51 protein-coding genes (2 of these 51 cut by a window edge) are annotated in these 57,671 nt (G+C 40.3%); 23 read left to right on the top strand and 28 right to left on the bottom strand.

All coding sequences use genetic code 11. The features are described from left to right. Positions 1-236, bottom strand: partial view of an XRE family transcriptional regulator gene (locus tag AC1D0K_RS11975; RefSeq protein ID WP_477393993.1) — the start only. Its footprint begins 541 nt before the window's first position; 236 of the gene's 777 nt are visible here — the first part of the coding sequence; it begins with the start codon at positions 234-236; its stop codon lies off the left edge, out of view. An 86-nt stretch (positions 237-322) separates the two neighbouring features. Between AC1D0K_RS11975 and AC1D0K_RS11970 the strand changes: the two genes are divergently transcribed. Next, positions 323-679, top strand: coding sequence for a GIY-YIG nuclease family protein (locus AC1D0K_RS11970; RefSeq protein ID WP_295719766.1), 357 nt, complete (start codon positions 323-325; stop codon positions 677-679). Here AC1D0K_RS11970 and msrB read toward each other — a convergent pair. The 4 genes from msrB to AC1D0K_RS11950 all read right to left on the bottom strand — a co-directional run bounded on the left by msrB (position 669) and on the right by AC1D0K_RS11950 (position 7,641). Then, positions 669-1,142: a peptide-methionine (R)-S-oxide reductase MsrB gene (gene msrB, locus AC1D0K_RS11965; protein ID WP_477393991.1), complete on the bottom strand. Its 474-nt coding sequence runs from the start codon at positions 1,140-1,142 to the stop codon at positions 669-671. The two genes, AC1D0K_RS11970 and msrB, sit on opposite strands and share 11 nt — an antisense overlap. Positions 1,143-1,275: 133 nt before the next feature. Continuing rightward, positions 1,276-1,869, bottom strand: a complete 594-nt coding sequence (locus AC1D0K_RS11960) for a fasciclin domain-containing protein (protein ID WP_477393989.1) — start codon at positions 1,867-1,869, stop codon at positions 1,276-1,278. A 114-nt stretch (positions 1,870-1,983) separates the two neighbouring features. Beyond that, on the bottom strand, positions 1,984-5,199 hold the full coding sequence (locus AC1D0K_RS11955) for a TolB family protein (protein ID WP_477393987.1): 3,216 nt from the start codon (positions 5,197-5,199) through the stop codon (positions 1,984-1,986). Between the two features lie 111 nt (positions 5,200-5,310). After that, positions 5,311-7,641 carry a penicillin-binding protein 1A gene (locus tag AC1D0K_RS11950; RefSeq protein WP_477393985.1) on the bottom strand — a complete coding sequence of 777 codons (2,331 nt, stop codon included), beginning with the start codon at positions 7,639-7,641 and terminating at the stop codon, positions 5,311-5,313. Between the two features lie 279 nt (positions 7,642-7,920). Here AC1D0K_RS11950 and AC1D0K_RS11945 point away from each other — a divergent pair, with 279 nt between their 5' ends. After that, positions 7,921-8,799, top strand: a complete 879-nt coding sequence (locus AC1D0K_RS11945; RefSeq protein ID WP_477393983.1) for a polyphosphate kinase 2 family protein — start codon at positions 7,921-7,923, stop codon at positions 8,797-8,799. A 47-nt stretch (positions 8,800-8,846) separates the two neighbouring features. On the opposite strand, the gene AC1D0K_RS11940 is transcribed toward AC1D0K_RS11945, so the two are convergent. The 7 genes from AC1D0K_RS11940 to AC1D0K_RS11910 form a co-directional block, all read right to left on the bottom strand. Continuing rightward, the gene (locus AC1D0K_RS11940; protein ID WP_477393981.1) at positions 8,847-9,200 is read right to left on the bottom strand and encodes a hypothetical protein; all 354 of its coding nucleotides are present in this window, start codon (positions 9,198-9,200) and stop codon (positions 8,847-8,849) included. Between the two features lie 155 nt (positions 9,201-9,355). Then, complete coding sequence (locus AC1D0K_RS11935; RefSeq protein ID WP_477393979.1) at positions 9,356-11,938, bottom strand: GH92 family glycosyl hydrolase; 2,583 nt, start codon at positions 11,936-11,938, stop codon at positions 9,356-9,358. A 130-nt stretch (positions 11,939-12,068) separates the two neighbouring features. Further along, positions 12,069-12,485, bottom strand: a complete 417-nt coding sequence (locus AC1D0K_RS11930; protein WP_477393977.1) for a hypothetical protein — start codon at positions 12,483-12,485, stop codon at positions 12,069-12,071. 118 nt (positions 12,486-12,603) lie between these two features. Next, a complete protein-coding gene (locus AC1D0K_RS11925; protein ID WP_477393975.1) occupies positions 12,604-15,744 on the bottom strand; it encodes an efflux RND transporter permease subunit in 3,141 nt (1,046 codons plus the stop codon). 159 nt (positions 15,745-15,903) lie between these two features. Next, positions 15,904-17,004: an efflux RND transporter periplasmic adaptor subunit gene (locus AC1D0K_RS11920; RefSeq protein WP_477393973.1), complete on the bottom strand. Its 1,101-nt coding sequence runs from the start codon at positions 17,002-17,004 to the stop codon at positions 15,904-15,906. 17 nt (positions 17,005-17,021) lie between these two features. Next, positions 17,022-18,296 (bottom strand): TolC family protein, encoded by a 1,275-nt coding sequence (locus AC1D0K_RS11915; protein ID WP_477393971.1) that lies wholly within the window; start codon positions 18,294-18,296, stop codon positions 17,022-17,024. 249 nt (positions 18,297-18,545) lie between these two features. Further along, positions 18,546-19,490, bottom strand: coding sequence for a hypothetical protein (locus tag AC1D0K_RS11910; protein WP_477393969.1), 945 nt, complete (start codon positions 19,488-19,490; stop codon positions 18,546-18,548). A 160-nt stretch (positions 19,491-19,650) separates the two neighbouring features. Here AC1D0K_RS11910 and AC1D0K_RS11905 point away from each other — a divergent pair, with 160 nt between their 5' ends. Continuing rightward, positions 19,651-20,118, top strand: a complete 468-nt coding sequence (locus AC1D0K_RS11905) for a CYTH domain-containing protein (protein WP_477393967.1) — start codon at positions 19,651-19,653, stop codon at positions 20,116-20,118. A 14-nt stretch (positions 20,119-20,132) separates the two neighbouring features. On the opposite strand, the gene AC1D0K_RS11900 is transcribed toward AC1D0K_RS11905, so the two are convergent. The 4 genes from AC1D0K_RS11900 to AC1D0K_RS11885 all read right to left on the bottom strand — a co-directional run bounded on the left by AC1D0K_RS11900 (position 20,133) and on the right by AC1D0K_RS11885 (position 22,741). After that, entirely contained in the window at positions 20,133-20,426 is a 294-nt protein-coding gene (locus AC1D0K_RS11900; RefSeq protein ID WP_295719738.1) for a hypothetical protein, read from the bottom strand. Between the two features lie 238 nt (positions 20,427-20,664). Continuing rightward, entirely contained in the window at positions 20,665-20,883 is a 219-nt protein-coding gene (locus AC1D0K_RS11895) for a hypothetical protein (protein WP_295719736.1), read from the bottom strand. 141 nt (positions 20,884-21,024) lie between these two features. Beyond that, a complete protein-coding gene (locus AC1D0K_RS11890) occupies positions 21,025-21,576 on the bottom strand; it encodes a GNAT family N-acetyltransferase (protein ID WP_477393965.1) in 552 nt (183 codons plus the stop codon). A 7-nt stretch (positions 21,577-21,583) separates the two neighbouring features. Continuing rightward, positions 21,584-22,741, bottom strand: coding sequence for a M28 family metallopeptidase (locus AC1D0K_RS11885; protein ID WP_477393963.1), 1,158 nt, complete (start codon positions 22,739-22,741; stop codon positions 21,584-21,586). Positions 22,742-22,828: 87 nt separating this feature from the next. Here AC1D0K_RS11885 and AC1D0K_RS11880 point away from each other — a divergent pair, with 87 nt between their 5' ends. Then, on the top strand, positions 22,829-23,749 hold the full coding sequence (locus AC1D0K_RS11880) for a hypothetical protein (protein WP_477393961.1): 921 nt from the start codon (positions 22,829-22,831) through the stop codon (positions 23,747-23,749). Here AC1D0K_RS11880 and AC1D0K_RS11875 read toward each other — a convergent pair. Then, positions 23,742-24,683, bottom strand: a complete 942-nt coding sequence (locus AC1D0K_RS11875) for a hydroxypyruvate isomerase family protein (protein ID WP_477393959.1) — start codon at positions 24,681-24,683, stop codon at positions 23,742-23,744. The two genes, AC1D0K_RS11880 and AC1D0K_RS11875, sit on opposite strands and share 8 nt — an antisense overlap. Positions 24,684-24,881: 198 nt before the next feature. Here AC1D0K_RS11875 and AC1D0K_RS11870 point away from each other — a divergent pair, with 198 nt between their 5' ends. The 3 genes from AC1D0K_RS11870 to AC1D0K_RS11860 all read left to right on the top strand — a co-directional run bounded on the left by AC1D0K_RS11870 (position 24,882) and on the right by AC1D0K_RS11860 (position 27,178). Next, positions 24,882-25,472 (top strand): TetR/AcrR family transcriptional regulator, encoded by a 591-nt coding sequence (locus AC1D0K_RS11870; protein WP_477393957.1) that lies wholly within the window; start codon positions 24,882-24,884, stop codon positions 25,470-25,472. 92 nt (positions 25,473-25,564) lie between these two features. Continuing rightward, the gene (locus AC1D0K_RS11865; RefSeq protein ID WP_477393955.1) at positions 25,565-26,404 is read left to right on the top strand and encodes an oxidoreductase; all 840 of its coding nucleotides are present in this window, start codon (positions 25,565-25,567) and stop codon (positions 26,402-26,404) included. 33 nt (positions 26,405-26,437) lie between these two features. After that, complete coding sequence (locus AC1D0K_RS11860) at positions 26,438-27,178, top strand: SDR family oxidoreductase (RefSeq protein ID WP_477393953.1); 741 nt, start codon at positions 26,438-26,440, stop codon at positions 27,176-27,178. Between the two features lie 94 nt (positions 27,179-27,272). Here the strand turns inward: AC1D0K_RS11860 and AC1D0K_RS11855 are convergent, their stop codons facing one another. After that, a complete protein-coding gene (locus tag AC1D0K_RS11855) occupies positions 27,273-27,785 on the bottom strand; it encodes a hypothetical protein (RefSeq protein ID WP_477393951.1) in 513 nt (170 codons plus the stop codon). Positions 27,786-28,201: 416 nt separating this feature from the next. Between AC1D0K_RS11855 and AC1D0K_RS11850 the strand changes: the two genes are divergently transcribed. From AC1D0K_RS11850 to AC1D0K_RS11800, 11 genes are all read left to right on the top strand, one after another. Then, the gene (locus AC1D0K_RS11850; RefSeq protein WP_477393949.1) at positions 28,202-28,669 is read left to right on the top strand and encodes a hypothetical protein; all 468 of its coding nucleotides are present in this window, start codon (positions 28,202-28,204) and stop codon (positions 28,667-28,669) included. A gap of 305 nt (positions 28,670-28,974) precedes the next feature. Then, a complete protein-coding gene (locus tag AC1D0K_RS11845; RefSeq protein WP_295719715.1) occupies positions 28,975-29,580 on the top strand; it encodes a GIN domain-containing protein in 606 nt (201 codons plus the stop codon). 124 nt (positions 29,581-29,704) lie between these two features. After that, on the top strand, positions 29,705-30,427 hold the full coding sequence (locus AC1D0K_RS11840) for a head GIN domain-containing protein (RefSeq protein WP_477393947.1): 723 nt from the start codon (positions 29,705-29,707) through the stop codon (positions 30,425-30,427). Between the two features lie 40 nt (positions 30,428-30,467). Then, on the top strand, positions 30,468-31,445 hold the full coding sequence (locus tag AC1D0K_RS11835; protein ID WP_477393945.1) for a c-type cytochrome: 978 nt from the start codon (positions 30,468-30,470) through the stop codon (positions 31,443-31,445). Between the two features lie 114 nt (positions 31,446-31,559). Next, entirely contained in the window at positions 31,560-32,915 is a 1,356-nt protein-coding gene (gene tig, locus AC1D0K_RS11830; protein WP_295719707.1) for a trigger factor, read from the top strand. A 287-nt stretch (positions 32,916-33,202) separates the two neighbouring features. Further along, on the top strand, positions 33,203-33,934 hold the full coding sequence (locus tag AC1D0K_RS11825; protein ID WP_477399764.1) for an ATP-dependent Clp protease proteolytic subunit: 732 nt from the start codon (positions 33,203-33,205) through the stop codon (positions 33,932-33,934). 164 nt (positions 33,935-34,098) lie between these two features. Further along, positions 34,099-35,337, top strand: a complete 1,239-nt coding sequence (gene clpX, locus AC1D0K_RS11820) for an ATP-dependent Clp protease ATP-binding subunit ClpX (RefSeq protein ID WP_477399766.1) — start codon at positions 34,099-34,101, stop codon at positions 35,335-35,337. 143 nt (positions 35,338-35,480) lie between these two features. Next, positions 35,481-36,335 (top strand): AMP nucleosidase, encoded by an 855-nt coding sequence (locus AC1D0K_RS11815; protein ID WP_295719700.1) that lies wholly within the window; start codon positions 35,481-35,483, stop codon positions 36,333-36,335. A gap of 117 nt (positions 36,336-36,452) precedes the next feature. Continuing rightward, entirely contained in the window at positions 36,453-37,070 is a 618-nt protein-coding gene (gene recR / locus AC1D0K_RS11810; protein WP_295719698.1) for a recombination mediator RecR, read from the top strand. Positions 37,071-37,073: 3 nt separating this feature from the next. After that, positions 37,074-37,907: a glycosyltransferase family 2 protein gene (locus tag AC1D0K_RS11805; RefSeq protein ID WP_477442424.1), complete on the top strand. Its 834-nt coding sequence runs from the start codon at positions 37,074-37,076 to the stop codon at positions 37,905-37,907. After that, on the top strand, positions 37,894-38,709 hold the full coding sequence (locus AC1D0K_RS11800; protein WP_477396246.1) for an SDR family oxidoreductase: 816 nt from the start codon (positions 37,894-37,896) through the stop codon (positions 38,707-38,709). The genes AC1D0K_RS11805 and AC1D0K_RS11800 overlap by 14 nt, the downstream gene beginning before the upstream one ends. A 115-nt stretch (positions 38,710-38,824) precedes the next feature. Here AC1D0K_RS11800 and AC1D0K_RS11795 read toward each other — a convergent pair whose 3' ends face one another. Further along, a complete protein-coding gene (locus tag AC1D0K_RS11795; RefSeq protein WP_477396244.1) occupies positions 38,825-39,766 on the bottom strand; it encodes an ion channel in 942 nt (313 codons plus the stop codon). Between the two features lie 391 nt (positions 39,767-40,157). Between AC1D0K_RS11795 and trpD the strand changes: the two genes are divergently transcribed. The 3 genes from trpD to trpA are packed head-to-tail and all read left to right on the top strand — an operon-like array spanning position 40,158 to position 43,738. Next, a complete protein-coding gene (gene trpD / locus AC1D0K_RS11790) occupies positions 40,158-41,147 on the top strand; it encodes an anthranilate phosphoribosyltransferase (RefSeq protein WP_477396242.1) in 990 nt (329 codons plus the stop codon). 2 nt (positions 41,148-41,149) lie between these two features. Further along, the gene (locus AC1D0K_RS11785; protein WP_477396240.1) at positions 41,150-42,958 is read left to right on the top strand and encodes a bifunctional phosphoribosylanthranilate isomerase/tryptophan synthase subunit beta; all 1,809 of its coding nucleotides are present in this window, start codon (positions 41,150-41,152) and stop codon (positions 42,956-42,958) included. Positions 42,959-42,967: 9 nt separating this feature from the next. After that, positions 42,968-43,738 (top strand): tryptophan synthase subunit alpha, encoded by a 771-nt coding sequence (gene trpA, locus AC1D0K_RS11780; protein WP_477442422.1) that lies wholly within the window; start codon positions 42,968-42,970, stop codon positions 43,736-43,738. Between the two features lie 356 nt (positions 43,739-44,094). Here trpA and AC1D0K_RS11775 read toward each other — a convergent pair whose 3' ends face one another. The 4 genes from AC1D0K_RS11775 to AC1D0K_RS11760 all read right to left on the bottom strand — a co-directional run bounded on the left by AC1D0K_RS11775 (position 44,095) and on the right by AC1D0K_RS11760 (position 46,662). After that, on the bottom strand, positions 44,095-44,715 hold the full coding sequence (locus AC1D0K_RS11775; RefSeq protein ID WP_295719681.1) for an L-threonylcarbamoyladenylate synthase: 621 nt from the start codon (positions 44,713-44,715) through the stop codon (positions 44,095-44,097). 242 nt (positions 44,716-44,957) lie between these two features. Next, positions 44,958-45,431 carry a hypothetical protein gene (locus AC1D0K_RS11770; protein ID WP_295719678.1) on the bottom strand — a complete coding sequence of 158 codons (474 nt, stop codon included), beginning with the start codon at positions 45,429-45,431 and terminating at the stop codon, positions 44,958-44,960. A 199-nt stretch (positions 45,432-45,630) separates the two neighbouring features. Beyond that, positions 45,631-45,984: a hypothetical protein gene (locus AC1D0K_RS11765; protein ID WP_295719676.1), complete on the bottom strand. Its 354-nt coding sequence runs from the start codon at positions 45,982-45,984 to the stop codon at positions 45,631-45,633. A gap of 240 nt (positions 45,985-46,224) precedes the next feature. Then, a complete protein-coding gene (locus AC1D0K_RS11760; RefSeq protein ID WP_477396235.1) occupies positions 46,225-46,662 on the bottom strand; it encodes a hypothetical protein in 438 nt (145 codons plus the stop codon). 218 nt (positions 46,663-46,880) lie between these two features. Between AC1D0K_RS11760 and AC1D0K_RS11755 the strand changes: the two genes are divergently transcribed. Further along, the gene (locus tag AC1D0K_RS11755) at positions 46,881-48,893 is read left to right on the top strand and encodes a glycoside hydrolase family 127 protein (RefSeq protein ID WP_477396233.1); all 2,013 of its coding nucleotides are present in this window, start codon (positions 46,881-46,883) and stop codon (positions 48,891-48,893) included. Between the two features lie 598 nt (positions 48,894-49,491). After that, positions 49,492-51,720 carry a putative Ig domain-containing protein gene (locus AC1D0K_RS11750; RefSeq protein ID WP_477394059.1) on the top strand — a complete coding sequence of 743 codons (2,229 nt, stop codon included), beginning with the start codon at positions 49,492-49,494 and terminating at the stop codon, positions 51,718-51,720. 99 nt (positions 51,721-51,819) lie between these two features. Here AC1D0K_RS11750 and AC1D0K_RS11745 read toward each other — a convergent pair whose 3' ends face one another. The 5 genes from AC1D0K_RS11745 to AC1D0K_RS11725 all read right to left on the bottom strand — a co-directional run. Continuing rightward, positions 51,820-52,725: a hypothetical protein gene (locus tag AC1D0K_RS11745; RefSeq protein ID WP_477394057.1), complete on the bottom strand. Its 906-nt coding sequence runs from the start codon at positions 52,723-52,725 to the stop codon at positions 51,820-51,822. A gap of 165 nt (positions 52,726-52,890) precedes the next feature. Continuing rightward, the gene (locus AC1D0K_RS11740; RefSeq protein WP_477394055.1) at positions 52,891-53,718 is read right to left on the bottom strand and encodes a sterol desaturase family protein; all 828 of its coding nucleotides are present in this window, start codon (positions 53,716-53,718) and stop codon (positions 52,891-52,893) included. Positions 53,719-53,918: 200 nt separating this feature from the next. Beyond that, a complete protein-coding gene (locus AC1D0K_RS11735) occupies positions 53,919-54,923 on the bottom strand; it encodes a fatty acid desaturase (RefSeq protein ID WP_295719664.1) in 1,005 nt (334 codons plus the stop codon). A 120-nt stretch (positions 54,924-55,043) separates the two neighbouring features. Beyond that, a complete protein-coding gene (locus AC1D0K_RS11730) occupies positions 55,044-56,045 on the bottom strand; it encodes a YncE family protein (protein ID WP_477394051.1) in 1,002 nt (333 codons plus the stop codon). A 58-nt stretch (positions 56,046-56,103) separates the two neighbouring features. Further along, positions 56,104-57,671, bottom strand: partial view of an efflux RND transporter permease subunit gene (locus tag AC1D0K_RS11725; RefSeq protein ID WP_477463060.1) — the 3' portion only. Its footprint extends 1,534 nt past the window's final position; 1,568 of the gene's 3,102 nt are visible here — the last part of the coding sequence; the start codon falls outside the window, past its right edge; its stop codon occupies positions 56,104-56,106.

Below are 57,671 nucleotides of genomic sequence, written 5' to 3'. Positions count from 1 at the left end.
GGATTCCCTTTTGGCTTGGGCACCCACTTTTCGTTGATGGTTTCGTTAATAAAATCATCAATGCTAATGTCAAAGTATATTGCTAATGTTTTTAGTAGTTCGTATTTGGGCTCGGCTCGTTCCTCTTCATAAGCGCCTACTAATGAGCGTTTTATACCTACTTCATCAGCGAATTGCTGTTGGGTAATTCCCTTCTTTTTGCGAAGGAATTTAATATTTTGTGAAATTATTGACATAAAATTTGCATTTGCTAAATTTATTAGTAATTTTATGCTCATAAAGTTAGTAATATTTATTCGTTCACCAAATTTTTTATCAAAAAATGAAACGTTTTGTATATATCATCACCGACAGAAACAGGAAAAATCTTCATGTAGGTTTATGCTCAGACCTGGTAAAAACATTGCAGTTTTACAGCGACATGCCAACTTTGTTTTTTGACAGCGCACAGCAGCTCAATCGTTTAGTTTATTTTGAAGAAATAAATACCGAAGAGCAGGCAATGGAACGCTTTAAAGTGGTGAGCACTTTTACAAGGCCTCAGAAAGAAAAAATGATCAGACCTGTTAACCCTGATTGGGTAGATCTGACCATTGGTTTAAAGTTTGAGAGCGGTATTCGTGTAAGGCCACAATTACGCCCATCTGTAAATGCTAACAGGAGGACTATTACTTTTTAATAAATTTTAAAGCGCCTGAGTTCATGCAAAATCTTTTGCCGCCGCGGTCTGCAGGGCCGTCGTCAAATACATGACCAAGGTGTAAGCCAGTGCTTTTTTCGATAACCTCATCCCGGCTCATGCCGTAGCTGTTATCGGTAACAACAGCAACTTTTTTAGGGTCAACCGCTTTTACAAAGCTTGGCCAGCCTGTACCGCTATCAAATTTATCCTCAGAGCTAAATAATACTTCGCCTGTGGCCGCGCTTACATAAACACCCTTTTCATGGTTGTTCCAGTAATCGTTTTTATAAGGTGGCTCGGTGCCACTTTCAACCATAATATAATATTGGTTTGGTGTGAGTGTTTTTTTCCACTCCGCCGCGGGTTTGCTTAGTTTACGTTTAGCCTGCCCATTACTGTTTTGGCAGCCAAAAGCTGTTATAATGCTTAGTATAGCTATAGCAAAAATCGATTTTCTCATTACCTTGTTCATTTTAAGTTTTTTTTAATTCCGATCGTACCTGGGTTAGTCGCAAAACTTAACCTATCCTTACAATCTATTATACTTAAAATACGAAATTATATTTCAGGTGGATTGTCATCCATTGGTACAATTATATGGTTTTTACCTTGGGCTGTAATACCTTGTTTACCACATGCAGCATGCCGTTGTTTTGTTCAATATCAAAACGACTAATAATGCTTTCGCCACCATTCTCATCAATTAAAACAATATTACGGTTGGCATCAATTTTTGCTGTTAGTTTGTTACCGGTAAGGGTGGTGAATGTAGCCGTTCCCTTGTTTTTGTTGATCTCCTTTTCAATATCTTTGGCTTTGAACCGGCCGGGAATAGAATGATAGCTAATGAGGCGGGTAAGTTCCCAAACGTACGCGGGCTTCATCAGGGAATCGAGTTTGCCATCAGGTAAATTCAAAAAAGCATCATTGGCGGGCACAAACATGGTAATAGGACCTCTGCTTTGAAAAGTTGCAGCCAGGTTGGTTTTATTTATAAAATTATAAAATGTAGATAGCTCTTTTGATAAGGCAATATTTTTGATGATATCATTGGCGGGCAACATGCCATCGCCGGCCAACACCCTAAGCGGCCCTATAGCTTTTGGATTTACGGACACTAACGGACCCTGCGCAAACAACACTGAACAATATAGAGAGGTGATAACAAGCAACAATAATTTTTTCATAAAAACGGATGTCTATAAAGTATAACAATCAAATACTCAAGTGTTTTTATTAATTTAATTTTAATAAAAAAAAAGCGGCCTTAGGCCGCGCAAATATATCGATTTCAAATGTGTTTACCATCCAGGTGTAAAACCTAAGCCAAATACGGGTTTGCTAACGTCAGTACGGTTAAATGGAATAGCCAGGTATGGCTCTAACACAAACGCTCCAAAAACGTTTATCCGCAAGGATATACCGGCACTTAAGGCCGGTACACGACCATAGGTGTTGCTTAAAACGGGATTGCCTTTACTATCAAGTTGTGGGTTTCCATTGGCATCAATTGAGGGTGTTTGGCCCAAAACCGGCGGATTTTTCTGGAAATAGATATGATCTCCCGCGTTCCAGGCTAAACCGGCATCAAAAAAAAAGTTCAGATCAGTAAACAGGAATTTTGATTTGATCTGGGCCAGCTTCTCTGGTCCGGTAAATGGCAATCGTGTCTCGAAGTTAAATACAGCCATTCTGCTTCCCGACAGCTGATCAATATTAAAGCCATTTGATGACTTTTTGTTGTTATTGTAAAAGGTTTGCCCTTCGTATCCCCTGATATAAAATGGATACCCTATGAATAATGGATAGATCCCGTTAGAATCGCCAAAGCGACCGTAGCCAAAGAAACGGGCTGCAAAAGTTACCGGCTCAACACGTACATATTTCCTGAGATCGATAGTTGGTGAGAAAAAGTGGTAAGTGCCGAAGTTATACCCTGCCTCTAACCTATACCTGAAACCATTTAACGGCGCTGTAACCCCAAAAAAGGAATTATCACCTACCAAAGCGGTTGATAACTGCAAAAGCGAGTATGATTTTAAATTATAATTGAGCAGCGCGCTTTCTTCGCCATTTGGTATTTTATTTTTCCCGCTGCCTATAGGGGTTGTGTTAATAGTTTGGCTTTTATCAGCATTAACTACTGTATCTAATTTGTACACGGTACTGTAGCGGTCAACACGGTAGGAGTTGTAAGATGCGCCTCCGCTTACTTCAAAACGTGTTGTTTTGTTGATAGGATAGGAGGTGAAAACCCTGGCAGCATCTTCAAAGTTGCGGATGATATCGGTATTTTGTGATAATACGGTAACATTTTTACCACCTACATTTTGCTTAGGAAAAGTTTGGGTTTGCAAGCCAAACAGGTAGGGGATATGTGAAATACCTGTACCAAGGTTCCATCGGCCGGTTTGATTTACATAAGTTATAGCCGCGCCTGAATCATAGATCTGCCCGTTTACTGATGCGGCCGCAAAAATTTGGTTACGACCCAATATATCGCTGAATACCCCCTGGATGCCGCTGGAAAGACTGGTGCCATAAAAACTACTTACACCAACTCCAACGCCACTTCCTGCGAGGTAGTCGAGCTTGAATTTGGGATGATAGGCAATTTCTTTTACAGAATCGGTAGGGATCTTTTTGTATGCCAGGAAGTTGTTCAGGTTTGAATTGATCAGATCAACCCCTACAGCGCGGGAGGGAGGTAGCATGGCTGCGCTAAAATCAACTGCCTGGGCCTGTAAAGTAACCGGTTTAAATGCTGATGCTTTGGCATTATACAAGGCATATTTTTGGGCACGGTAATATGAGTAAACTACGTCGTCATTAGCGGATATGCTTAATGCCGGCGAAAATTCGGTGATACCACAAATTCCGGTAAACAAATCTGTCATCTGTTCCAGCTGGCCGGTACTCATGGTATAGCGATACATATTGCGGAAACCATCCCTGTTTGAAAGGAAATAGATCTGGGTACCATCTGCGGAATACTGCGGATTTAAATTATTGGCTCCATTAAATATCTTAATATCAGTTACTTTTCCACTGGCAAGGTCAAGCTCGGCCAGGTTAAATGTGATAGCTTGCTCTAACGATTGCTCGTATGTTGATCTATCGCTTGAAAAAATGATCTTTTTGCCATCTCTTGAATAAGCAGGCTGATAATCGGTGTATTTATCATTGGTGAGCTGAGTAATCTTTTTTGTATCGAAGTTGTAGGAGTATAAGTCGCTCTGCCCTTCAGAAAGTCCTGTAAAAACGATATCCTTACCGTTAGGCGACCATGAAAGGTTACTAAATTGCTCTGCCTTTTCCATTGATACATCATCAAGCATGCTTCCGCTATTTACATCAACTACTTCCATCCGGTTTCGGCCTTTACTAAATACGCTAAAAGCAAACCGCTTACCATCCGGCGACCATGCGCCCGCCGATTCGATAAAGTTAAACTCATCTATATGTGTATTAGATACCTTGCTGGTGAGTTTTCGTAAAATCTTACCCGTTTTGGCATCGGCCAGGTAAAGATCAATGCTGAAAAGGCTTTTGGCCGATAAGAATGCCACATACTTACCATCGGGACTTACTGCGGGAGCAACTACCAGGTCGCCGCCGTTTTCCTTGTCAAGCAATTTAATGCCTACTGGTTTTTGCGTTGTATCTTTTAAAAATGGCTTATAGGTTGTTTCAATAGAGTTTTTCCAGAGACGGGATAGTGTTTTATCATCATACCCAAAAGTGCGCCTTATGCCGTAGGCCAAACCGTAACGCGCTGTGTTTTTAAAGAAAGGTACAATTACCGTATCGCCATAAGTTGATCCTAAAAACGACCAAAAGGCTTCACCGTAACGATATGGGAAATATTTGTTACTCTCGGTAAGGTCTTTAACAGTAGGGATATCATGGTTCAGGTAAGCATCACGCATCCACATGGCCGTGTATGAATCTTTTTTACCTAATGAAAGGTACTCCGCCATACCCTCAATCATCCAGAGGGGTATATTGTTAATATTTTCAAAAGTTTCGTTTTCTTTTCCTAACAAGGCATGGTATTGAAAAGCGTGCACCAATTCGTGCCCGATAACATGGCGGGTCATTTGGTTGGTTTCCATTACCGGCATTACAACCCGGTTTTTTAACCCTTCGGTAATACCGCCTGTACCCACGCCAATCTCGCCGTCGATAGCCGTAGTTTGCTGAAAATCGGGGTGATTAGCATATAAAATAATAGGGTTGGCAGTTTTAAATGTATCCTTAAAAACTTGCTGATGCAGGGTGTACCATAATTCGCTTTCCTGGGCAAAGCGTTTGATCATGCTATCATTTTTGATGTAATAGTAGATCTCGAAATGCGGGGTTTTATATACCTTAAATTTGAGGTTTTTGTAACGTACTTTATTTTGACCAAAATATTGTGCTTTTGCGTTGTTGCTGATCAGCAACAAACTAAATAGGCAAATAAATATGAGGAGGAACTTTTTAGCTGTATTTAAAAATGAGTAGTTTTTATTCATAATTTAAACTAAATAGATGATGGGCCAATTTAACGAATAATTGGCAGGCTACAGGAGCCTGCCAATCAATATTTTAAAACTTATACATACACCGTAATGCCCATAGCTCCACTATTTTTGATTAGCCGGAGGGTTTTCAGGATTTTCTGGCGTTGTAGTAGCCGGTGTCGGTATAACGTTAGTGGTATCAATAGGGTTGCTTGTGCTATCTGTTTCTGTAGTATCGGCAACAATATGTGGTGATGGGCATTGGTAACTCTTGGTGATCTTGCTCCATGGTTTAGGGAAAGGGCCGTAAGTATAGCCGGATTTAGGATCGGCATAAACTTTTTCCATAAAGCGTCCAAAAATAGGGAGTGCGGTATGTGAGCCTTCACCGGTTTCTGATGTGGTAAAGTGAACACTGCGGTCATCGGCGCCAACCCAAACGCCTGTAACCAGGTCTTTGGTGATACCCATATACCATCCGTCAACATAATCAGATGAGGTGCCGGTTTTGCCGCCAATCTGGTTGTCTTTTTTCCATAGTCCGGGGTATTCCCACAAAGCCTGTGAGGTACCGCCCGGTTCTTCCATACCACCGCGAAACATGTAAAGCATCAGCCAGGCAGTTTCTTCGCTCAATACTTTTTCTGTTTTTAATTCAAATTCATCCAGCACATTTCCATCCTGATCTGTGATTTTGGTAACCAGTAAAGGATCGATCTTTTGGCCCTTGTTCAGGAAGGTACTATAAGCCCGTACCATTTCATAAACCGAAACATCATTTGAACCCAATGATACCGATGGAACCGATTTTAACGGGCTTTCGATACCGCATTTATGGGCGTACTGCACAATTTTATCCCAGCCCACTTTTTCTGTAAGCTGTGCGGTAATGGAGTTTACAGATTTGCCCATGGCCCAGCGTAATGACATTTCCTGGTACGAGAAATGGAAATCGGCATTGTTTGGCTGCCAAACTTCATCTTTTCCGTTATCCTTGTATTTGATGGTTACCGGTTGGTCGGTAAATTTATCGCATGGCGTAAAGCCGTTATCCAAAGCAGTTAAATAGGCAAATGGTTTAAACGTTGAGCCCGCCTGCCTGCGCGACTGGTTTACATGGTCGTAATTAAAAAAGCGATGATCTATACCGCCAATCCATACCTTTATTTTACCTGTTGATGGCTCCAGGGTCATCATGCCGGTATTTAATATTTTGGCGTAGTATTTAATGGAGTCGATAGTTGAAAAGGTAGTGTCCTGCTCGCCGTTCCATGTAAAAACGGTCATCCTTTTTTTTGTTTTAAAGTACTCGTTAATCTTTACAGTATCGCCGGCATATTTTTTATGCAGCAGGTTATAAATAGGAAGTCTTTGTTCGTTTTTCAAAATGAAATCCTTGATCTCGACACCTTTAGAATCACGCCATGGGTTTTTATTGCCCCAAAGATTATTGAACCGTTTTTGCAGCATCTTCATCTTTTCAGCAACTGCTTCTTCGGCATATTGCTGCAGGTGGGAATCAATAGTAGTGTAAATTTTTAAGCCATCCTCGTAAAGGTCATAGCCATTTTCTTTACACCATTTATCAAGCCATTTTTCAACCGCGCGGCGTATGTAAGAGTCACCATGTGAATCCTGCTCCACATAGCTCAAATCAAGTTTAATGGGTGATGCTGTGCTTGTGGTATATTGCTCTTTCGTGATGTAGCCATATTTTTCCATTTGCCCTAACACCGTATTACGGCGCTCTGTGGCACGCTCGGGGTTACGGATAGGGTTGTAATTTGATGTCGCTTTCAGCATTCCAATCAGTAAAGCGGCTTCGGCTGGGGTAACCTGGTCGGGCTGTTTGTTGAAGTACTTTAACGAAGCGGTTTTAATGCCGTAAGAGTTATTACCAAAAGGAACAGTATTGAGATATAAGGTAAGAATTTGCTGTTTGGTATAAACGTGTTCTATTTTAAAAGCGGTAAGCCATTCTTTACATTTATATACAATAGTGCGTATAAACGGCACGCGTTTAATAAAGCCCTGCGATTTACGTTTACGGGTTTCAAAGAGGTTTTTTGCCAATTGCTGCGTAATGGTACTTGCCCCGCGGCGATCGCCCTTGGCAGTGGATAGCAGACTGGTAAAAAACGAATAAAAATCAACCCCGTGGTGACTGTAAAATCTTACATCTTCTGTAGATATAAGGGCGTTTACCAGGTTGGGGGAGATGTGTTTTAAATCAACAGGAGAGCGGTTCTCCTTGTAATATTGCCCTATTAATTTACCATCTGCTGTGTAAACCTCAGAGCCTACTGACATTACAGGGTTTTTAATATCCTGCATATCAGGAGAGTATCCTGACAGCCATAGGAAGTTGAGCTCGATAGAGCAAAAGAAGATAATAATGAAGTATATAAATATGGCTATGAACCTCAGAAATCGGTTTCTTATTCGTCTGAACATTGGGTAAAGATGTAAAATTATAGGGCTAAATCATAGCTCCCAAACAAATATTAATATATGCTGTTCCTTAAAAATTAATAATATAATCATTATCCGCCTTTTTACCTGATAAGGGCGTAAAAGCATTCTTCATCGTAAATTAATTGTTACCCCATTTTTGGTAAATAATATTTACTATTGAATAAAATGCAGGTATCGGCTAAAATAAACAGCATTATAATCAACGCAATTTTAACACCTAAATTTTACGTTAACAAAGCGTAAAGCAAATTTTTTATCATGAGTAATATAGTCGACAAGTTTAAGGTCCACCATGGCAAGAGTTTTTCACTTAAAGATTTTGATCCTGGTTACTCAGATGGTTTTGAAAAAGATAATGCAAAAGCTATTTTGAAGAACCTGATAGCAGAAACATTTGACGTGCAAACAGAGCTTTACGCTGCTAATAAATATGCGCTGCTCATCATTTTCCAGGCGATGGATGCGGCCGGAAAGGACAGCGCTATAGCTCATACATTATCGGGACTAAATCCCCAGGCCTGCCAGGTTTTTAGCTTTAAGCAGCCCAGTACCGAAGATTATGAACATGATTTTTTATGGCGACACTACCGTGCATTGCCAGAGCGGGGCCGCATAGGGATCCATAACAGATCGCATTACGAAAATGTGTTGGTAACCAAAGTTCACCCCGAGCTTTTGCTAAATGAACATCTACCCGGAATAACAGAAGTTAAAGACATTCATCCAAAGTTTTGGGCTAAACGCTATGAAAGCATCCGCTCATTTGAAAACCATTTAGTTAATAATGGAACTGTGATCATTAAGTTTTTTCTCCATGTTTCTAAACATGAGCAAAAGGAGCGGTTTTTAGAACGGATAGATGATCCGAAAAAGAATTGGAAGTTTGCGGCGGCGGATATTGAGGAACGGGGAAGGTGGAGCGATTATATGGAAGCTTATGAAACAGCTATCCAGGAAACAGCTACCAAAGATTGCCCCTGGTACGTAGTCCCTGCTGATAAAAAATGGTTTACCAGGATAGCTATTTCATCCATTATTCTGGACACTTTAAAGGGTTTGAAATTAAATTATCCGGTATTGGATAAAGAGGAAAAGAAAAAACTGGATGAATCAAAAAAATTGCTGTTAAAAGAGTAATAGAGGCCTTACATAGGTTAAAAAACTATGTAAGGCCTTTATCTCCATTATATACCCGAAAAAACTGATTGGGCTGGTTCACCAATTAGCAGCATTGGTTTTCTTTGACCTCCGATGGCGCCAATAAGCCCAATTACCCAAATTATAAAAAGGGCTACTCTTACCAGCCAAAGTATTGTTAAACTGAAAGATGCACCCGGAGAAAATAAAAGGGCGCCGGCAGCATAAGAAACAATCATTGAAACCAGGTGGAAAAGCAGGGTTTGCCTGATCTGGTAACTTGCAAGCGCGGTTTTATTGTTTTGATAAAGCGCAAAATATGCTATAAGCCACCCTACAATTGTAAAATAACTAATGATGCCCGCTAATTTGCCGTCATCTTTTGATGAGAAATCGTTCATGAGGTGAAGGTTAATTTAAGTGATAACTAATTATTAAAGCTAACCATATTTATTATCAAATGTTTAGCTTGTGAACTAATTTATTCCACCTTGGTTCCCATTGCAAAATGTACCGTTTATCAGTTTAATAACTTCCGGATTTTAATGTCCCCTTCTTAGTTTTTTAGTTTTATAAAGGTTGCCTCGTCAATAAAACTGCTGTTGCCATTGCTGATGGCTATTGCCTTAACTGTTGTATTGGCCGAAATTATAATAGGCTGGGTATAAAGCAATGAATTTGCTGTTGGCGTTAATCCATCCACCGTATAATAAATTTTACTACCGGGTCCGGCGCTTTTTATTTGGATGCTGATAGGAGTTTTGAATGATTTGGATGGAGCTATGATGTAAGGAGTAGTCACGATGAGGCTGTCAGTGATCTTTGATGTTGGTTTTTCAATGTCATGTATGAACATCTTATTGGCCAGTTTGCCTGCAAATACCTCAAATTCGCCACCATTGGCAATATCAGCAAAGTTTAGGTATAGTTTATTATATGCCTTTTTTGCAAGGCTGATGCCCTGCAGATAGATGTTTCCTTTGCCTATGCTTGCGCCGGAGTTAATGATGGTGAACTGTTTTCCGTTCTCTAAATTAATAACTGCTTTATCAAATTGTGGTATGCCTACCTGGAATTGCTGTTGCCCAGGCGCAATGTTATAAATCCCCAATGAACTCATTACATACCAGGCCGACATTTGGCCGCAATCTTCATTACCGGCCAATCCATCGGGTTTGTTGCTGTATTCTTCGCGCAATATGCGGTCAATATAAAACTGGGTTTTATCCGGCGAATCTGTAAAATTATACAAATAGGCCATGTGGTGGCTTGGTTCATTACCATGTGCGTATTGGCCTATCAATCCGCTTACATCGGGTATATCACTGCCTTTTAGTTTTGATTCGGTGGTAAACAATTCGTCAAGCTTTGTTTCAAAAGCTTCTTTGCCACCCATTGCTGCCATCAGGCTCTCCACATCCTGCGGAACAAAAAAAGAGTACTGCCAGGAATTGCCTTCGGTGTAATTATTGTTGATCTCGGCAGGGTCAAAAGGGGTTAACCAGCCGCCATTGCTGCGGGCCTGCATAAAACCATTCTGGTTGTTGTAAACGTTTTTCCAGTATTGCGCACGTTTTATGTACGCTGTATAATCCTCTGGTTTGTTGAGCATTTTAGCCATTTGGGCAATACACCAATCGTCATAAGCATACTCCAGTGTTTTAGATACAGATGCCTCTTCCTGATCAGAAAGTACCGCGCCATCTTTACGATAGATATCCAACCCAAATTGATTGCGGTTTACCGCGGCTTTCATAGCTGTAAAGGCTTTCTCCGCATCAAAATCACGAATCCCCTTCGCGTATGCATCTACTATAACCGGGATGGAATGATTACCGATCATGCAATAAGTTTCGGTGCTGGCCAATGGCCATATCGGGAGCAGCCCGCCCTGGTCATACATCGCTAAAAATGATTTAACAAAGTCGAGCGTACGTTTTCTGTCAATGAGGTTAAGCAATGGGTTTTCTGCCCGGTAGGTATCCCATAAAGAAAATACTGTATAATAATTAAATCCCTGCGCGGTATGCACCTTTTGATCTAAGCCCCTGTATTTGCCATCTACATCATTATAAATGCTTGGCGCCAGCATACAGTGATATAAAGCGGTATAAAAAATGGTCTGTTTGGTTTTAACTTCATCAACCGGGCGGGCTTTTTTACCTTTAGGCATGGGATTGTTGACACCTGGCTGATCATTAAGTTCAGCTTGTTGCGAAGATGATAGTCCGCCGCCTTCTACCTGTATTTTATTCAATTCGGTATTCCAGGTTGCTTTGGCTGCCTTTTGGATCTTTTTAAAGTCGAAATCAGGTACCTCGGTATCTAAATTTTTTAAGGCGCCATCTGCATCTACAGCCGAGATCCCTACTTTAGAAATTACTTCGCCGGGGTTATCAAACTGTAAATACATTTTGATGTTTTTGCCTTCAACTTTGTTTTTTCCCTCTTGCAATTTATCATTAAGGGATATGCCGTATGTTTTAAACGGTTTAGAGAATTTGGCATAAAAATATACCTGCTGGTCATTAGCCCACGATTTTGATTTGCGGTAACCGCGAATCTCGTGATTATTGATCACCTCTATCCATGAATTAAGCACTTCATCGCGGTGTTGAAGATCTATGATGATATTGGCTTTTTCGGCATTGGGGTAATTGTAGCGGTGTACGCCAACACGAGTGGTCGCGGTAAGTTCAACGCCGATGTTGTATTTATCCAGCAGGGTTTTATAGTAGCCTGGGGATGCTGACTCGTTCTTCTTTTTAAATACAGAACGATATTCGGTATTTTTAAACTGCGGGTCGCCGGTAGTAGGCATAAATAATACATCGCAATAATCGGGGATGCCCGTACCGCTTAAGTGCGTATGCGAAAAGCCGTAAACCACCGTATCTGTATAATGGTAACCCGAGCAGCCGTCCCAGCCATCCAGCCGGGTATCGGGGCTAAGCTGCACCATCCCGAAAGGCAGTACAGCACCGGGGTAAGTATGCCCATGCCCGCCGGTGCCAATAAAGGGATCAACCAGCTGGGCAAAGTCTTTATCTTTTCTTTTTTGTGCCGATGCAGTTAGCGTTAAGGTTAATAATAAAGTAAGTGCAAAAGCATTACAAAGTACAGATCTGATGGCTGGCATATGGGTAAATACTGTTTTATTATATCACGCAAAATAAAACTTAAATACCACAATGTACTGCTACCATAAATTTTATACAGCAATGATGTGGATATGCGGGTGAGGATGGATTCCTTTAAGGAGGAAAGATTTAATTTATTTGAGTTTCGATTTTTTTGATACTATTGATATTGCGTTTAACGGGCAAATTAAAAAAATGAGATTTACTTGCAAAGATCAAGCTGTCTTTCTTAAACATTGAGTCAAAAAATACGGTAACGCTCTGACCCGTATTATCCGTCAACCGAAGGCTTGTATGAACCGTAACCGGTATTTTAACTTGCTTTCCGTCCTTATCGGTTACCTGGATGCTATCAATTCCATTGTAAAAGTTTTTTCCGTTTTTCAATAATACCCCTGTAAGACCGAGCCTGAAATCGTAGGCATCGGTTATTTTTTCCGGTTTAATGTTTTCGAGCTGGGTTGTTAAACTGGCAGGGGTCATGTAATAGGTTTTGCAGGACGTTGCGGATAGCAGGATAACCAGGAGCGAACAAAATACTTTCATATAAGGAATGGGTGTGTTGTAATAAGCCTCTAAAATATGGATTCATCTGATACCCCGCAAGACCTAAAGCTCCTAATAAAAAAACGCCCGGGTGTTTGCCCGGACGTTTTTGATGGAGTTAGGCATTTCTTACAACGCCCATTTTTTTCAATAGTTTTCGGTTTTCCCGGCGATGGATCAAACGGTGAACTATAGCATATATAATAGGCAATATAAGTAAGGTTAATATGGTTGAAGTAACCAAACCACCGATAACCACTATAGCTAATGGTTTCTGCGTTTCAGACCCAATACCCGTTGATACGGCTGCAGGCATCAACCCTATAGCTGCCATAAGCGCAGTCATTACTACCGGCCTTACCCTGCTTATTACCCCATCTAATATGGCTTTATCAAGCGGGATGTGTTCTTCCAGGTTCTTTTTGAAAACGGATACCAGGATTACCCCATTTTGAATACATACCCCAAACAAGGCTATAAAACCAATACCTGCCGAGATGCTGAAATTGGTACCGGTTATGTGCAATGCAAGTATACCACCTATTAACGCGAATGGTACGTTCATGATAACCAGTGTGGCATCTTTAGCGTTGCCAAACGTGATAAACAAAATAAGGAATATAACCAGCAAACATATAGGCACTACGTGCGCCAATGTATTTGATGCGCGAATTTGGTTTTCAAACTCGCCAGCCCAAACATCGGTGTATCCATGCCCAAAGGTAACTTTTGAGTGAATTTTATCCTGAGCTTCCCTGATAGTACTCCCCAGGTCGCGGCCACGAACAGAGAATTTTACGGCAATGTACCTGGTATTATTATCCCTGTAAATAAAGGCAGGGCCGGTGATGGTTTTAATAGTGGCAATTTCCTTTATCGCAATTTTTGATCCGTTTAAGGTAGGTACCATCAGGTTTTCTATCTTATCTTCTGTATCGCGGTATTGCTGCTGGTATCTTATCCTGATATCAAACCGGCGTTCGCCTTCATATAATTCAGTTGCGGCTTTACCACCTATAGCCATTTCAATTACCGAGTTAGCATCGGCTGTTGAAACGCCGTACAGCGCCATTTTACGTTGATCAAGCTCAATCCTGAACTCCGGCTGACCTAAATTGCGCAGTACACCAAGATCTTCGACCCCCTGAACAGTTTTCAGGATTTTTAATACACTATCTGCTTTATGATCAAGCGTTTGAAAATCAGGGCCAAATATTTTTACAGCTAATGCCGCATTAACACCCGCTACAGCTTCCTCTACGTTATCACGGATGGGTTGAGAGTAATTGAATACGGTACCGGGGATTTTGCTCAGCTGCTTATCCATCTGGTCAATCAGCTGGTCTTCGGTTAAGCCGCTGGGCCATTCTTTTTTGTTCCTTAAATCCACCTGGATCTGTACATCAAAGAAACCCTTAGGGTCGGTACCATCATTGGTACGGCCAACCTGTGCCAGGGTTTGTTTTACCTCGGGGAACTTATGCAGTATTTGCATCATTTTTTGGTTGATGCTTTCCGCTTCAGACAGTGAAACACTCATCGGTAGTTCGGCCTCAACCCACAGGGCGCCTTCATTGAGGTCGGGTAAAAACTCCGAACCTAAAAACCTGGCCGAGAAGAAAGTGATGGCCATAAAGGCTACCGCTACTATAAGACTAAGCTTTTGATTTTTATATGTGAAATTGAACATCCTGCGGATGCCGTTCTCAAAAAAGATAACAACCGGGTTATGTTTTTCCCGCACATTTTTTTGCAACAGGATACTTGATAATGCAGGTACTAATGTAAGTGTAAATATCAGTGCTCCAAGGAGTGCAAAGCCTAAAGTATAAGCCAGCGGACTAAACATTTTACCTTCAACTTTCTGGAATGCAAAGATAGGAATGAGGCAGGTGATGATGATAAGCTTTGAAAAGAAGATGGCCTTGCCCATTTCGGCACCTACATTTTTAAAGAGGCCGAGTTTTGCGAGCCCATTAAATTTTTGCATGCCCACTTCTTTGGCCTTATGATCAAGCGCCACAAAAATACCCTCGACCATTACCACCGCACCATCTATAATAATACCAAAATCGACTGCCCCCATTGATAACAGGTTGGCGCTCATTCCTTTTATTCGCATACATACGAAGGCAAAAAGTAACGACAACGGGATAATGATGGCTACCGTTAAGGTAGTACGCCAGTCGGCCATGAACAGGAACACGATAACGGTTACCAGGATAATACCCTCGCAAAGGTTATGGATCACCGTTTCGGTACAAAAATCCATTAGGTTGGTACGATCATAAAAGGTATCAATCTTTACATCCTTTGGCAAAATGTTCTCGTTCAGATCTTTTACCTTATCACGTATCCGATCTAAAACTTCGGCAGGGTTTTCGCCTTTACGCATTACGATGATACCTTCCAGCACATCCTTCTGCTTATCACGGCTTACCTGCCCTAAACGCGGCAAACCAGCTTCTTTAATATCGGCAATATCCTTGGCCAGGATAGGTACATTGTTTACGTTTTTAATGATGATGTTCTGGATCTCTTCAATGTTGTTGATAACCCCGATGCCACGCACTACATAGGCCTGGTCATTTTTTTCAATCACATCGCCACCTACGTTGATATTGCTACGGTTAATGGCGGTGTAAACATCCAGCGATGTTAGCCCGTATTTTTGCAAAAGAGAAGGGTTAACACTAACCTCGTAAGTTTTTTCTTCGCCTCCAAAACTGTTAACATCGGCAACACCCGGAACGGATTTGAACTGCCTATCCAACACCCAATCCTGGATAGCTGTAAGCTCATGGATTGATTTGGTATGACTTTTAAGTGTGTAACGGTAAATTTCACCTGTAGGGCCATAAGGAGGCTCAACCTCGGGCTTAACGCCATCGGGTAAATCAGCGTTACCCAAACGACTCAACACCTGCTGCCGCGCAAAGGCGTCATCCACATCATCATCAAAAATGATACGCACGTATGAAAGGCCGAAAGCCGAGGTTGTACGCAGGTTGGCTTTTTTCTGTACCGAGTTTAAAACGGTCTCCATCGGGATGGTGATCATTTTCTCCACCTCTTCGGCGCTGCGACCAGGCCACTGGGCTATAATGATGATCTGCGTGTTGGTTACATCGGGAAACGTCTCGATGGGCGTATTCATGTAACTCCATATACCAAGCACAACCAGTACCAGTGTCATAAAAAACACAAAATAGCGGTGCCTTAGCGAAAAGTAGATTATATTTTTAATGAATTTATTCATTTTGATAGTATCAGGTAATTAGATTCTTTTTTAGTATCAAGTATTTAGTATCAAGTAGCAAGACTTTTTTATTAGTTTCAGAGTTAAGTCGTATATCAATATACAGGATCAAAATCTTGATACTTGATACTTGATACTTGCGACTTGATACTTCTCAAATTAATCTCCTGCTAAAGCATCGTATAAAAGCAAACCATTTTTGGAAATTACCCTATCACCCGCGTTTAATCCTGATGCTATGTAGCTTACATTATCTACTGTTTTAATGACGCTTACTTCGCGCACCTTTAAATTGCATTTGTCGTTATATACAATTACAAAATTTTTGCTGCTATCAAATATTACCGCCTTTGCAGGTATGGATACCGCTGTTGCCGCATCGTTATTGGTGATAACCACATTGGTAAACATTTCCGGCTTCAAAAGCATGTCTTTATTGGGCAATACCACTTTTATTTTCATTACCTTATTGTCCGGATCAAGCACCGAACTTACCGCATCAATTTTACCGTCGAAAACCTTACCCGGATAGGCTATTGTGGTTACTTTGGCCGTGTAGCCGGTTTTAACCTTGCTGATGTCTGATTCAAATACGTTGGCCCAAATCCATACATCTTTCATATTTGATATGGTGAATAGGCTTCCGTTATTATCCTGGCGGATGAAGCTGCCTGTAGTTACATTTTTTTCAACGATATAGCCACTTTCCGGCGCCTTTATTACCAGGGTGCCGCCGGCATTGGTATTGCCACCGCCATTGATAGCTATCTGCTGTTGTATTTTCCTGTTGGCGGCTTGGGCTTTATTGAAGTTTTCTTTAGCTTCGGTATAATCGCGCTCGCTTGAGATACCGTTTTTATATAGGTATTCGGCCTGTTCAAGCTGGCGTTTTGATATCGCCAGGTCGGATTTAGTAGCTGTAAGATCGGTATAGTTACCTGCAACATCGGCACTGCGCATAATTGCCAGGGTTTGACCTTTGCTTACCTTATCCCCTAAGGAAACCTTCACATCCAATATTTGCCCGCTTGAAAAAGGAAAAACTTTAACAACGGTATTTTCATCATTTGATACCTGGCCCGAAAGCGTAAGCTCGTTTTTTATAGCAGTAGTTTTGGCAGTATCAATGGTGATTATTTTGGCCATTGAATCGCTCACACATATTGGTTTGTTTTCTGCAACGGGCTGAGTTTTTCCTTTACAGGCAGCCAAAAACAGTAAAGCCGAAAGAGCAGGTATCAGCGTTTCTCTTTTCATCATATATAGTATAAAGTGTTTTAAGATTTAATTATAGTGGTGCCTGTGGCGAAGTTTAGATCGGCGATAGCCTTTTGCAAGTTATATTGCTGTTGAAGTATTTTAAGTTTGGTATCCTTATAGGTGTCAAAAAAATCAACAAACTCCACCAGGCTAATTTGCCTTTGCTGAAAGCTCTTAAGCATGCTGCTAAACAGTTTATCATACTGCTCATTAAACTCCAGTTGTTGGGTTGAAAACAGCTGCTGGTTTAATTTATACTGGTTTACAGCTGCAACAACATCATTTTTAAGCTGAAGCTCGTTTTGTTTTACCGTACTTTCCTGGCTTTGGATATTGTATTTAGCCGATTTGATATTACCCTGGTTGCGGTTAAAGAAGGGCAGGGGTAAGCCAATTTGTAAACCATAGTAATTTCTGGCATAGCTGCTATTTTGATCATATGCTGCGCCTATGGTAACATCGGGCACGGCGAGGGCTTTTTGATAAGCAAGGTTATGGGTTGCCGAGCTTAATTGATATTGGTTAGATAAATAATCGGGCCTGTTGGTTTTGGCCTGTTCTATTAGTGTTGGTATATCAAGTACTACCGTTTCTACCGGTTTATCATTTATCAGTGGGTAAACAAAAGCTGTTTCTTTGGTTTGTAATAAAGTTTTCAGCTCGGTTTGCAGGCTATTGATTTGGCGGTTGTTTTCCACCATGTCGTTTTGCAGGCCAAAAAGCAAAGCTTTAAGCCTGATGAGGTCCTTCATAGAGGTATTACCCGCATCAAATGATTTTTGGATAGCGCCTACCAGGTTTTTTGCCGAGTTAATTTCATTTTGATAAACCTTCTCCTGCGCGTTAAGCGTAGCCAGCTGGCTAAAATCTAACTGCAAATTGTATCGCAGGTTACGCATCAGGTCGGCAAATGCAGCTTCCTGAACTTTGGCATCATCTTGCGCCACCTGTACCTGTTTGCCGCGTTTGCCGGCAGTAACAAATACCTGGCTAAGCTGCACAAATACTTGCCCGCCACCATTGTTGTGGTTAAAAAATTTGCGGCTGCCACCATCCCATATGTTCTGGTCGGTGCTAAGTACGGGGTTATCCCAAAGTTTGGCTTGCTGTATGAGCGCTTTTGACGCCTCAATATTATATTTTTGGGCTAATAGACTCAGGTTGTTTTCCAAAAACTGTTTTTCGGCGTCCTGAAAGTTAATTTTAACCGTGTCGGTTTGGGCGGTGGCCCGGTTTGTATTACAGCAAAAAAATACAACTAATAAAAATAGCAGGGTTTTTATTTTATACATTGTCCTCAATTCAATTCAACTTTGCAAACATTAGTAACAGGTATGAATTTTCTATGAAGATCGTTTTAACAATATAAATTAAAATAAAGGTTGAATTTTTTAATGTCTACAACAATTTAAGGTTGCTATAGCGTTATTTAAATATCTGTAAATCAGTAAGTAATTTATTATTAGCAGGCACGAATCAAGTGATTCGCTGTTGCTGCAACCACATTTTTTTATTGTAATACGAAATAAATCACAGAAACCCTAAATTCCAGTTTTTCCTTCTACGTGTACATTTACCTCACTTGAATGGGGCATTCCAAGTGTTTTACCAGGAATTACCTGCAGGTAATATTTAAGATAGCTATCCATTACCGAATGCGAAAGACGGAGATAATTATCTTTAAATGACTGATTGAAAAAGGGTATTAAAGGCTTGCCGTAATACATCTGCCCATCTATGGTAACAAATACGGTGAATGAATAATAAAAATTAGCGTAAGCTTTGCTAATGGCAATATCATATGTGGGATTCATATAATCATCACTTGTACTAAAATGATTTAACATGTCGCCCTCGGTAATCCATTTTTTAACTTTTACATTGGGGCTTTTGCTTGTGAAAACAACTGGTTCCCTGGCAGAAAAGGCTTTTTTATAATCTTTATTTGCCACAGCTGATAATGATCTGACATATAAAGAATCTTTACGGCTGGGTCTTCTTAATACCCCGGTATCGCTATGAAGTGTGTTTTTTATGTAATCATTGTTATAAAAGGTCATGAAAACCCGGACCCCTTTTGTATCAACTGAGTCACCGTAGGCTTCAAGTACTTCGAGCCTGAGGCTGTCTTTATTCATCTTTTTCACCTTGAGCCATGTTCTGGCTGTGTTAAAAACAGAATCATATCCCCTGGTAAGTGGAAAGTTAATAAACCGGTCTTTTGTTGGGCTGTAGATACTTACTGAATCGTCTGAAACAAAATTCATTTGCCATTGAGGTTCCAGTTGGTAGCCGTAATTATTAAAAGAAAGCCCATTTGCAGTGCGCCGTGAAATTTCTGTATAAGTGCTACCGAATATTGGTTTAAACGATATCCGGTCCTTTTCGCCATCATGTTTAACTACGGAAGGTTGTTTGCAGCCCTGGTTAAGAAAGTTAATCGATAACATCAAAATTAACCCTGAAAGTTTTATTATCGGTTTCATAAGGCTTTTTAATTTAGGTTAAACGAATATACATTAAATATAGGCTATTGATTTTTAAAAAGTTAATATTTGTGAATATTTTAAAATAGGAGTTCCATTACCTAATGAAATTTAAAACCATCTGCCAAAAGGCAGGTTAAATTTAAAAAGCAGCAAACCTATGGGAGTTGAAATTGAACGAAAGTTTTTGGTTGATATGGAGCAATGGCAGCAAATGCCTAAACCAATAGGAACGTATTTTAGGCAAGGATACATTTTAAGTGACGATACTAAAACCATCCGCATCCGCGTAACGCCCGACCAGGGTTTTATTACCATAAAGGGTAGTACAAAAGGTATTAGCCGCCTGGAGTATGAGTACACCATACCTGCTGTTGAAGGGGAAGAGTTGTTGGATAATTTTGCAGTATCTGAACTAAGGAAACGACGTTACTGTATTGAAGTTGCGGGTAAGGTTTGGGAAGTTGACGAGTTTTTAGGAGAAAATAAAGGTTTGCTGCTTGCAGAAATTGAGCTTGACAGCGAAGATGAAAAGTTTATACTCCCGCCATGGGTTACCAAAGAGGTTACCGGCGACGATAGGTATTACAACTCAAACCTAGCGGTAAGACCGTTCAATAAATGGTAAATGTGCGCTATATTTTAAGCGCACTCCGGCAAGCCAAACAATATTTCAGATTCGGATTCATCATTAACCGTTTTTACGTATTTATTTCCTTCGGGGCAGAGGGCTGGGATGAGGCAGGTTTTGTTTCCGCTATCATCTAAAATATAGGCTTCGCCCTCTTTATTCTTTATCCAGTCATGCAGTTTGGTCCGCTCTGTTATTCCCTTCACGTTTATGCGCTCGTTCACCCACTCCAATGAATCGATAGCCACATATGGATTGTGATGCAATTTAGCATCGGTTTTAATACAAAGTATACGTACAGCCATATCAAATTGCTTTAATTATTAGGTGCTATAAAATTAAAGCAAATGTTAAAGCGATGGAATAGGTGTTTTCACCCATTTTATCGTACGTATAATTACTTAACCAGGTAGGCGGTTGCCTGCGACCGATTAGGTAAAACTTTTTGGTAAAGTGATGATAAGGGATTGTGGTAAAACTTTAAAAACGCAAAAGCCCCGGCTTAAACAAAATTAAGCCAGGGCTTTATAGGTTAATAAAATATTAAGCCCAGCCAGTGCCTTTTTTTGCATTACCATTGCTGATATGCTCTTCGGCTGTAGCTTTGCCCATAATAGCAGCCATTTTGTTTCCTGCGGCATCTTTGCCGGTAGCAATGTACCTTCCCGATTTAATATCAATCACAGGATCAATCATCGGTACATTCTTAGTTTTTGTTTTTACTGAATACGCGGTAATACCGCTTCCTTTTTCTGTTGCCATGATAAGTTTCTTTTTTGTTTTTTAGTTTAACTCCATTTATACTGAATTGTTTTCAGCTTAGATATAATTGGTTTCGAGTTGTAAACATGCATTAAAATTTTTTAATTCAAAATGTTTCGTATAAATAATTTGTTAACACATTTACTTTTTTGTTAATAATGAATAAATAACCGTATCGGCAAAGCTTTCATTAACTAAATGATCTTCCTTAAAATAGCCCTCACGTACAAAATTATTGCGCTCGAGCAGTTTAAGGGATGCTGTATTTTGGGGATCAACATTGGCTTGGATACTGTGCAGGTGTATGACTTCAAATCCAAAGTTTAAAACAGCAGCTACAGCTTCCTGCATAATACCCTTACCCTGGTGAACCGGGTTTAAGAGATACCCAATCTCGGCCCGGTGATTTTCCTTTTCTATCCGCCAAAAGCCTATACTTCCAATAAAGTCGGCATTGGTTTTAAGCGATATGCACCAGGTAATGCCATTGTTGCCTGCCAGCAACTCATCAATTACATTTATCAATGCTACAGCATCATCCACCGTTTTGGCCAACGGGCGACCGATATATTGCATCACGTCCGCATCACCGCGCAATTTAAAAAGGCTGGCTGCATCAGCATTAATAAATCGGCGAAGCGTTAAACGCTCCGTAGTTAAAACCGGAAATGGTGAAAAGTTTGGATTGAGCATATCCTGATTATGGCTTAACGTTTTGCATGAGCGAACTGTTGAACTTTACAATCAGCCTGAACAGATCTTTATACTTATTGAGTGGTAAGGTGGCGCTGATATCAAAAACATCGTGGTACGCTTTTATACCTCCCAGGGTGTATATGAAAAAAGCAGGCACACCTTTTTCTGTAAATAAATAATGGTCGCTATTGGCGGCTTTTCCGCGGGGCATCACCTTTACAAAGTAATGACCCTCGTTGTTAATTTGCTGTATGGCGGCAAACTCTTTTGGATATACGGTTGCGTTTACTACCGTGATTCCATCTATGCCCGTGCCATTAAGATCAAGGTTGATGAGAAAGCGGATGCTTTTTAAAGGGATAAGCGGGTTTTCTGTAAAATATTTGGAACCAAGTAAGCCGGCTTCCTCGCCAGAAAAACCAATGAACGCCATGGTATAAGGCTGCGGATTTGCCGCGTAATATTTGGCCAGACTTAATAATTGGGTAAGTCCGCTGGCATTATCATTAGCGCCGGGGAAATAGGTATCGCTACCCATGCCTCCCAAATGGTCATAATGCGCGGTAATCATAATTATAGAATCGGGCTTTACTGTGCCCTTTACTAAACCACAAACGTTAGCGGTTTTAAAATTGGGGATAACCTCGTTTTCAATAGCTACTTTAATGGACGCTGGCATTTGTTTCAAAGCCTTTTTATCAACCTGTATCAGTGTAAAATCAAGCGCTTTACCTTCAACAGACCAGGTAAGTTTATCTTCTACAGAAACAATAACTCTGTTTTTGCGATCAACAAAGTGTGTGCTATCCGTTTGCTCCAGTTTGCCTGCGCCGGTAACGCCTTTACTCTCCGGGCTTACAATAAATTCTTTACCGGGGATGAGCTTAATCCCATTTATAGTAACCTCCATTTTGCCGGGGAATATATTAACCGGGTAACTAAACTCCTGCAGGTAACTTTTGCCATCCATAGGTTTTACACCGTAGCTGTTAAATTGTGCCGATATAAAAGCCGCGGCTTTGTGTACGCCATCGTGCGTATAACCACGCCCCCAAAAATAGGGAGATGTAAGGGTGTCCACTAACTTACGGGCAAAAAGGCTGTCCTGGGCAAAGGTAAGGCTGGATATGAAAAGGAATAGGAGTGTAAGTTTAAATTTCATTTATAAAATTATGTATTTAGTTTACTTTTTGTTGAACGGGCTGATTAGTTTAAATTGCCCAGGTAAAAAACCAGATAAGCACGCGAAATGAGTGTCAATATTAACCACATCAATTATTACAATATACTTGCCATGTTGGTTGCCTCATGCCTTGCCTTGTTTATTCCGTTTGAAATGGTGTTGCTATCATACGCTATACTTGGCCCGGCGCATTACCTTACCGAGATTTCGTGGCTAAACGGGCGACAATTTTTTACGCTGAAAAAGTATGATTTTCTGTTGATAGTAAGTGTAGTTATAGTCACGGTTTTGCTTAAACTGCCTTTTGCCAATCTTGTTTACTATGCCTTTGGTCTGTCGTTTATTATGCTGGTAACCAATAATTTTTTTACACGCCTGTTTGCTTTTGCCTTACTTGTAGCACTGGGCTACTTCTTGCTCACCAACAATTTACTGCGAACCATTTTTGGGCTATATATCCCTACACTTATTCATGTTTATATCTTCACCGGGGCTTTTTTGTTATTGGGGGCATTAAAGAACCGCCATTTTTCTGGTTACTTGGCATTGTTTATCTTTTTGGTTTGCCCGGTTTTGCTGTGCCTGTTGTTTACCAATTTGCACCAGGCGCCAACGCAATGGGCCATGAGTAATTATAAACATTTTGCACACCTTAATACTGTAACATTGCGTAACCAGGCCATAAATATTTATACAAACCAGGCCAGTATTGTATTAACCAGGCTTATTGCTTTTGCCTATACCTATCATTATATTAACTGGTTTACCAAAACAAAAGTGATTAAATGGCACCGCATTTCGGTAACAAAAGCGGTTATTGCCGGGTCTATCTGGATAGCCTCCATTGGCTTATATTTTTATAATTATAATTTAGGCATTAAATGGTTATTTATACTTAGCCTGGCGCATGTTATATTAGAATTTCCGCTTAATCACCGCAGTTTTATGGGGATAGGGAGGGAGTTAAAGGGGCGATTCTCTACATAAAACTATCCGCTTCCCTGTAAGCTTTTATCAAAGCAAGCTCTCCCTCTTTACCTTGCCCGGCTGTGCCATGCTCCATGCCCAAAACGCCGCGGTAGCCTTTGTTATAAATGTGCTTAAATATGTTTTTGTAGTTTACTTCGCCGGTGCCTGGTTCTTTACGGCCAGGGTTATCACCTATCTGGTAGTAACCAATTTCGTCATAAACCAAATCGAGGGTAGGGATAATATTGCCCTGGTTGCGCTGCACGTGGTACATATCATAAAGAATTTTGCATGACGGACTGCCCACAGCCTTACAAATAGCATAAGCCTGATCAGGAGTACGGAGAAAAAGGTCGGGATTATCACTTAGCGGCTCCAATACCATAATAACGCCATGCGGCTCCAATATGGCTGTCCCTTTTTTAATCGCTTCTATTACGTTGCCGGTTTGTACGCCAATGGGCAGGTTGCGCACAAAATCGCCGGGTACTACCGTAACCAGCTTGCTGTTGATGCGTTTAGCAATTTCAACGGCCTGTTTACAGGAGGCTATGAATTTTTCAACCTGTTCGGCTTTGCCCGATGCCAGCATATTACTATCGTTACCCAAACCCGGTTGCACAAAAACACCCATGCCCATACCCAGTTTGGCCAGTGTATCGCCTATTTTTTTCTGTTGATCTTCGGGGCGACCGCTCATTCCATTATCCTCTATTGAACGGAAACCTTTGTCATATGCAAATTTAATCTGCTCAATAAAATCATCACCAGCATGGTTTTTAAACATGCCATCATGAATGCCATAATTAAGATTAAATGGTTTATCAGTAGCTATAGCGGTTAAATCGGCCGGATCAGTACGGCCTGTAAGCGCGGCCGCTTTTAAAACACCGGTTGTAAGTAATGATGCACCTGCAAGTACCGAGCTTTGCACAAAATTTCTGCGTTTCATAGGTTTTGATTGGTTTGAGCAAGTAAGATAGTTTTTTGAGGATAAAGGACAAAGGATTTATGGATAAAAGAAAATGCGGGTGATAAAACGGGGATTTAATGGGTTTCTTCATCCTAATGTCACAACCAATAAAACCTTCACAAATAATTTGTATTTTAGACTTTTTGGTCTAATTTTGTTCTGTCAATCATCAACAACATGGGCAAAGCAGAAAGAACAAGGCAATTTATTATAGAGCAGGCTGCACCGCTCTTTAACGAGAAGGGGATAGCCGGCACCACAATTGATGATATACTTGCCGCTACCAAAATGGCAAAAGGCGGGCTGTATGGTCATTTTGAAAACAAAGAGGAAATTGCAACGGTAATGGTTGATTACCTGCTAAATAAGCTGGGTAACAAAATAGCCTCGGTAATAAACAAGGAGAAAACAGCCATCAAGAAGCTTTTTGCTTTTATTGATGTGTATAAGGATCCCATCAACTCGTATATAGCCGGTGGCTGTCCGATACTCAACTTTGGTGTAGAAGCGGATGATACTAATCCTGCCATTAAACAAAAAGTAAAGGTCATGATTGAAGAAGGGCAGCAAGGCTTTCGCGATATCATTAATGAGGGGGTAGCCAATAAGGAGTTTTCTGCAGATATTAATCCGGCAGAAATGGCCATGAAGATTTTTACTATGCTGGAAGGCGGCATGATGATGTCTCGTGTTACGGGTAACACTAAATATATGCATGACATTATCAAAATGCTTAAGACTGATTTGAAGAGCTACCAATTAAAATAACTATAAAAGATTAAATATATCGAACCTGATAAAGGTTTTTTTAAATGCTAAAAATAGACCAAAAAGTCTAAAAAAATAAATTGATAAACAAAATGAAAACTCAAAAAGTATTATTTGTAACCGGCGCCTCAAAAGGTTTTGGTTTAGAGATCACAAAAACAGCCTTAGCTGCAGGCGATAAAGTTGTAGCAACCGTGCGCAGTAAGGCCGATCAATTAGCGGCAGCCCTTGGCAATAATCCTAATTTGTTGGTGGTAACTATGGATGTAACCAACGAAGAGCAGGTAAAAGTTGCAGTAAAGCAAAGCATCGATCATTTTGGTAAAATTGATGTGCTGATCAACAATGCTGGTTTTGGAATAGTTACCGCCATTGAAGAAGCTACTGACGCCGAAGTGAAAAATCAATACGAAACCAATGTATTTGGTTTATTAAACGTGATTCGTGCGGTTTTACCTTATTTACGTGCACAACGCTCTGGCCATATCATTAATGTATCATCATTGTTTGGGTTTGATGCTATACCGGGCTGGGCACTATATGGATCAACCAAATTTGCAGTTGAAGGAATTTCAAAAGGATTAGCTGTTGAATTGGCCCCGTTAAACATAAAAGTTACCGTTGTTGAACCCGGCTTGTTCAGCACTGATTTCCTGAGCACTGAATCATATACCGCATCAAAAAATATCATTGACGATTATGATACAACCGTAGGCCCAATGAGGGCAATGGCCGATCAATTACATGGCAACCAGCCGGGCGATCCCAAAAAGCTGGCTAAAGTTGTTGTTGACCTTGCCCATACAGAAAACCCTCCGTTACACTTGCCAATTGGTAAAGATGCTGTCGGTACTTACAAAAACAATGCAGAAAAAACAGGTAAAGAAATTGATCAATGGATCGAAGTTTCAACCAGTACAGATCACGAATAATTACAAATTAACAAACAACCATTAACAAAAATCATGTCAACAAAAAAAGTAGCCTTAATAACAGGCGCAAACCGCGGTTTAGGATTTGAAACCGCAAAACAATTAGGAGAAAATGGAATCGCTGTAATAGTAGCAGCACGCCAGTTAAGTGCCGCCGAAGCTGCGGCAGCAGAGTTAACCGCCCAGGGTATTGAGGCTTATGGCATTCAGCTGGATGTTACAAATCCTGAACAAAGGGTAGCTGCTGCGGCTTATATTGAAAATAAATTTGGCAAGCTGGATATCCTGGTAAACAACGCCGGTGTGGGGCCTAAAAATGATTCGGCATTTGTAAAGAAAAACGTTGAAACTACTGCAGATGAATTTGAGTATGTTTTTGAAACCAATTTTTTTAGTGTTGTTTACCTTACCAATGCCCTGCTTCCGTTATTGAAGAAAAGCGATGCCGGCCGCATAGTTAATCTATCAAGCATATTGGGGTCGCTTACTGTACATTCTATACCTAATGGTCCGATAGATGCAGCCAAGAGGTTATCATACAATGCCTCAAAAACCGCTTTAAATGTTTTTACGGTGCATTTGGCCCAGGAATTACAGGGTACAGGTATTAAAGTAAATTCGGTACACCCAGGTTGGGTTAAAACCGAAATAGGAACAGAACATGCTCCAATGGAAATTCCGGATGGTGCTAAAACCAGCGTAGAGATGGCTTTAATTGGCGAAGATGGCCCTAACGGTAAATTTTACCATTTGGGTAAAGAGATGCCCTGGTAATCAGGCGAAATATACCATATAATAAAAGAGGGCGTTGTTTTTAAAACAGTGCCCTCTTTTATTATTCATTAGAAATCTTGTTTAAAACAGGAAACTATTTTCCGGTTATTGTAACGTTGAATTTTCCGTTGGTGATGGATTTAATTTTGCCGGTTCCGTTGCCTATAGAAATTGTATTGGTAACGTTGCCTTTAAACGTTCCCTGGATGTTGGTTGCGCTTATTGATGTTACTGTAACTGATACCAGTTTAGCAGTATTACTATCATCATTAAAATAGTCATCGTTGTCATCAGGTGCATATAACAGCAGTGGCTTGTCGTTCGCATTGGTTGCTGCTGCAGAATATGTTTTACCGGCTGTTATGGTGCCATTTAAAGTTATCGAGATAGCTGCCTTATTTGACGCGGTACCCGTTACACTTGTGAATTTTACGCCGCCAACGGTGCCCGTAAGGCCAACCGCGTTGTTAAATGTTGTGGCCGTTCCGTCAATACTTGCTGAAATTGAGGTTGATACTGTTGCTTCCTTATCATCTTTTTTACATGAATTTAGGGTTATTACGCCAAATGTTAAGGTTAACAGGATAATTGCTTTAATTGATTTCATTGTTTGTGCAGGTTTGTTAAGTGATATGGTTTAGTTATATGTTTTATTATTCAATAATTTATTGATAATCGCGCAAAGATATTTAATAATAACTTAGATATCTTTTATTATATGTTAAATAATTGATTCTTTAAATTATTATACTGTATTTAAAAATATAAATGTTTTTATCTGTTACATTAAAAACTGAGTTTTTTGTTGCGAGGAGGAATGCATTTTAATAAAATATAAGGTTGATTAAATGCACTATACAAGGAGGGGAAAGGCCTTTCGATATAAAAAATCACCCGAAAAGTAAAAAGGATACCAATAGTTAAATTTATACAATTTTAGCCGGTGCTGCTTTTATAATATTGTGCATGCATTTACTTATAAAGCTTTACAAGCCGTATACAATCCTTTTAATATTCATATTAGTGACGGCTAAAATCAGTCATGCACAGCAATCGGCAAATTATCCTAAAGTTACGGGTTACTTTAGTGTTTTTAATCCCGTTGCAACCTGGAATAAAGATGGTGTCACCAGTAATTTCTCCGATGTATATACCATTTGCTTTCCGTTTGGAGTTAATATTTTAAAAAGCGACCACTTTGGGGTGAGCTTGGAGGTTGCGCCGGCAATCCGCACAGAAAAAAATATATCAAAAGTCAATTCTGTTTTATTTCATCCCGGTGCCATGTTTCGGTTTAAACATGGCTTTACCTTTATCGGTCGCATGGCTTTTGAAACAAATGGCCGTTTTGGGTTTACACCTGTTTTTAACCAAATGATTGTTAAGGGAAAAGATGCAAGTTTTTTTGTTTCGGTACCCTTGCCGGTAAGGTTTGGCAATAACCAGCCGGCTTCTGTAGCTACCGGGCTGCAATTGGGTGTAACTTTTTAAGCAGATCTTTAATAAACAATTCACGGGTTAAGGATCAATTTCATCGCTGTTCTTCTAAGTTGTAACTGAAATTATTGTTTTCAGGTAGATGTATTCTCATAAAACATCTATAGTTATAGTAATGCGCCCCTCCTTTAAAAAAAATCTTCCGCCATTCACCGATGTTTTCACCCCGTTGGCCGATGAAAACAGGGTGTACATCTAATTCACCCAAAATGGCTGTAACGTTTTAAAAATGGTGGCGTCTTATTGGTGTATTTAAAAATATAAAAACACAATCACTTGACAATCAAAATATTAATATCATGAAAACAACATTCTTTACCATCGCCGCTTCATTAGTTTTAGTAGCTGGTTTATCAACATCAACTTTCGCATCTACAAAAAATACTCAAACTGTTGCTACTGTTTTAACCGATGTAAGCAACATCAGCAAAATCGAAATCCGCGGTAATGTGGAGCTTTACGTATCTGCCGGCACAACAGACCAGGTGAAGGTTTACAATAAATATTATGCCGAAAGCGCTTTGGTGCAAAGCTCAAAAGGTGTATTGCGCATTGCATCATACACTGCAGAAAAATTGGTAGTATGGGTAACAGCAAATGATCTGCGTGCCATCAGTGCTTATGATAATGCCGAGGTAAAATCATTTGGTAACTTATCTGCTATCGATCTGGAAGTTAACCTGCACAACAACGCTACTGCTAAACTGAAATTGGAAACTTACAATACCAATGTTAACGTAAGCGACAATGCTAAAATTGAGCTTACAGGTACAGCTACCGTGTATAACTTAAACCACAACCTGCAATCAAGTGTAAACAACAATAACTTTGTTGCCGGTACTTATAATGATAGAGTAACAAACGGTACTACTGCCAAAAACGAAAATGATTTAGCCGGTATATAATATATAAAAAAGCTTTTGCAAAAGTCCATCATATATTCTGAAAAGCTATCGCTCAAATGCGGTAGCTTTTTTTATTTTTGGTGTAACTTCCTGTTTATAAACAACGTCATAAAAAAGAAACACTATGAAAAAGTTCAGTTTAAATATTGCGGTACTGATTGCTATGGTATCGGTAAGCATATTTACATCATGCCGTTACCGGTGTGTGCATGGTTCTGGTAATATTACTACCGAAAACCGCAAGGCCAATGAGTTTAACAAACTGGACATTTCTGGAGAGTTTAGGGTTCATTTAAAACAGGATAGCTCATTAACCCTTAGCATTACCGGCGATGATAATCTCCTTAAATATGTATCAACCTCTGTTGAGGGGAATCTGTTAACCATTAAATCTAAAAAGAATTTCTGCACTGATGATAGTATTGTTGTCAACATAGGAATTCGTTCCCTGAAAGAAATTGGCGCATCGGGCGCGGTAAGTGTTTCATCAAACGGCAAAATAAATACCGGCGATATTAAATTTGATCTGTCAGGAGCTACTAAGGTAAACCTTGACCTCAACGCGGCCAATGTAATAACCGAAGGCAGTGGTATGAGCGAACTTAATTTAACCGGGCAGGCTGCATCACACCGTGTAGAATCAAGCGGGGTGTCAAAAATCAACGCCTTTGATTTTGTGGTTGGTGATTATGAGATAAATACCTCGGGGGTAAGTCATTGCAGGATCAACGTATTAAAAACGTTAAATATACATTCAAGCGGTGCTGCCGATATTGAATATAAAGGTTCGCCATCAACAGTAAATAACGATAAGTCAGGGGCATCAACTGTAAAAAAGGTTGATTGATGCCTGCCTGTAAGTAAAACCCACAACCTTTTGCCTTATCATGAAAAAGTTATTAAAGTATACAGCTTACATTGTAGTAGCGGTAATTTTAATTGTAATTGCCGGTGTATCATACGTTACATTGGCCCTGCCCAATGTTGGCGAACCCGAAAATATTAAAGTTGAAATAACGCCGCAACGCCTTGAACGCGGTAAATATCTGGCTAATCACGTAACCTTGTGTATGGACTGCCACTCCACCCGCGACTGGAGCAAGTTTGCAGGTCCAATGGTTGAGGGCACCGATGGTATGGGCGGCGAAAAATTTGATAACAAAGTGGATTTTCCAGGCAACGTACAAGTGCCCAATATAACCCCGTATCATTTAAGTAACTGGACCGATGGCGAACTATTCCGTGCTATAACCACGGGCGTTAAAAAAGATGGTTCGGCTATATTTCCGCTGATGCCCTGGCCGGGCTATTCAAAAATGAGCAGGGAAGATGTTTATGCTATTATAGCCTACCTGCGCAGCCTTAAACCAATAAAAACAGACTATCCCGAACGTAAGCTTGATTTTCCGTTGAACGTTTTAGTACACACCATGCCCCAGAAAGCAACTTTGGGTGCCGTACCAAATGAAAAAGATACGCTAAAATACGGCGAATACCTGGTAACCATTGCAGCCTGTAAAGATTGCCATAGCCAGGTTAACCAGGGTAAAGCAATAGCCGGGTTGGAATATGCCGGTGGTCGCGAGTTTAAAATACCCGGCAATGGAACTGTGCGGTCGGCCAATATCACAACTGATAAAGTTGCCGGTATTGGTTTATGGACAAAGGAGCAATTTGTTAACCGTTTTAAAATTTATGCGGATAGCTCACGGAAACAGGTTGATGTAAAGCCGGCTGAATACCAGTCAATTATGCCATGGTATAGATATGCAGGTATGAAGGCCGGCGATCTTGAAGCTATATACGCCTATATGCGAACAATTAAACCGATAAAAAATAGGGTAAGTAAATTTACGCCCATGTAAATTAGGAATTAAATTAAAATAAATTCATACTTTTGCGCCTCGAAATTTGTATAGTCCGCAATTGATTTTCGGTCTACAGTTTCAATAGATCAAATTAACATACCCGGTAGAAAGATGAATATTACACAGGAAAAAGTAGATGCCCTGAATGCTGTTGTTAAAATCAACATTAACCCCGAAGATTATCAGCCACGTGTTGATAAAGCGATAAAGGAAAACGCAAAAAAAGCAAAATTGCCAGGTTTTCGCCCGGGTATGGTTCCCGCATCACATATAAAAAGAATGTATGGTAAAAGTATACTGGTTGAAGAAATCAATAACTTATTACAGGATACATTAACAAACTATATTGACGAGCAAAAGCTGCAGGTATTAGGCCAGCCATTGCCTAAGGTTGATGGTGAAAAAGAATATAACTGGGATTTTAACGATGATTTTGAGTTTAACTATGAACTGGGTTTAGCACCTGAGTTTAATATAGACTTTTCATCAAATGATAAAGTTACCCAGTATGTGATCAAAGTTGATGATGAAACATTGGCTTCACGTATCAAAAATATTCGCCGTAGCTATGGCAAAATGACAAATCCTGACGTATCGGCAGATGATGACGTTCTTTATAGTGAATTAGTACAGCTTTCTCCGGATGGTAGTGTTTTTGAGGGTGGGATAAACAATACGGCATCCGTACGTTTAGATCAGATCAAGGATGAAGCCATTAAAGCTTCATTGATTGGCCTTAAAAAAGGAGATGTATTAACGTTTGATATTCAGAAAGCTTATGATAACGATGCAGCTAAGGTTGCAGGGTTATTAAAGATAGAAGAAGACGAGGCGGCTGATTTAAAATCGAACTTTCAGTTAACTGTTAAAAATGTTAACAGGTTAGAAGAAGGCGATTTGAACCAGGAGTTCTTTGACAAATTATTTGGTGAAGGTGTAGTAACAACCGAAGCGGAATTTACAGCTAAAATTACCGAAGAGCTTGAAACAATGATGGTGCAGGATTCTGAACGCAAATTGCAGGATGATATCTACAAAACAAGCATTGCTAAAGTTGATTTTAATTTACCTGACGAATTTTTAAAACGCTGGTTAAAAGCTACAAATGAAAAACTGACTGCAGAAGAGCTGGAAGGTGGTTATAATGATTTTGCTCAAAACCTTAAATGGACTTTGATCGAGAACAAAATAATTACTGATAACAAGATCGAATTAAAATACGATGAAGTTTTCGCTTTGGCTAAACAACGTTTAGATCAGCAATTCAGAATGTACAGCCCGCAACCGATCCCTGAAGATCAGTTAGCGCAGTACACTGTTCAATACCTGCAAAACAAAGAGAATGCTAACAAGATATTTGAAGAGGTAAAAGCATTAAGGGTATTTGATTTTATTAAAAGTGTTATCACTTTAGATAAACAGGATATTTTGTTTACCGATTTTAATAAATTGGTTTCTGAAAAATAAGAAACCAATTTTGAATATAAAATTTACCAAAAGCAACTCACAAGGTTGCTTTTGGTGTATAATAGCATATTGTTAAAAGGCGTACGTAAAAAAGCGTCATTGCTTCGTACCTCGCAATGACGTTATCGAAGAACCGGTAAAACGGAACCTAATGGTAGTCCCTTAACCTTCATCAAGAAAAATAATTTTTACTTTATACAAACTATCTTTCTAAAATTGTATTCAACTAAAAACTATATTTATCGCAGGCAAAAAGCCTGCACCTAAAATTAACATACACAAAAACCATGAGTAGTAACATCGATAAAAACGAATTCAGAAATTACGCTGTTAAACACCACCGTATTAACAGTATTTACGTAGATAAATATATTTCAAATATTGAGCACTGTCGTACCCCAAGTGGTATTGCAACTGTACCAACCGGCATGACTCCTTATATTATTGAGGAACGCCAGCTAAATGTGGCCCAGATGGACGTGTTCTCACGTTTGATGATGGATCGTATCATTTTCCTGGGTGATGCTATTTATGAAAATATTGCAAACATTATTCAGGCTCAATTGCTATTCCTGCAATCGGCAGATAGTAAACGTGATATCCAGATCTATATCAATTCACCTGGAGGCTCGGTTTATGCAGGTTTAGGTATTTATGATACCATGCAATTCATTTCAAATGATGTAGCAACAATTTGTACAGGTATGGCTGCCTCAATGGCTGCCGTATTATTATGTGCAGGTACCGAAGGTAAGAGGGCCGCATTGCCACATGCAAGGGTAATGATCCACCAACCATCGGGAGGCGCGCAGGGCCAGCAATCAGATATTGAAATCACTTACCATGAAATCACTAAGCTGAAAAAGGAACTGTACCAGATAATTGCCGATCATAGCGGTGCACCATATGAAAAAGTTTGGGATGCATCTGATCGTGATTACTGGATGATTGCCGAAGAAGCCAAAGAGTTTGGAATGGTAGATGAGATTTTAAAAGGCAGCAAAGGTAAGAAAGTATAAATCTGAAAGTTTGAAGGACTTGTTCTGGAAAACAAAAGATAAGTAGTCAGAAAGTCCGGATTGAGATTTTTCATTCCGGACTTTACTGACTTTCGTGGACTTACTAACCGAGATGTTTTTTTTTATCACTCCAATTAACTAATTTTGATTAAGTAAAGAATCAGATGAATAAGAACAGTAAGGAAATCAGATGTTCGTTTTGTGGCGCTGGTAAACAGGATTCCCTGATGTTGATTGCGGGGCTCGACGCTCATATTTGTGATAAGTGCGTTAACCAGGCTAATGAAATATTAGCTGAGGAGTTAAAGGTACGTAAAGTAAAAGCCTCGCCTTTGGCCCCGGCTTTACTTAAACCATACGAGATCAAGACTCACCTGGATCAATATGTTATCGGGCAGGACGATGCCAAAAAGATACTATCCGTAGCCGTATACAATCATTACAAACGCCTTAATCAGCGTATAGATAAAGATGAAGTTGAGATTGAAAAATCAAACATCATTATGGTTGGTGAAACAGGTACGGGTAAAACCCTGCTTGCAAAAACACTGGCTAAAGTACTTAATGTTCCGTTTTGTATTTGCGATGCTACCGTGTTAACCGAAGCTGGCTATGTGGGCGAGGATGTGGAAAGCATACTTACCCGTTTACTGCAGGCCGCGGATTATGACGTAACCCTTGCCGAAAAAGGTATTGTTTATATTGACGAGGTTGACAAAATTGCCCGCAAAAGCGATAACGCCAGTATCACCCGGGATGTATCCGGCGAAGGTGTACAGCAAGCGTTATTGAAAATACTGGAAGGTACTATGGTTAATGTACCCCCTCAGGGTGGGCGTAAACATCCGGATCAGAAAATGATCACGGTTAATACAAGTAATATACTATTTATTTGCGGTGGCGCCTTTGATGGTATCGATCGTAAAATAGCAAACCGCCTGCGTACCCAAACAGTTGGTTATAAATTGAAGCGTGATGATGGTGAGGTGGATATGAAAAACCTGTACAAGTACATTACTCCGCAGGATTTGAAATCATTTGGCTTGATACCTGAGCTTATTGGCCGCTTACCTATTTTAACGTATTTAAATCCGCTTGATAGGGAAGCATTACGCAATATATTAACAGAGCCTAAAAACTCATTATTGAAACAGTATAAAAAACTGTTTGAATATGAGGGTGTAAAGCTTGATTTTGAAGATGAAGTGCTTGAGTTTATTGTTGATAAGGCAATGGAGTTTAAACTTGGAGCAAGGGGCTTACGATCAATTTGTGAAGCTATCATGATTGATGCAATGTTTGAGTTCCCATCAAAAAAAGATATAAAACGTTTGCATATCACGCTTGATTATGCACATGAAAAATTTGAAAAATCGGATCTGAAAAAATTAAAAGTAGCTTAACAATTAATACCAATTGAGGTAGCTATCTTTATTAAAATAAATGCAGACCCTGGTGCAACGCCGGGGTTTGTTGTATACGCAGAAATTTTCAACAGGCAGCTTCAGGGCTGCCATTGGAGATTAAAAGCAAAAATATTACGTATATGAACGAAAATTTAAATGTTAAAAAAAATCCTACTGATGCAGGTGTAGTAAAAGAAGTAGGTACCCCCGTAAAATCGGGATTGAAAACAAAAGAGGCTATTGTTGCCAACTGGCTTCCGCGTTATACGGGCAGGCCGCTCGAAGCTTTTGGTGATTATATCATATTGACCAATTTTTCTAAATACATCCAGCTGTTTTCGCAGTGGAACGATGATGCGCCAATTATGGGCTTAGAGAAACCGATGCAAAGCGTTACTGCAAACGGTATAACTATCATAAACTTTGGTATGGGAAGCTCGGTTGCAGCTACTGTAATGGATCTGCTTACTGCTATTCACCCCAAAGCGGTTATATTTTTAGGTAAATGCGGCGGACTTAAAAAGAAGAACAACGTAGGCGATCTTATCCTGCCCATAGCGGCCATCAGAGGCGAAGGAACATCAAACGATTACCTGCCACCAGAAGTGCCCGCATTGCCGTCGTTTGCCCTGCAGAAAGCCATATCTACTACCATTCGTGATTTTTCACGCGATTACTGGACAGGTACATGCTATACAACCAACCGCCGTGTTTGGGAACATGATAAAGTGTTTAAAAAATATTTGAAGGATTTGCGTGCCATGGCCGTTGATATGGAAACAGCTACCATCTTCACAACCGGTTTCGCTAACAAAATACCAACAGGTGCATTACTGCTTGTATCAGACCAGCCAATGATTCCTGAAGGTGTAAAAACCGCCGAAAGTGATTCTGCAGTAAGTGAGCAATTCGTAGAAACGCACTTGAAAATAGGTATAGAATCACTAAAACAATTGATCAATAACGGCTTAACAGTTAAGCACCTGAAGTTTTAAGGGTAGTGAATGGGGTGATTAGGTGAGTGGTGGAAATGACCGGTTTTTTTAAAGCGATTTGGTTCTTTCGGGCTTACCCCGTTTTTGGACTTCCCTACTTATTGTTAACTTCGCAAAATGAACTTTTCGTCCAAATTACTGGAAAACGCTGTTGCCGAGTTTGCTAAACTACCGGGGGTGGGCCAAAAAACCGCCCTGCGTTTGGTTTTGCATTTGCTGAACCAGGATAAGCAGGAAGTGGAGCGGTTTAGTACTACTATCAGTAAACTGCGTAATGAAATCCAGTTTTGCTCCGTTTGTCACAATATATCTGATAATTCAGTTTGCGAGATCTGTTCATCCCACAAGCGCGACCAAAGCCTGATTTGCGTTGTTGAAGATACCCGGGATGTAATGGCTATTGAAAATACCAATCAATATAACGGGGTATATCATGTACTTGGGGGCCTAATATCCCCAATGGATGGGGTAGGCCCATCAGACTTGCAGGTTGATACTTTGGTAGAGCGCCTAAAGGCAAATGAAACCAAAGAGATCATTTTTGCCCTTAGCGCAACTATGGAAGGGGATACTACCTTGTTCTATCTTCATAAGAGAGTAAAATCTTTCAATATTACCATATCAACCATAGCCCGTGGCATAGCCTTTGGGGGTGAATTGGAGTACGTAGATGAGATCACCTTAGGGCGGTCCATTGCTACACGTGTTCCGTATGAAAATTCGCTGTCAAAGTAAGATATGAAACTATCCTTAATCATTGTAAATTACAATACCTGTCATATGCTCAGGATTGCCCTTAATTCGCTTGTAAGGGCCGCTTTGGGTATTGAGTACGAGATTTTTGTGATAGACAATGCATCTACAGATAAATCTGTAGATATGATTAAGAGTGAGTTTCCTGATATTAAAGTAATAGTTAATACATACCATACAGGCATGGCGAAGGCTTATAACCAGGGTATCAAAGAAGCTACAGGAGAGTATATTTTAGTAGTCAATGCGGATACTATTACAGGCAAAAAAACAATTGAGAAGTCGCTTGAATTTATGGATCTGCATTTAGATGCCGGTGGCGTGGGGGTGCGTATGATCACACCTGATGGCAGGTTTCTAACAGAATCGAAACATGGCTTTACACAACCATGGGAGGTGTTTTTCAAGCTTACGGGTTTGGCAAAACATTTTTCAAAATCGCGTTTAACAGATATGCAGCGTAAGGATTGGGTAGAGGAGTTTCAAACATCAGAAACTGATGTGCTGAATGGCGCTTTTATGCTCATGCGCAAAGAGGCTATTAATCATGCCGGGCTGTTTGATGAACGTTTCCATACTTATGGATATGATATTGATCTGAGCTATCGGATCAGGCTTGCCGGTTTTAAAAATTACTATTTCTCTAAAACATATATTATAAACTTCAACATTAAAAACAGGACTAAATTTAGCTGGAGTTACCTTAAGGAATTTTATGGCGCGATGATTATCTTCGCCACCAAATATTTATTTAGGGTGCCCGAAATTAAAGTGGAGGGACTACCGCAGCTATTCCCGTCTACTTATGAAGTTAAATGATAAAGTTATAGTTATTACCGGCGCATCATCAGGCATCGGAAAATCATTAGCTATTGAATGTGCCAAACGTGGTGCCACCGTTGTACTTGCCGCCCGCCAGTATGTAACCCTTTGCATTATAACGGCAGATATTGAAAGGCGTTATCAAACCAAAGCATTAGCCATACAATGCGATGTAACAGTTGAGGATGATTGCGCTCAACTCATTAAACAAACCCTTACAACTTTTGGTAAAATTGATGTACTGATCAATAATGCGGGCATATCCATGAGGGCATTGTTTAAAGATGTTGACCTGAAGGTATTAAAATCCTTGATGGATGTTAATTTTTGGGGAACAGTATATTGTACCAAATATGCCTTGCCCGAAATCACCAAAACCCGGGGCAGTATAGTTGGCGTATCATCTATTGCCGGCTATAAAGGCCTGCCTGGCCGTGCTGGGTATTCCGCTTCAAAGTTTGCCATGAATGGGTTTCTGGATTCGCTTAGAGTGGAGAACCTTAAAACCGGCGTTCATATCCTGACTGCCTGTCCCGGTTTTACTGCATCCAATATTCGCAATACAGCGCTTAATAATGAAGGCATAGAGCAAAGAGAAAGCACACTGGAAGAGGACAAGATGATGACATCTGACCAGGTGGCTAAAATTATTATTGATGGTGTAGAAAATCGCTCACGTACCCTTATCATGACCACACAAGGAAAACTAACCGTATTGTTGAGCAAGTTATTGCCAGCTTTTTTAGATAAGATGGTGTATAATGTTTTTGCAAAGGAGAAGAACCCGCTGTTGAGATAATTCATGTGTCTGAACCGGAATTTATTGAATTTGCAGAATTACCTAATTTGAAAATTCTGCAAATTCATTAATTCTAAAAATTCCGGTTCAGAAAAATATAAGCACCAATAAGCTGCTAAACCAGCTCATAGTCACTAATTGTGCTCAGATCCAACACCACCCGTCCTTCTTCATTACGTTGAAAGGCTGGTTTAAATTTGGCACCCCATATAATATCATCATATTGATAGGATGTGCGCGAGTGAACCGTTTGGGAGAAAGTATCATCAAATGTTTTTAAAATAACGGATAGCCCTGCCTGGGTTCTTTCCAGTTCTTCGGGGGTAATGTCTTTTAGCGGGCTGTTATCGTCAAGCGGGTGTACCACCGTCCAGTTTAAGGTTAAAATGCTTACAGACTTACGTTCCAGTTCCAGCTGGAAAAATTTACGGATCACTTTACCATTAACTTCATCGTTATAGCTAAATACAACCTCCATTTCCAGATCGATCAAAATATTGCGGCGCATATTAGCCAGGCGGAACATTAATCCGCGGCCATTTTCACGATATGGGGCAATCAGCACCTTATCGCTATACAGTATTTTAGCCGATGGTCTGGAAAAGCGCCCGTAAAGTAAGCCTGTTGCCAGGGCAAAAGCCAGCAAACCCATCATCGATTCAAACGCGGCTACACTATTTGCAGCCATCCCCTTGGGGCTGATGTGTCCGTAACCCACTGTTGAAATGGTTTGCGCCGAAAAAAAGAAGGCATCCATAAAGTGGTCAAAACTGGTATTGCCACTTTTGCCATCAAGCACGTCCGGGCCAATCGAAACATAAATGAAGGCGAAAATAATATTGGCTGTTAAATAGCCGCTTAAAACTATTGCCCAAAACTTACTCCAGCTCATGGTAATTAGCGCGTGGTAGTTATTTGAGGTGTTAAAAAATGGCAGCCCTGTACGTTTTACATTAATAGAACCATCCTTATTAATAACCGGCTGGCTTTTAACAACTGGCTGCGTACCAAAGCCAAGGTCATCTTCGGGGTTTATTTTTTGCGTTTGTATAGCCATTTTTTTTAATTAATGAATTAGTGATTTAGTGAATTATTGATTTTTATAACGAAAGGGGGCCGCCTTTGCCAATTCAGTAAATCGATAATTCAGTAATTCAATAATTGCTTTTCTGTAAATTTATCATTCTGTTTGTTTTTATAAAAACTATTTCCATATTTGTGGCGTAAATGAAAATGAACGCATTAAATAACAATTGGTGGTGGCTTAACGAGTAATCGTGAGGCAAATTCCGTTTTTTTGTTTTTTAAACACAATATTCAGAAGGGTTGCCATACGGTAACCCTTTTTTTATGCTTCACGGGCTCCTGAAGGGGGAGCGATAAACCGGGGCAAATAATAAATAACGTAAATCAAAAAATCCTCCTTTTGGGAGGCCGGGGGCGAGCATATGAAACAGATACTTAATCATCTTTTTGAACACAAAACCTTTAGCAGGGAGCAGTCGAAAGTTATTTTGATGAACATTGCGCAGGGCAAGTACAACAACTCGCAAATGGCAGCTTTTATGACGGCCTATTGCATGCGCAGTATTACCGTAAATGAGCTGGAAGGTTTCCGGGATGCCATGCTGGAGCTTTGCCTGCCTATTGATCTGGAAACAGGAGAATTGATAGATCTTTGCGGCACAGGTGGCGATGGTAAGGACACATTCAATATCTCCACACTGGCTTCATTCGTGGTGGCCGGCGCGGGTTACAAAGTGGCCAAACACGGTAACTATGGTGTATCATCGGGTTGCGGATCATCAAACGTGATGGAGTATTTAGGCTATCAGTTTACCAATGATGCCGATAAGCTGAAAAGAGGAATTGATAAGGCAAATATTTGTTTTTTGCATGCACCGTTATTTCACCCCGCTATGAAAACTGTGGCCCCCATCCGCAAAGAATTGGCTGTGAAAACTTTTTTTAATATGCTTGGTCCCCTTGTTAACCCAGCAAAGCCAGAAAATCAACTGGTGGGTGTGTTTAACCTGGAGCTGGCGCGGGTGTATGCCTATCTTTACCAAAAATCAAGCATTAAATACACTATAGTAAATGCTTTGGAGGGTTACGATGAAGTTTCGCTCACCTGCGATTTTAAAACATTCTCTGCCGAAGGTGAAAAGATAAATAGTGTTGAAAGTTTAGGATTCGAAAAATTGAATCCCGCTGATATAGCCGGTGGAGATACAGTAAGCGCATCAGCGGCGATATTTAGCAGTGTGCTTCACGCCAACGGAACCACGGCACAAAATAATGTAGTGCTTTCAAACGCTGCACTGGCCATAAAAACCATCTGCCCCGAAAAAACTTTTGCCGATTGTTTTTATGAGGCTGAGGAAGCTTTGTTAGCTAAAAAGGCTCTTAATAGTTTTAATCTTTTATTGCAGAACTAAGCATGAAAATAAAAGTTTGTGGTTTAAGAGATCCGGAAAATATAAAAGCCGTAGCAGCCTTAGGGCCGGATTACGTAGGCTTTATATGTTACGGCCTTTCGCCAAGATACGTTGCTGAATTATCGGGGGATGTATTGAAAGATTTGCCTGCAAACATCCGGAAAACTGCAGTTTTTGTAAATGAAAGTGCGGAGACTATAAACTCATTGATAGATAAATATGCTTTTGATGTGATCCAGTTGCATGGCGATGAAAGCGCGGAGTTTAGCAACAGTTTCAGGAATAAGGTTACTGTTTTTAAAGCTTTTGGGTTGGATGACGATTTTAATTTCGATGAGCTTGCAACTTATGAGAACAAAGTTGATTATTTTCTGTTCGATACCAAAACCGCTGCTTATGGTGGTTCCGGTAAAACATTTAACTGGGATATGTTGAATAATTACAAACTGGCTGTCCCGTTCTTTTTATCGGGCGGCATCAGTTTGGATAACCTGGATGAAATAAAAAAAATTGATCACCCGCAGTTTTATGGGGTTGATTTGAATAGTCGTTTTGAAACGGCGCCTGGTGTAAAAGACATCAGCAAGCTAAAACAAGCATTTGATATTATCAGAAACAAAATATTACCAATGAAGTACGGAGTTAACGAACATGGTTATTACGGCGATTTTGGCGGCGCCTACATCCCCGAAATGCTGTACCCAAACGTGGAGGAACTAAGACAGCAATACCTCAACATCATTAACGATGCCGGTTTCAAAGCTGAATTTAACGACCTGCTGAAAAATTATGTGGGCCGGCCTTCGCCTTTATATCATGCTAAAAGATATTCTGAAAAGTATGGTGCCAATATATTTTTTAAGCGCGAGGATCTGAACCACACAGGTTCGCATAAGATCAATAATGCCATAGGGCAGATTTTACTGGCTAAACGCCTGGGTAAAAAACGTATCATTGCCGAAACCGGCGCTGGGCAGCATGGCGTAGCCACAGCCACAGTTTGTGCCTTGATGGGTATAGAATGTGTTGTATATATGGGCGAAATTGACATGGCCCGCCAGGCTCCTAATGTATCGCGCATGAAAATGCTGGGTGCTACGGTAAAGCCTGCTTCATCTGGCAGTAAAACACTTAAGGATGCCACAAACGAAGCGATGCGCGATTGGATTGCTAACCCGGTTGATACGCATTACATCATTGGGTCGGTTGTTGGTCCTTACCCATATCCCGATATGGTGGCCCGTTTTCAATCGGTTATATCCGAAGAAACAAAAAAACAGTTATTTGAACAAACTGGTAAAGAGCTCCCCGAATATGTGATGGCCTGCGTGGGCGGTGGCAGTAATGCAATGGGAATGTTTTACCATTTTTTAGATGATGAGCAGGTAAAACTGATTGCTGTTGAAGCAGCAGGTAAAGGTGTTGATAGCGGCCACTCGGCAGCAACAACCTTTTTGGGCCATGAAGGAGTATTGCATGGCAGCCGTACCATACTAATGCAAACGCCGGACGGGCAGGTTGTGGAGCCATATTCTATTTCGGCAGGGTTAGATTATCCTGGTATTGGTCCGCAGCATGCGCATTTGTATAAGATAAACCGCGCGCAATATACCAGCATTACCGATGACGAAGCCTTGCAGGCAGGTTTACTTTGTTCACAAATGGAAGGCATCATCCCGGCAATTGAAACAGCACACGCATTAGCGCAGCTGGAGAAAATGACATTCAAGACCGATGATACAGTAGTAATCTGTATCTCTGGCAGAGGAGATAAGGATCTGGATACATATATAAAATATTTTAATTTTTAGTTCGATATAATGAACCGCTTAAACCAGCTTTTCACATCAAAAAAGGATAACCTGTTATCCATCTACTTTACAGCCGGGTATCCTGCAATAAATACCACAGTTGATATTGCCGCGGCGTTGGAAAAAGCCGGAGCTGATTTCCTGGAAATAGGTTTTCCATATTCTGATCCTGTTGCCGACGGACCTACCATTCAGCACAGTTCTGAACGGGCTTTAGAAAACGGGATGACCTTAAATTTATTATTTGAGGAACTAACCGAGCTGCGAAAAAGGGTAACAATCCCTATCCTGCTGATGGGATATTTTAACCCTATAGTACAATATGGTATCGAACGTTTTTGCAAAAAAGCGGCCGAACTGGGTGTTGACGGCGTTATAGTTCCGGATTTACCTATGTATGAATATGAGCAAATGTATTCCAGTTATTTTATTGATAATAACCTGAGCAATATATTCCTGGTTACACCTCAAACATCCGAAGATCGTATCCGTAAGATTGATGCGTTGAGCAATAGCTTTATTTACCTGTTATCTTCCTCATCTATAACCGGCGGTAGTTTGCAACTTACCAATAGCATTGAGGATTACTACAAACGTATTAAAGCTATGGAGTTAAAAAATCCAACAATAATTGGCTTCGGGATATCAGACAATAACACCTTTAAGCAAGCCTGCACTTACGCAAACGGTGCCATTGTGGGCAGCAAGTTTGTAAAATTGCTGGAAGAAGAGAATTATATGGAGAAGATTCCTGGATTTATAAAATCGATAAGGCCGTAATGCGAAAGAAGGTAAGTTGAAACACATTCCAAAAGGCCTGTCAGTCTGAGCCTGTCGAAGACTCGAGCGGAGAGGCCTTTGCCCGCATGGTTCGACAAGCTACCCATGACGTATTTGCTAAAACTCCTTTTGTCATCCTGAGGAACGAAGGATCTACTTTGCACCCTGCTTCTTCGCCCTGTACAGTTTGCAAATAGATCCTTCGTTCCTCAGGATGACAAACCTTTTTAACGTCATTTCCCCTTCGGAGGTCACCGGATTTTACCACTCACCATGACAGCCCCCAAAATACGTCATAGGTGGATGAAAAAATCTGGAAATCTCTAAAGGTGGAATTGATTTTAACGGATCCGTAGTTACAAATACATTTCCAAATCACCTTTACCTTCACGGATAATTTCAAAGTCGCCGGCAGTGCAGTCTACTACAGTTGATGCCACGTTATCGCCATAGCCGCCGTCAATCACTATATCAACCAGGTCTTCGTATTTCTCGTGGATCAGTTCCGGGTCGGTAGCATATTCCATAATTTCATCGTCGTCTTTTATAGAGGTTGAAAGTATGGGATTGCCCAAAACACGTACAATTTCGCGGGCTATATTATTATCGGGCACCCTGATACCAACCGTTTTTTTGTTGGAGCTCAAAAGCTTTGGCACCATGTGGCTGGCATTAAATATAAAAGTGAACGGCCCCGGCAATGCTTTTTTGAGCACACGGAAGGTGGTATTATCTATTGGTTTGATATAATCAGATATGTGACTGAGATCATAACAGATAAAGGAGAAATTGGCCTTTTCGGGTTTAATATTCCTGATCTTGCAGATGGCTTCTATGGCTCTATGATTGGTAATATCGCAACCTAAACCGTAAATAGTATCAGTAGGATAAATGATCAGGCCGCCTTTGCGCAACACATCCACAACCTGTTCTATAGCTTTGGGGTTCGGGTTTTCGGGGTATATTTTAATGAGCATAATAGTTAGACAAATATACCTTTAAGTTAGTTTAAAAAATGTGTAATTGCGCTTCAATAAAGCACAGTGAGTTTAATTTCACTTTATAAGGTAGTAGTGTTTCGCTATTGGGTAACAAGAAATGTTAGCAATGCAAATGGAGAGCATTATTATGCTCGCCATTTACACTTCTAATTATAAATAAGAATATTTCTTTGCGGGAGGTCTATCCCAAGTTGAACAGAATAATAAGGTTGAATGTGTTATTCTTTTATAAAGTACGATATTTCGGTTATTTTGTCGGTAGCACCAGGAGGTGTGAAGTTTTCGTTATAAAGCACCATTTTAGATGAGCTAATGAATTTTATAGTATAAGTCTTGGTTACCGCTGCTGTTGTATACCCTTGTATAACCTGTTTCTGATGAATGGCTGTGATAATATTGCCGTCTATTGTGTAAGTATATTTAGATGCGAAATCAGTAGGCCCTTGAGTTAGTCCCCCTCCATTTTTATCAAATTGTTCAAAGAAGGTTCCGTCAAATTTAACACCTCCGCCGTCGGTAAAAATGCCGGTTACTACTCCGTTTTCGTATACTTTTACAGTATCCTGGGTATAAACCCATTTTCCTACTAATAGTGTGGCATTTGGATTAGTAGTTGCCGGTTGTGGTCCCTGATTTTTTTTACAAGAAAATAAGATCGTAATAAGTAATAATACAGGCAGAATTTTTTTCATTTAGTTGTGATATGTTTTAAGATGCCATAAATATATCACAATAATAATAACTCTTAGGTTTATATAAAAAGCTATTAAGACGAAGTTAATACCGATTGCTGGAAATGTGTTATTAATTTCTCGATTACACAGCGGTAAACAAACGTTACGTGCAGAAAAAAAACTATAAAAGCCCATGTAAAGGATTTTTATAAATTGCCTATTTCCTTTTCAACGTGGTGTGCGCCTTAGCTCCATTTACCGCAATATCAACCCCGATTGAGTCGCCATAAAACTTGCCGCTATGCGGAATCTCCATATCGCCTAACGTTACGGTGAATGTGAATTTATCGCCGTTTATTTTACCGTCATCAATAGGTAGTTCGCCTTTAGGTGTTTGTGCGGTGCCGGTTAATTTATCGCCATCAATTTTAAAGTTATAAACCAGTGGATATTGATCACCATTGTCTGTGGTGAGGATGCCCGCCCATTTGCCGGCGAAATCGGCAAAGGCAGCAAAACAGGTTAAAAAGCATAATGATAACAAGGCAGTTGTTAAAAATTTTCTTTTCATGGATGTTGTTTTTATCTGCCGGTAAAAGTAAAATCCCTATTAAAATTTATCATGAACAATAGGTTAAGTTTCATTCAATTTATCCATGATGAAAATGTGCCTGATGTAAGAAATTTATAAATGGTTCAAATAAAGGTTTGGTAGAATTAATGGTGCCCGGTAAAGGGGGGAGGGCAGCTATTGCCATAAAAAAGCGTGAGGTGAAAGGCATTCATCTCACGCAAAGAGAAACTGTTAAGCCTACTCAAACTTATCGGCTATTACCTGGATTTTTCTTCCTGGCTTTTCCTCGGCTTCAAACGTAAGCGTAACTTTACCCGCTGCACCAGTAATAGTTATAGTGGCGTTTTTTTCGTGGTCGCCATTTTCATCACTAAGTTTTGCTTTAATAACTGTTTTACCTTCTTTAAAAGGCGTTTTCCAGTCGCAGGTTTTTGAGCTGATTTGTCCCGACATCTTATGATCCTCACCTCCGGGAACAATGGTTATTTCTGTTTTAGAAATGGTAATAACCGTGTGTTCATCCCTGCTGTCAATGTTGCCCTGGCCATCAAGCTGACTTGTTTTTGATGATGTTAAGGTTACGGTTTGGTCGCACTGTGCAAAACCTGCCGTAGTACCGGCTATCATCAAAAAGATGATAATAACCGCTTTTTTAAAATTGAATGCTGTTTTCATTTGTTGATTATTAAATTTTAAATAAAGATAAATGTTTTATATAGTATTATGCAATACAAAGTACTATATAAATTACATAAATTGTCAGTGTTTTAAATTGATTTTCCATTGAGCTAATTTTAGGATACTACATGCTAAAATTAATTATTGTAAAAAGAACAATTAATGTACATTTGAAATGTAGTACCTTTTATTGTAGCCTATTATTTCAACCCGTTATGAATAAAAAAATCTGTTTATTAATAGCTGTATGCTGCAGCTTTTCGGCATTTGCACAAAAACAGCAGGATTACCCCATACAGCCGGTTTCGTTTACCAGTGTAAAGCTTACCGATCATTTTTGGACCTCGCGCATCGAAACCAATCGAACAGCAACAATTCCGGCATCTTTTGCACGTTGCGAAAGTACTGGCAGGGTTAAAAACTTTCAAATGGCGGCTGCTCACTCGGGCAAGTTTTGTACTACCTATCCGTTTGATGATACCGATATTTATAAAACCATTGAAGGTGCCTCTTACTCTTTAGCGGTTCATCCCGATAAACAACTGGATCATTACCTCGATTCGCTTATTACCATAGTTGGCAAGGCGCAGGAACCAGATGGCTACCTATACACCGCCCGTACCATTGATCCTATACATCCACAAGCCTGGGCAGGGCCCGAAAGATGGGTTAACGAGCAAAACATGAGCCATGAGCTATATAACTGCGGTCACATGTTTGAAGCTGCTGCAGCTCATTATATGGCCACAGGCAAGCGTAACTTTTTAAACATTGCTTTAAAAAATGCTGATTTGCTGGTACGCACTTTTGGTCCGGGTAAAAGAACTGTAGCACCGGGGCACGAGATTGTAGAAATGGGCCTGGTACGCCTGTACCGTATCAGCGGTAAAAAAGAATATCTTGACCTGGCCAAGTTTTTTATTGATGCCCGTGGTCACAAGGAATATAACACAAAAAGCAAAAATCCATTCGAGAATGGTGTTTACTGGCAGGATAATACTCCTGTTACCAACCAGGATGAAGCCGAAGGACATGCTGTAAGGGCAATGTACCTATACTCGGGAATGACAGATGTTGCCGCGCTTACTGGTGATAAAGAATACATAGCTGCCATTGACAAGATATGGGAGAACATGGTAAGCAAAAAAATATACGTGCAAGGCAGTATTGGTGCTGTTGGCGATGGAGAACGCTTTGGCGGTAATTACGAATTGCCTAATACAACCGCTTACAATGAAACCTGTGCGGCCATAGGGAACGTATTTTGGAACCAACGTATGTTTTTACTCCATGGCGATTCTAAATACATAGATCTGTTGGAGAAAACCCTATATAATGGATTAATATCGGGCGTGGGCCTTGATGGTAAATCTTTTTTTTACACCAATGCCATGCAAATCCGCGATAGCTTTACGCATCCGGATATTGAGCGCGAGCGTTCTGGTTGGTTTACCTGCTCATGCTGCCCAACCAATATTGTACGCCTTATTCCATCTATCCCCGGTTATATGTATGCGCAAAACGGAAAGGATGTTTATGTGAACCTGTTCATCAGCGGATCGGCAAATTTAAAAGTGAATGATAAAGCGCTTAAAATAACCCAGCAAAATAATTACCCATGGGATGGCGGCCTGGTATTCAATATTGATCCTACCGCGGTTATGGATATGAATCTTAGGATCCGTATACCGGGATGGGCGCAAAATGAAGCTATCCCGTCTGATCTGTACAGCTATGAAAAATCATCGGCACAAAAAATAGCAATCAAAGTGAACGGCAAAGCTATTGATTACCAGATGGAGCATGGATATGCGGTAATCAGCAAAAAATGGAAAAAGAACGATAAAGTAGAACTAACTCTGCCTATGGATGTGCAGCGCGTTATTGCCAACCAAAAATTGAATGATGATAATGGTAAAGTTGCTATCCAGCGCGGCCCCATCATGTATTGCGCCGAGTGGAAAGATAATGCTGGTAAACCCAGTAGTTTCATTATACCCAAGGATGTTGTTTTTACCCCATCATATGATGCTAACTTGCTAAATGGCGTTATGACTTTAAAGGCCGAAGTGAAAAGTGTTAATGTTGATGAGGCTGCTCAAAATGTAAGCACCGGTAGCAGTACTTTAACAGCTATTCCTTATTATTCATGGGCAAATAGGGGCAAAGGAGAGATGACTGTATGGTTCCCTGAGCAGGTAAAATTTGTTGACCTGCTGAGTAAGTAGAGGAACTTAATCTCATCGTTATTTCGAGGCGTGTTGTAATGAGATGATTGTAAGCTTGTTGATATAAGTGTACATCTAATACCCATGAGGTATTTGGTAAAACCCTTTTGTCATCCTGAGGAACGAAGGATCTACTCTTCACCATGCTTCTTCGCCCTGTAAAGTTTGCGAATAGATCCTTCGTTCCTACCCATGACGTATTGGGTTTTGAGGCGTGTGGGCCTGTCAGTCTGAGCCTGTCGAAGACTCGCGCGGAGAGGCCTTTGCCCACTATCCTTCGACAGGCTCAGGATGACAGCCATTTTTGTTACGTCATTTTCTCCTTTAGAGGCCACAGGATTTTACAACTCAGGATGACAAACCTTTTTAATGTCATTGCCCCTTCAGCGTCCCCTGGATTTTACCACTCGTGACATGTGGTTGTTTCAATTAAAGTCCCTTGTGCTTTTTTATTGAATAAATGTTATGTATACATTTCTATTTTCTTGAAAACTTTATACCTTTAAAAAGTATAAACAACCAGTAAACCATTCTGAATCAATTATAAGCTACCCTTAGTTTTAAGGCGGCTTGTGATTGTATCATTAAACAATTAATTATGATAAGAAAGATTTTTACAATGCTACTGCTTGGCGCGTTTTTTTCAGGCGCATCGGCACAAGAAGTTTCCATAAGCAAAGGCTGGAAATTGGCTGTTGGGGATTCGGTGCAATGGGCATCACCAACTTATAACGATCAGCACTGGCAGGCTGCTAACCTTAATGACAACTGGGAGCGCCAGGGTCACCCCAATTATGATGGCTTTGGCTGGTATCGTACCAAAGTGGTGATCCCATCATCATTAAAAGAAAAATCTTTCCTGAAAGATAGCCTTCGCTTAAACCTGGGTACTATTGATGACAACGATGAAGTATACCTGAATGGTAAACTGATAGCTAAATATGGCGGCAATGGCGGTACTATTAAAGATGGACACTACGGAGGTCGCTCCTATACTATAGCTGCAAACAATCCGGCTATTTTGTGGGATAAAGAAAATGTACTGGCCGTACGTATATTTGATACAGGTGGCGATGGCGGTATGGTTAGCAGCGGTTACGGCAGTGTGTTTAGCATTACTATGGCCGATGTGATGGATCATGTAGCGGTTAATACCGATGCTGACTTTGAATATGGCGATAATAACAGCCTTAGTAAAAGTGTTAAGCTATTTACTACAAACCAATACCAATACTCTGGAAAATTGGCTTTCAAAGTAACCGATCCTGAAACCAACGCTGTATTGTATGAAAAGACTAACGATGCTACCTTTACTAAAGGCAAACCGTTCACCTATTCATTTTCTATAGCGCGTTTGGCGAAAAAATCATACACCATTAGCTATACGTTTACAGATACCAAATCGGGTAAAGCGATTGTGCAAACCGAAACTACTCCCTATATCCTTACCCCTTATCCATCGGCTAAGGTGAAAATAAATGGAGCCGATGTATTTGGCGCACGTCCTGGTCACCCGTTTTTATACCTGATACCAGCATCTGGTAAAAAGCCCTTAACCTATAAGGTGAGCGGTTTGCCCGAAGGCTTGAAGCTTGATGCTGCAACAGGGGTGATAAGCGGTACTGTAGCTCAAAAAGGAGATTACCCGGTTACTTTTACTGTAAGTAATACACTGGGTGCAAAAGTTAAGAAATTCACGATTAGTATTGGCGATAATATAGGTTTAACACCAGCACTTGGCTGGAACAGCTGGAACGCATGGGGCTTGAGTGTAAATGACAGTAAGGTACGTATATCGGCCAAAGCAATGATTGATAAGCTGAGCGCGCATGGCTGGGCATACATTAATATAGATGATGGATGGGAAGCAGAACAAAGGGCATCAAATGGTAAAATTGTTACCAACAGCAAATTTCCGGACATGAAAGGACTAACCGATTATGTACATAGCTTAGGTTTGCGGATGGGTATTTATTCATCGCCAGGCTCACGTACCTGCGGCGGTTATTTAGGCAGCTGGCAACATGAAGACCAGGATGCACAAACTTATGCTGATTGGGGCATTGATTATTTAAAATACGACTGGTGCTCATACTCTGAAATAGCTCCAAAGCCCGATCTGGCCGAATTGAAAAAACCCTACCAGGTAATGCAGGCTTCATTGGGTAAAGTAAACCGCGACATCATGTATAGCCTTTGCCAGTACGGTTGGGGCAATGTATGGGAGTGGGGTGCCGAAGTTAACGGCAACAGCTGGCGTACAACAGGAGATATCCAGGATACATGGCAAAGTATGTCAACCATAGGTTTTAACCAGGGGCCGGCTGCATTGCATGCACAGCCAGGTCATTTTAATGATCCTGATATGTTGGTTGTGGGTAAAGTAGGATGGGGGCCAAGCCTGCATAATACACGCCTTACATTTGATGAGCAGTATACACACATCAGCTTATGGAGCCTGTTGGCATCGCCATTGTTGATTGGTTGCGATATGGGCCACCTGGATAGCTTTACATTGAGCCTGTTAACCAATGACGAAGTGCTGGCCATTGATCAGGATGCTTTAGGCAAAGGAGCAAGTCAATACGTTAAAAAAGATGATTACCAGGTTTGGGTAAAGGAATTAAAAGACGGCGGCAAAGCTATTGGTTTGTTTAATACATCCGATAAATACCAAACTATTAGTCTTGATAAAAGCGATCCGGCGATAAGCGGCTATACCAAATTCAGGGATGTATGGCAGCAGAAATATATCATTAGTAGCGGTAAAACCTTAATTGCAAGCGTAGCGCCGCATGGCGTACTGTTGGTGAGGGTAGAGAAATAGTATCAGTATACTATTATAGCAATTGTAGTATGGCAATCGCGAACTTTGCAGAATTGATCTGTATAGTTCGCGATTGCTTTGTTTATAGCAATATGGTTTTTATTTCTGCGGACTATGGTAATAGTAAACAGGCGAAAATACACCTTCGCTTGTGGTGTAATATCCTTTACCATCGGGTGTAAAACCTATTGCTTCGCCTTGTTTTTCGGCTACGTAGGGTAATTCTCTTGGTTGTTTTACCATGGCATCCCAGGCATGTTCATTAGGCAGGCGACGCCAGTAGTAAACCTTTTCGTAGCTTTTTAGTACAATCTGCTGTCCATCTTTTGATATATCGCCCGCCGTGATCCATTTAAAAGGTCTGAAGCCCGGGAAAAATAACTTAGCCCTTTTGGTTAGGGTAAGAGTATCATTGGCGGTAAAATTTAATGGCGACGTATAAACTGCCACAGAATCGCCCCGTTTGCTAACAATATATAATAGTTTTTCAACGGGGTCTATCATTAAAGTTTCCGCGTCCTTTGGCCCATCGGGGTATTTGAAATGGATAGCTACCGGCACGGCATGGGTTATGGTATCGGCGGCCCATGAAGTACTTTCCATGAAACGGTAAACGGTAATGTATTTTCTTGAACCATTGTTATCACCAATATCGCCCAGGTAAACATAGCTTTTACCCTTTTTGGGGCCCGGCCCAACGGCTATATCTTCGCAATCTTTTACGCCTAAGCGTTCGGTTTTATCGCCGGTAAAATAAATAGTGCTTTTTAGTTCTCCTTTTTCATCTATAGAAAAAAAGCGGCTTGTATCACCACTATCATTGTGCACATAATAAATATCTGGGTTTATGGATGAAGCGGCAATACCCGAAGTTTCATCCATTTGCTTATTGTTGAGCGTGCCACTTATATCCTTTTTATCAAGCAAACGGTGCCTGGCATATGACCCCAAAAAGAGCAGCATAATCAGGGGTATAAGGATTTTTAATTTTCTTCTTCTGCTCATCTAAATTGTTAAGAATAATAACGCAAATAAATCATATTATTATGAAGTTCGCATTAATTATATGGTATTCTTGTACATCTGCACAAAAATGCTGCCAACAAGTTACTTGCGCAAATTTAGCTTAAGGAATTTAAACACACGTTGTGTTTATGTAATAATTGATAATTATCGCTGCCTTTGAGGATGATCGAATTTTTGGAAAGGGATCTTTATCACATTTACAAATTTTCCGTTCAAATTTTCGTCCATGTGGGTGTCAATGCCGAAAACGGTATCTTCTTTTTCTAAATTGCCGTAGGTGCCAAAAATTCTGTCCCAGATGCTTAATACATCCCCATAGTTACAATCTGTATAAGGTAATTGGTAATGGTGGTGTACATGGTGCAGGTTAGGTGTAATAAATACCAGACCAACAATCTTGTTAACCTTTGCAGGTAATCTAAACTCGGTATGTGCAATGATGTTGGAGAATGATTGGAAAGTTTGCCTTAAAATAAGGGCGCCAATAGCAGGGCCGCATATAAATACCCAAAGCATTAAAAAGCAGGTGCGTATACAGGTTTCGCACGGATGTTCTCTTAGCGTGGTTGATACATCTACCCTAAGATCGCTGTGGTGAACCAGGTGAAATTTCCACAATGGCTCGGCTTTGTGCATCGTAACATGATATACATATTCGCAAAAGTCAAGCATTACAAATAGACCGATGTAGTAAACCCAGGGATTTGTATGGTAGGGTATAAAATTGATAAGTCCCCAATGATGAACAGTAGCCCATCCGGATATTAAAACAACAAAAGTTGTTAACAGCAGTTGCAATGGTAAGGCCGTAAAAATAAAAAGTGTGTTAACTGATGAATGCTTCCATTTTGTTTTAATACCATCAAATGATACTATCATTTCGGCAAACCATAAGCTTGTTATTACACCGGCATATAAGAGTACTTGGGTCAGATCTTCGTGCTGAGAAAAAAATGAGCTCAGTTTGTGCATAGTTAAATTAAATAGGGACCTAAAGGTAGTGAATATGTTACCGTTTCCTTAACCCCACGTTAATTCTTCATTATTTATTCATCTTTCTGAGCAAAAAAATAACGATAATATTTCCCTGTTTAATGCAGTAAGTATTTCTGTTTCAGTGTTATTATAAGGCAATAAAAAAGGGCTCTTTTCAAAGCCCTTTCATTTTAATACTATTTAGTCATCTCCATTTCCACATCGGGTTTTGAAACATCTGTTAATGCAACCCGGCCCCGATCTTTACGGAGGATACGGTTGAATAGTGATATTTCCCGATCAAAAAGAAATTGGAAAAATAACTTGGTCCATGAAGTATGGAAGTGTAATGTGTCGTAATATTCAGGAGCAGTTTTCTTTATCTCCGGAAGTTTGTTCCATGGTATCGATGGGAAATCATGGTGCTCATTGTGGAAACCTACGTTGAACGCTACCGCGTTAAAGTTACCGTAGTAACTGTAAGTTTCCTGTTCAATAGTATGAGTAAGATAATGCTCCTGGATCCAGCGTGCACCAAGCGGGTGTAAGCCTACCGAAAAAGAAAAACTTAACAGTAAAAACGCAACTGAATGCCAGCCCATAAAATAGGCTATTGCCGTAGTGAAAATCACCTGCAAAACAAAGTTGGTAACTATCCAGCCGTCAATAGGATGAATCTCTCTTAACCTTGATAAACGGAACAGTTGAAACACCGGGAAAAATAACAACCATATCGCTTTACCAAAAAATGAATTGCTTATCAGTTTAGCCTCCCATCTGTTTGGCAAATCGGCATCCAGCTCATGCACACCCTGGAAAGAGTGGTGCTTAATGTGGTACTTTTCAAAAGATATAGCGCTTGGCAATATTTGCGGCAAATTGGCAAACATAGATGCCCAGCGGTTTGCATTACGGTTTTTAAACAGCAGTTGGTGAGTACACTCGTGAATCATCACAAACAAAGCATGGTCAGCAAAGGCGCCCAATAAATAGGCCGCGCCAAAAACAAACCACCAGGATTGATCGCGCAGAAACCAGGCTAAAACCACCTGGAAAGCCACTAAACCAATAATAGCAAATATAGTGTTTGGATTTTTACCTATCAGTTTGCGAAGATGCGGAAACTGCTTTAATATTTTTTTTGTACGAATACGATGTGGTTCAGACTCCTGGGAATAAACAAAATCAGTTCTCTTAATCATATAATATATAAACGTTAAAGATAGCAATAACGTTTTTGAAAATATCATTTAGTAGTCAAAATAAAAAAACCATATAAAATCTTCATGCCGTTTTCATAAAGATTTTATATGGTTTTTTATTTATTGTTGTTTGTAAATCAGTACTTTAAATGTATTTGGTAACGCCTTGCGGGTACCGGGTTCAAATTCAGCAACGCTTAAATAAATTTTATGGGTTTCGGGATCTAAAGCCAGAGTTTTGGCACGCACAGGAGTTTTTAGTATTTGAACAACGCTGTATTCATCAGCCGATTTTTGTTTTATTATGGTAGTTGTACCATCACCGCATGAGCAAAATATCAATTTAGTTTCGGGGTCATAAGCTACAGCATCAACACCAGCGCCAATGGGAAGGGTTGCGGTTACCTTGCCGTTATTGATATTAATCACACTAATACCTTTGTTTTCGCGGCAAACTGTAAACAGGCGTTGGCTGGCGGCATCCAATGCCAGCCCTGTAGGACCGCCACAGGGCGCAAGCGGATAGTTTTTTACCACTTTAAGTGATTTGCTGTCAATTACATTCAGGCTGCTTTTATCTTCCAGGTTGTTGTAGATTTTGCCTTTGCCATCAGATACGGCAAATTCAGGGCCGCCGCCTAAAGCTACAGTGCCTACCTGTTTCAAGGTTTTAGGGTCGATAACGGATGAATTGTTGCTTTCGCCGTTAAAACTGAAAACGCGATCGGAGTAGGAATCATACATAATAGCATCCGGGCCGTTTGCATCCTTAAGCGGGATGGTTGCAATAATTTTCAATGTTTTCAAATCAAAAGCTACAACCGAGTTTGATTTGCCATCGGTAATAAAGCCACGGTTCAATTTATTTACAATGGCAATGCCATGTACACCTTTCATGTTATCAATGGAACCTACGGGTTGCTCGGTAATTAAATTGATAACATTTACCTGTGTGCCATGTGATACATATAAACGGTGATTTACCTTATCAATAGCCAGGTAGTCGTAACCACCATCGCCGGGTAGGGATATGGTTTTATCAGCTACATAGGTTTGAGCTTTTAAGGCCATAGGAGTTAAGGCCGTTGCCAGTAATGCAAGAATTAAAATTTGCTTTTTCATTTTTGTTGGGTCTGTTTATACGAATGAAATTAGGCTTTAAATCTGGAGAAATATTGTGCTATTGCGGATGATCTGTATGTTGTTCAATAGCCGGTACGGTGAAGCCATTACGATATAAAATACGCATCATACTCGGTAAAACAATTAAAAGCAAAGGCAGGGCAACTAAGAAACCGCCAATAACTGCTATAGCCAAAGGTTGATGTAACTGAGCCCCGGCGCCGATACCTAAAGCCAGTGGAGTTAATGCAATTATTGCTCCTAATGCCGTCATTAATTTGGGCCTTAACCGTGTGGAGATAGAATAAACTATAGCTTCATTCACGCTTTTTTCTCTTGCGCTTTCTCTAAATTGCAAAAAGGTGAATATGGCGTTTTCGCCAATAATACCAACTATCATAATCAATCCTGTATAGCTGCCAACATTTAGTGGAGTATTTGTAATATATAAAGCCAAAAAGCTTCCCGAAATACCCAAAACCGCCATCACCAAAATTAATATTGCTATTCTGAACTGCTTAAACAAAAATAGTATCACCCCAAAAACCAACAGGCTCGATGTGATGAGGATAATCAGCAGCTCTTTAAATGATTGCTGCTGCTCGGCATACGCACCGCCATATTCTACATGATAGCCCCTGGGGAAGTTTACTTTTTGGGCTATGTTTTTTTGTATGGCGGGTATTACTGTTCCTAAATCGCTATTCTCTAACCTGGCGGTGATAACGCCCATTGATTGCAGGTCCTGACGGTTAATTTCAGCATCGCCGGCTTTTATCTCAACTGTAGCCAACTGGCTTATTGGTATTAATTTACCGTTGCCCAGGAATATATTTAGTTTTTTAATATCGGCTATGTTTAATGACCGGTTACCCGGGTAAACCATGCGGATAGGAGATAGTTGCTGAGTTTCGTACAAATTACCTACTACATTGCCATCCAGCGCAGTTTGGGCCTGAAACTGCAGGGTGGCTGGTGTAATATTGTATTGTGCCAGTTTTTTATAATCAGGTACGATACTTACAGAGGGACCTGCAATCACGATACCATCAAACACATCGGCAGTACCTTTAACCGCGGTAACTTCGGCCGCAATTTGTTTTGAAAGGTTTTGAAGGATGCGTTGATCATCGCCAAAAACTTTGATTTCGATAGGCTGGGTTGAACTCATAAGGTCGCCCAACATATCCGTTATCACTTGTCCAAAATCTACCCGTAAGGCAGGTTGTGTTTTTTCAATTTCACTCCTTATATCACTAGTTACCTCTTCAGTTGTTTTTTCATGCGTTTTCTTCAATTGAATCAGGTAGTCGCCGGTATTAGGCTCAGTTATAAAAAAACCCATTTGTGTTCCTGTACGGCGGGAGTAGGCGGCTACGTCAGGATGTTTGGTGATGATCTTTTCTATCTCTCTTAGCATCCGGTCGGTTTCCTGCAGCGAGGTTCCCGGCGGCGAACTATAATCCAACACTATACTGCCTTCATCCATAGCCGGTAAAAAACCGGTTTCTAATTTTGAGGGTATAAATACGATCACCGCAATTAACGCCATCATAATAACAATGCTGATTATTGGCTGCATAATGAAAAAAGAAACCCAGCCCTGCCTTTTTACCTCGTGTGTTT

The sequence above is a fragment of the Mucilaginibacter sp. P1_A3 genome (assembly GCF_056406855.1).
The sequence above is the reverse complement of the archived record's forward strand: the minus strand, read 5'-3'. Positions and strand labels throughout refer to the sequence as shown.

Coding starts and splice junctions, on each gene's coding strand:
- AC1D0K_RS11970 (WP_295719766.1), top strand. CDS start 323: ATGAAACGTTTTGTATATATCATCACCGACAGAAACAGGAAAAATCTT.
- msrB (WP_477393991.1), bottom strand. CDS start 1,142: ATGAGAAAATCGATTTTTGCTATAGCTATACTAAGCATTATAACAGCT.
- AC1D0K_RS11960 (WP_477393989.1), bottom strand. CDS start 1,869: ATGAAAAAATTATTGTTGCTTGTTATCACCTCTCTATATTGTTCAGTG.
- AC1D0K_RS11955 (WP_477393987.1), bottom strand. CDS start 5,199: ATGAATAAAAACTACTCATTTTTAAATACAGCTAAAAAGTTCCTCCTC.
- AC1D0K_RS11950 (WP_477393985.1), bottom strand. CDS start 7,641: ATGTTCAGACGAATAAGAAACCGATTTCTGAGGTTCATAGCCATATTT.
- AC1D0K_RS11945 (WP_477393983.1), top strand. CDS start 7,921: ATGAGTAATATAGTCGACAAGTTTAAGGTCCACCATGGCAAGAGTTTT.
- AC1D0K_RS11940 (WP_477393981.1), bottom strand. CDS start 9,200: ATGAACGATTTCTCATCAAAAGATGACGGCAAATTAGCGGGCATCATT.
- AC1D0K_RS11935 (WP_477393979.1), bottom strand. CDS start 11,938: ATGCCAGCCATCAGATCTGTACTTTGTAATGCTTTTGCACTTACTTTA.
- AC1D0K_RS11930 (WP_477393977.1), bottom strand. CDS start 12,485: ATGAAAGTATTTTGTTCGCTCCTGGTTATCCTGCTATCCGCAACGTCC.
- AC1D0K_RS11925 (WP_477393975.1), bottom strand. CDS start 15,744: ATGAATAAATTCATTAAAAATATAATCTACTTTTCGCTAAGGCACCGC.
- AC1D0K_RS11920 (WP_477393973.1), bottom strand. CDS start 17,004: ATGATGAAAAGAGAAACGCTGATACCTGCTCTTTCGGCTTTACTGTTT.
- AC1D0K_RS11915 (WP_477393971.1), bottom strand. CDS start 18,296: ATGTATAAAATAAAAACCCTGCTATTTTTATTAGTTGTATTTTTTTGC.
- AC1D0K_RS11910 (WP_477393969.1), bottom strand. CDS start 19,490: ATGAAACCGATAATAAAACTTTCAGGGTTAATTTTGATGTTATCGATT.
- AC1D0K_RS11905 (WP_477393967.1), top strand. CDS start 19,651: ATGGGAGTTGAAATTGAACGAAAGTTTTTGGTTGATATGGAGCAATGG.
- AC1D0K_RS11900 (WP_295719738.1), bottom strand. CDS start 20,426: ATGGCTGTACGTATACTTTGTATTAAAACCGATGCTAAATTGCATCAC.
- AC1D0K_RS11895 (WP_295719736.1), bottom strand. CDS start 20,883: ATGGCAACAGAAAAAGGAAGCGGTATTACCGCGTATTCAGTAAAAACA.
- AC1D0K_RS11890 (WP_477393965.1), bottom strand. CDS start 21,576: ATGCTCAATCCAAACTTTTCACCATTTCCGGTTTTAACTACGGAGCGT.
- AC1D0K_RS11885 (WP_477393963.1), bottom strand. CDS start 22,741: ATGAAATTTAAACTTACACTCCTATTCCTTTTCATATCCAGCCTTACC.
- AC1D0K_RS11880 (WP_477393961.1), top strand. CDS start 22,829: ATGAGTGTCAATATTAACCACATCAATTATTACAATATACTTGCCATG.
- AC1D0K_RS11875 (WP_477393959.1), bottom strand. CDS start 24,683: ATGAAACGCAGAAATTTTGTGCAAAGCTCGGTACTTGCAGGTGCATCA.
- AC1D0K_RS11870 (WP_477393957.1), top strand. CDS start 24,882: ATGGGCAAAGCAGAAAGAACAAGGCAATTTATTATAGAGCAGGCTGCA.
- AC1D0K_RS11865 (WP_477393955.1), top strand. CDS start 25,565: ATGAAAACTCAAAAAGTATTATTTGTAACCGGCGCCTCAAAAGGTTTT.
- AC1D0K_RS11860 (WP_477393953.1), top strand. CDS start 26,438: ATGTCAACAAAAAAAGTAGCCTTAATAACAGGCGCAAACCGCGGTTTA.
- AC1D0K_RS11855 (WP_477393951.1), bottom strand. CDS start 27,785: ATGAAATCAATTAAAGCAATTATCCTGTTAACCTTAACATTTGGCGTA.
- AC1D0K_RS11845 (WP_295719715.1), top strand. CDS start 28,975: ATGAAAACAACATTCTTTACCATCGCCGCTTCATTAGTTTTAGTAGCT.
- AC1D0K_RS11840 (WP_477393947.1), top strand. CDS start 29,705: ATGAAAAAGTTCAGTTTAAATATTGCGGTACTGATTGCTATGGTATCG.
- AC1D0K_RS11835 (WP_477393945.1), top strand. CDS start 30,468: ATGAAAAAGTTATTAAAGTATACAGCTTACATTGTAGTAGCGGTAATT.
- tig (WP_295719707.1), top strand. CDS start 31,560: ATGAATATTACACAGGAAAAAGTAGATGCCCTGAATGCTGTTGTTAAA.
- AC1D0K_RS11825 (WP_477399764.1), top strand. CDS start 33,203: ATGAGTAGTAACATCGATAAAAACGAATTCAGAAATTACGCTGTTAAA.
- clpX (WP_477399766.1), top strand. CDS start 34,099: ATGAATAAGAACAGTAAGGAAATCAGATGTTCGTTTTGTGGCGCTGGT.
- AC1D0K_RS11815 (WP_295719700.1), top strand. CDS start 35,481: ATGAACGAAAATTTAAATGTTAAAAAAAATCCTACTGATGCAGGTGTA.
- recR (WP_295719698.1), top strand. CDS start 36,453: ATGAACTTTTCGTCCAAATTACTGGAAAACGCTGTTGCCGAGTTTGCT.
- AC1D0K_RS11805 (WP_477442424.1), top strand. CDS start 37,074: ATGAAACTATCCTTAATCATTGTAAATTACAATACCTGTCATATGCTC.
- AC1D0K_RS11800 (WP_477396246.1), top strand. CDS start 37,894: ATGAAGTTAAATGATAAAGTTATAGTTATTACCGGCGCATCATCAGGC.
- AC1D0K_RS11795 (WP_477396244.1), bottom strand. CDS start 39,766: ATGGCTATACAAACGCAAAAAATAAACCCCGAAGATGACCTTGGCTTT.
- trpD (WP_477396242.1), top strand. CDS start 40,158: ATGAAACAGATACTTAATCATCTTTTTGAACACAAAACCTTTAGCAGG.
- AC1D0K_RS11785 (WP_477396240.1), top strand. CDS start 41,150: ATGAAAATAAAAGTTTGTGGTTTAAGAGATCCGGAAAATATAAAAGCC.
- trpA (WP_477442422.1), top strand. CDS start 42,968: ATGAACCGCTTAAACCAGCTTTTCACATCAAAAAAGGATAACCTGTTA.
- AC1D0K_RS11775 (WP_295719681.1), bottom strand. CDS start 44,715: ATGCTCATTAAAATATACCCCGAAAACCCGAACCCCAAAGCTATAGAA.
- AC1D0K_RS11770 (WP_295719678.1), bottom strand. CDS start 45,431: ATGAAAAAAATTCTGCCTGTATTATTACTTATTACGATCTTATTTTCT.
- AC1D0K_RS11765 (WP_295719676.1), bottom strand. CDS start 45,984: ATGAAAAGAAAATTTTTAACAACTGCCTTGTTATCATTATGCTTTTTA.
- AC1D0K_RS11760 (WP_477396235.1), bottom strand. CDS start 46,662: ATGAAAACAGCATTCAATTTTAAAAAAGCGGTTATTATCATCTTTTTG.
- AC1D0K_RS11755 (WP_477396233.1), top strand. CDS start 46,881: ATGAATAAAAAAATCTGTTTATTAATAGCTGTATGCTGCAGCTTTTCG.
- AC1D0K_RS11750 (WP_477394059.1), top strand. CDS start 49,492: ATGATAAGAAAGATTTTTACAATGCTACTGCTTGGCGCGTTTTTTTCA.
- AC1D0K_RS11745 (WP_477394057.1), bottom strand. CDS start 52,725: ATGAGCAGAAGAAGAAAATTAAAAATCCTTATACCCCTGATTATGCTG.
- AC1D0K_RS11740 (WP_477394055.1), bottom strand. CDS start 53,718: ATGCACAAACTGAGCTCATTTTTTTCTCAGCACGAAGATCTGACCCAA.
- AC1D0K_RS11735 (WP_295719664.1), bottom strand. CDS start 54,923: ATGATTAAGAGAACTGATTTTGTTTATTCCCAGGAGTCTGAACCACAT.
- AC1D0K_RS11730 (WP_477394051.1), bottom strand. CDS start 56,045: ATGAAAAAGCAAATTTTAATTCTTGCATTACTGGCAACGGCCTTAACT.